Source organism: Ochrobactrum sp. A-1, assembly GCF_022488005.1.
GTDB lineage: Bacteria > Pseudomonadota > Alphaproteobacteria > Rhizobiales > Rhizobiaceae > Brucella.
In genome coordinates this window covers 461,019-517,215 of sequence record NZ_JAKVQC010000007.1, presented here as the reverse complement: position 1 = coordinate 517,215, position 56,197 = coordinate 461,019, and the positions used below count along the sequence as shown (strand labels likewise).

Genomic DNA, 56,197 nt, shown 5'->3' with positions numbered 1-56,197 from the left:
CAGTCCTTCATAGAGATAGTGCACATCGCTGGCAGCAAGGTTTAATCCTTTTGCTCCAGTGGGAGGAACAATATGGGCGGCATCACCGACAAGGAATAGCCGTCCGAAGCGCATCGGTTCAGCCACGAAAGAGCGCAGAGGCGCGATGGATTTCTCGAAAGAGGGGCCGGTTGCCAGAGCCTCGGCATGATGCTCCGGAAGACGTCGGCGCAATTCATCATAAAAGCGCTGGTCACTCCAGTCGTCGATTTTTTCGTCAAGCGAACATTGAATATAGTAGCGGCTGCGTGTCAACGAGCGCATGGAACATAGTGCAAAGCCGCGTTCGTGGTTCGCATAAATCAGTTCATGAGCGACTGGTGGAATATCTGCCAGTATCCCCAGCCAGCCAAATGGGTAAATCTTTTCGAAGGTTTCGATTGCCTTGTCCGGTACGGATTTGCGACTTATGCCGTGATATCCGTCGCACCCGGCGATGAAATCGCAATCTATTCGATGGGGTCTGCCCTCTTTCTCATAAGTGACATATGGCGATATCGTATCGAAATCATGAGGCGTTACGTTGGCGGCTTCGTAAATGCTAGTCGTATTCGACTTTCGCCGTTCATCCATGAGATCATGCGTCATTTCGGTCTGGCCATAAACCGTAACGCGCTTACCGGTCAATTTATGCAAGTCGACGCGGTGGTCCCGTCCGCCAAAGGCGAGCGAGAATCCGTCGTGAGGTAGTCCTTCGACGTGAAGGCGCGCTGATGCTCCGGCTTCATCCATTAGATGCACAGTGCCATCTTCTAGTACGCCCGCACGAACACGACCCAGAATGTAATCCTCGCTGACGCGATCCAGTACGACATTGTCTATTCCGGCTTTTGTCAGAAGTTGGCCGAGGAGCAGGCCGGACGGGCCAGATCCAATGATTGCGACCTGAGTGCGCATATGTTCCTCCCAATGCAAGTCCGCCTTTATTCTTTAGCGAACCTTCAATCTGGCAATGGATAATTCCGGCAATTTATTGTACAAATCGAACATTATTGGAGGGCGCGTGTCGGATAATTCTGTTCCAACATACGAGCTTTATGGAGAAGAAACCGAGCAGAAGCCAGATTTCTGGCTGCATTGCGAAACGCTTTTCTCTCGATCAAGCTTGCACAACTTCGAGATCACCCTGCATCGTCACGAAAGTTTTTTTCAACTCTTGTACATTGAAGGCGGTGAGGGACACGCAAATTTCGATGGCATCGTCCGCTCCTTCCAGACGCCATGCGCTATTCTGGTGCCGCCCGGTTTCAATCATGGGTTTGCATTTTCCAGAGATATAGTTGGGCATATCGTGACGATTTTGATCCCTCATATACCGTTTGCCGGAAGCGGCGCCGGGGGTATGATGGCGGAGTGGCTGATGCAGCCGCAACTGATATCGATGGCAGGCTTGAGCGATGGAGAGTTGATCTTACTTTCCTCTCTTCTGCGGCAAGTTCAAGATGAGTTTCACGCGAGAAAACCATATAAAAACAGTTTGCTGGAATCTCTTGTTCAAGCCGTATTCGTTTACATTATGCGACATGCATATTCTTCAAATCTCTCAAAGCAGGAAGATCGCCAGATATATGGGCATGCTCGCATCGAGCGTTTGCAGGAATTGATCGACCGCTATTATCGAGAACACAAACCTGTTTCGTTCTATGCGAAATCACTGGGTGTTTCATCGACGCATCTTAACCGGACTGTCAAAAAGCTGACAGGAACAACGACGCAAGACATGGTTGCAAAGAGGCTCATTGAGACGGCTAGGCGTGATTTGATTGCCATGCCGTCGTCGGTGCAGCATATTGCCTATAGCCTTGGTTTTTCAGATCCCGCATATTTTTCACGCTTCTTCCTGAAGATGACAGGCGAAACACCGCGTACATTCCGCTTGAGGGAACGTGAGCGTTTGGCCGCTCTGGATTCCTCATCATAGAATAAATTGGATTTTTCATCCTCCACGGTTATCTTAGCAAGCTACGCAAATCCGACTGGATCTGAAGCATCGCGGGCAGGAAGCGTTCCACCAGTTCACTTGTTTCGATATGGGCCACGGGTGCCCCGATGTTGAGTGCTGCGACCACTGAACCTCGATGATTGAAGACAGGGACTGCGATGGAGCGCAGTCCAAGTTCCAGTTCTTGATCGTTGATTGCATAACCTTGACCACGAATAATTGAGAGTTCTGCCATGAGTGGGCCAATCTCCACTTTCGTAAATGGCGTCAATGCTTTCAGTTCAGTGCGTTCGAGAAGCGCCTGCGCCTGCGGTTCAGGAAGCCACGCCAGAAGTACCCGCCCCATTGAAGCGCAGTAGGCTGGTAGCCTGCTTCCGGCCATGAGGTTGATGGACATTACGCGCATTTGTGAGGCGCGCGCGATATAAACGATTTCCGTTCCATCCAGAACGGATGCCGATGCACTCTCGCCGACTGTATCGGAGAGCCGATCCAGATGCGGCTGTATGATTGTCGGCAATGGTGTCGAAGAAAGATATGCATGTCCAAGCCGTAGAATCCTGGGCAGAAGCATGAAAAACTTGCCATCATATTCAGCATAGCCGAGTTCGGCGAGGGTCAACAGACATCGTCGCGCGGTTGCGCGATCAAGGCCGGTAATTTTCGAAACGTCCGCTATTGAAAGACGTGGCTGGTCCTCACCAAACGCTTCGATGACTTTCAGTCCTTTGGCAAAGCCTCCAATGAAATCCGTTTCGCGCATGAGATCCCCTTAGTCTGCGTTGTTAATTTGTGCGATATATGAACAAATGTCAAATAACGCACAAACTGTTTGACCCTTTGCCGACGCGGTGGCTAACTCCAGCCTAATTGAAGCTGGAAGCGCTTAGTCAGGAATGTCGAGCTTTCCGGTATGGAGGTGAAATGGACAAGACAATCGGAAGTCTGGCTGAGGCTGTTGCCGGAATAGATGATGGGGCAACCGTCATGATCGGGGGATTTGGTGGCTCAGGTGCGCCAATAGAATTGATCCATGCCCTGATTGACAAAGGGCCGAAGAATTTGACTGTGATCAATAACAATGCAGGCAATGGGCGCATCGGTATCGCGGCCATGATCGATGCCGGGATGGTTCGGAAGATGATCTGTTCGTTTCCACGGTCTTCTGATCCGCGCGCTTTCACGGACAAGTATATTGCCGGTGAAATCGATCTTGAACTAGTGCCACAGGGAACGCTTGCTGAACGCATCCGCGCGGGTGGTGCCGGTATTCCTGCCTTCTATACACCAACGGCCTATGGCACGGAGCTTGCCGAAGGTAAGATCACAGTCGAATTTGATGGAAAACCTTATGTGCAGGAACGTTGGCTGAAGGCCGATTTTGCGCTCATCAAAGCACATCTTGGCGATATTCATGGCAATCTGACCTACCGCATGGCCGCTCGCAATTTCAATCCGCTCATGTGTATGGCCGCAGCCAAAACGATTGTGCAAGTATCTGAAATCGTTCCGCTTGGTAGCATTGAGCCAGAAAATGTCATCACACCGGGCATTTTTGTCGACGGTGTCGTCGAAGTTGCAAATCCGCATCAGGAAGAAGAACTCATTCGCGCGGGAGTGACCTACGCATGACGATCGATACTCACGAGGACATTAAATTGTCCAATGCCCAGATTGCATGGCGCGCCGCGCAGGATATTCAGGATGGTGCCTATGTAAATCTCGGAATCGGTTTCCCGGAAATGGTCGCCCGTTATCAGCCGGAAGGAAGGGAAGCTATTTTTCATACGGAAAACGGTATTTTGGATTTCGGTGAAGCGCCGCCCGAAGGTGAAGAAGACTGGGACCTGATCAATGCTGGCAAGAAGGCCGTCACGCTGAAGCCTGGCGCGGCATTTTTCCATCATGCCGATAGCTTCGCAATGGTGCGTGGCGGCCATCTAGATGTTGCAATCCTGGGTGCCTATCAGGTTGCCCAGAATGGCGATCTCGCGAATTGGCGGGTAGGGGCCAAAGGTGTGCCAGCGGTTGGTGGTGCGATGGACCTCGTGCATGGCGCGAAACAGGTCGTTGTCATTACAGAGCATGTGACCAAGAAAGGCGAGCCAAAGCTGGTCGAAAAGTGCACTTTTCCGCTAACCGGCGTCGCATGTATCACCCGCATCTATACCAGTCATGCGGTGATCGACATCGACAAGGGGCGTTTTGTGCTGCGTGAAAAGCTGGCCGCTATGACCCTGGAAGACCTTCAGGGCATGACGGGCGCGAAGCTTCACATCGATGGCCCTGTTGCCGATCTTGTTGTCCCTGAGTTGTGAGGCCATGCCATGAGTGAAGCCTACATTTGCGATTATATCCGCACACCCATCGGTCGTTATGGCGGCACGCTTTCTTCAGTTCGAGCTGACGATCTTGGCGCTATTCCATTGAAAACACTTATGGAGCGTAACGGTTCCGTCGATTGGGAAGCTGTCGATGACGTTATCTTTGGCTCAGCCAATCAGGCGGGCGAAGACAACCGCAACGTTGCGCGCATGTCGCTGCTTCTGGCCGGATTGCCGGTGGGCGTGTCCGGAACGACGATCAACCGTCTCTGCGGCTCGGGGATGGATGCAGTCATAACGGCTGCACGAGCTGTCAAGTCTGGTGAGGCAGAGCTGCTCATCGCTGGTGGTGTGGAAAGCATGAGCCGTGCTCCCTTCGTGATGCCGAAGGCTGACAGCGCATTTTCACGCAAGGCGGAAATCTTCGATACGACGATCGGCTGGCGGTTCATCAATCCCCTGATGAAAAAGCAGTATGGCGTCGATTCGATGCCTGAAACGGGTGAGAACGTTGCCGAGGATTTCAATATCTCGCGACAGGATCAGGATGTCTTTGCGCTTCGCAGCCAGGAAAAGGCGGCTGCCGCGCAGGGCAATGGACGCCTTGCGAAGGAAATCGTTCCGGTTACGATCCCACAACGCAAGGGTGATCCGGTTGTTGTCGACCAGGATGAACATCCACGTGCGACCAGCCTGGAAGCACTCGCAAAGCTGGGTACGCCCTTCCGTGAGGGGGGCACCGTGACGGCGGGTAATGCCTCCGGCGTCAATGATGGAGCTGCTGCGCTTATCATCGCATCTGAAGCAGCTATCAAGAAATACAACCTTACACCGATTGCCCGCATTATAGGCGGTGCCGCGGCAGGTGTTCCTCCGCGCATTATGGGTATAGGCCCAGCTCCGGCGACAAGGAAGCTTTCTGCACGTACGGGCATTGCGCCCGATGCATTCGATGTGATCGAGCTGAACGAAGCATTTGCATCGCAAGGTCTTGCAGTGTTGCGCGATCTTGGAATTGCCGATGACGACAAACGCGTCAATCCGAATGGTGGCGCTATCGCGCTCGGGCATCCGCTCGGCATGTCCGGGGGGCGTATTGCAGGCACGGCGGCGCTCGAACTATCACTCAGCGGCGGCAAATATGCTCTCGCAACGATGTGCATCGGCGTCGGGCAGGGCATCGCTATTGCATTGGAACGTGCTTGAATGTGATTAAATGATAAATCCGGGCATTTAGCGCCCGGATTTGTTGTTCCTGACAGAGCAGATACGACTTTTGTATTCTTGGGCGACTACAATATTGCCCGCGACTACCGATCAAGTTAGCATGACCTCATTACAACAACGGTCGGAACAACCTGCCGTACCAAAATGGGGAACATGTCGATGAAAATTGCTCGCCTTGCCCTGATGGGTGGACTCCTCGCAACTGCACTTTATACCGGCTCCGCTGCCGCCCGCGACCTGACCGTCGTTTCATGGGGCGGAAACTATCAGGACGCGCAGCGTGAAATTTATTTCAAACCTTTTTCCGAGAAGACCGGCAAGCCCTTGCTAGATGAATCCTGGGATGGTGGTTATGGCGTCGTTCAGGCAAAGGTGAAAGCGGGAAAACCCAACTGGGACGTGGTACAGGTAGAGGCTGAAGAACTGGCGCTCGGCTGTGCGGACGGTCTTTACGAGAAGATCGATTGGGACAAGGTTGGCGGCAAGGATAAATTCCTCGACAGTGCGGTCAATGATTGCGGCGTGGGTGCAATCGTGTGGTCGACGGCAATCGCCTATAATGCGGACAAGCTGAAAGATGGCCCGCAATCCTGGGCTGATTTCTGGGATGTGAAGAAATTTCCAGGCAAGCGTTCCTTGCGTAAGGGCGCAAAGTATACGTTAGAATTCGCGCTTCTCGCCGATGGGGTCAGCAAGGATGAAGTTTATGACGTGCTCTCGACACCGGAAGGTGTGGACCGTGCGTTCAAAAAACTCGATGAATTGAAGCCGAACATCGTCTGGTGGGAAGCAGGGGCACAACCATTGCAATTGCTGGCCTCGGATGAAGTGGTGATGGCATCCGCCTACAACGGGCGTATTACGGGTATAAACCGGAGCGAAGGCAAGAACTTCAAGGTGGTCTGGCCGGGAAGTATTTATGCCGTTGATAGCTGGGTGATCCTGAAAGATGCCGAGAACAAGGATGCAGGGCTGGATTTCATTGCTTTTGCCAGCCAGCCTGAAAATCAGGTGAAACTGCCGAAATACGTCGCATACGGTCTGCCGAACAAGGAGGCTGCAAGCAAGGTGCCTGCGGAATTCGCGTCGGATCTTCCAACAGCGGAAGCCAATCTGAAAGACGCCCTTCCGCTTGATGTCGATTTCTGGATCGATAATTCCGAAGAGTTGACAAAGCGCTTCAACGCCTGGCTGGCGCAATAATCCGTAGTTATGGCCCCGTCGTGCAATATCGGCGGGGTTTCCCCGTTTCCGGAAGATGGAGTAATTCATTGACGGACTGCCGCATCCGCTTCGAGAATATCAGTAAATCCTACGGTGATTTCAAAGTCATAGATGGTTTGAACCTCGATATTGATCGAGGTGAATTCGTGAGTCTGCTCGGTCCTTCCGGGTCAGGTAAGACGACACTTTTGATGATGCTCGCGGGATTTGAAAATCCAAGCGGTGGAGCGATTCACGTTGATGGCAAGGCAATCAACACGGTTCCTTCATACAAGCGCAATATGGGCGTGGTCTTTCAGAACTATGCGCTTTTCCCCCATATGACAGTTGGCGAAAATGTCGCTTTTCCGCTTCAGATGCGAGGTATTGGGAAAGCGGATATCGGCAAGCTGGTGGATAAGGTGCTCGATATGGTGCAGCTTTCCACGATGCGCGAACGCAAGCCGTCCCAACTCTCCGGTGGACAGCAACAACGCGTGGCGCTTGCCCGCGCACTGGTTTTCGAACCAGGTGTGGTTTTGATGGATGAACCGCTCGGTGCGCTCGACAAGCAGCTGCGTGAGCAGATGCAACTCGACATTCGTGCGTTGCACGGCCGGTTAGGACTGACGATTGTTTTCGTCACTCATGACCAAAGCGAAGCACTGACCATGTCGGATCGGATCGCTGTCTTCAACAAAGGAAAAATCGAACAGATTGGTACGCCCCGCGCAATCTATGATGAGCCGCAGACACGGTTTGTGGCCGAGTTCATAGGCGAAACCAATCTCGCCGAAGGGACAATCGAGCGGGTGGAAGGTACCAGCACTTTTATTCGCCTGAAGGATGGCGGAATCCTAACCGCATCATCAAAAGGAACGCTGGCGACGGGACAGAAAGTTCTCCTGTCCATTCGGCCTGAGCGCATTGAACTGGGCCGCGAGGGCGGTTCGGACAATCTTCTTAAAACACGTGTCATCGACAGTGTTTATCAGGGGGATCACTTGCGTATCCAGCTTGATGGTAGCGCCCATGATTTTATCGTGCGCCTCGACAGAAAGGCGCGCGAATGGGCGCCCGGAACGGATGTCGTGGCAGGGTTCAATGCCGTTGACTGCTGGACTATCGCAGCATGACAGTTCTGTCCGGCAAAACTGCCCGAGCGATGTTTCTGATCGCGCCCTTGCTTGTTTTCATTGCTTTGTTTTTCCTGTGGCCACTCGGAGTGATGATGAAGCAGGCCGTATCCGATACGGCAGTTTTGCGTGTTCTTCCCCAGACGGCTGACGCTGTAAGTCTGTGGGACGGACAATCGCGTCCATCACCAGAAATGAAACAGGCTTTGGTGACGGATCTGAAGGCTTCGACCGACCAGCAGGCCGTAGGCGATATGGTTCGCCGTTTGAACAGCGCCCAATCGGGTTTTCGGACCCTGATGAGCAAGACACTTTCGGCAATCGAGAAAGGCGATCCAGCCCCGGATCTTGAAATGATCGACAAGCGATGGAGCCGACCGGAGTTTTGGCAGGCAATTGCAAACGCGCTTTCTCCGACAACTGATCGCAACCTGCTCGCGGCCGTAGACATGGAACGCGATGCCTCAGGAGAGATTGTTTCAATGGCGCCCGGTACATCAGCCAACCGGGCGATCATGCTGCGCACATTCTGGATCGCTGCGCTGGTGACACTATCCTGTGCAGTGATTGGTTACCCTTATGCTGTATTGCTTGCATCGTCTAAAGGCTGGGTCAGAAACGTGCTTTTTGCGGCTGTTCTGCTGCCGTTATGGACCTCATTGCTGGTGCGAACTGCGGCTTGGTTCATCCTCCTGCAAGACAAGGGCCTCATCAACGATACACTGATTTGGCTTGGTATCACCGATACGCCCTTTCCCCTGATCTTCAACAGGGCAGGGGTGGTTATAGCCATGACCCATGTACTTTTGCCGTTCATGGTTCTTCCAATTTATAGTGTGCTCGCATCGATCCCGAGCAATCTGATGCCAGCTGCTGCATCGCTCGGCGCCCCGCCGTGGAGAGCCTTCCTGCGAGTGCTGCTTCCGTTAAGTATGCGAGGGATTCTGTCCGGAATGCTGCTCGTGTTCATGAGTGCCATTGGCTACTACATCACACCAGCATTGATTGGTGGGCCGAGCGACCAGATGATAAGCTCGATCATTGCCTATTACGCAACCGGTTCGGCCAACTGGGGTATGGCTGGCGCATTGGGGCTCGTGCTGCTCGTCGCCTGTCTCGTACTCTATGCCGTTTACGGACGACTCACCGCCGATGAGCAGGGGAGAGCGTGACTATGGGGCGCTTCGCTAAAATCCTGTTCGGTGTAGCGGCTGTGGTCTTTTTGATTGCACCTCTGTTTGCGATTCTTCCACTTGCTTTCACATCCAGCGTATTCCTGACCTATCCGGTGCCTGGCTGGTCGGTGCGCTGGTTTGAGGAACTTACAACAGCGGACGTCTGGCGGCGCGCAATCGTTAACAGTCTGATTATCGGATCAGGAACGACGATCTTGGCAACTGTGCTGGGAACCATGGCCGCGCTTGGCTTGCGCAGCAGGATTTTGTTTCTTTCCGGTCCGATTAAAACTCTGTTCCTCCTACCCATGGTTGTTCCCGCCGTGGTCATGGGCGTCGGTATGCAGTTGTTGTTCGTCCGGCTCGGGATAGCGAATTCCTATCTCGGTGTGATTGTTGCTCATACCGTGATTTCGATACCCTTTGTTCTGGTGAGTGTTACCGGCGCTCTGGCAGGTATCGACCGGCGTGTCGAACTGGCAGCCGAAAGCCTTGGCGCATCGCCCGTGACGGTATTTCGGAAAATTACTCTTCCGCTCGCCATGCCGGGCGTCGCATCTGGTGCAGTACTGGCGTTTGCTACCTCGCTGGACGAAGTTGTGCTGACTCTGTTTGTGGCCGGTCCAAATCAGCGCACTCTGGCGCGCCAGATGTTTTCGACAATTCGAGAAAATATCAGTCCGGCTATCGCTGCCGCTGCTTTTCTGTTCATCGCAGGCACAGTGCTTTTAGGCCTTGCGACGCTGATCTTTCGCCGAAAGCGTGTGAGTGGGGCAGTCACCTCCTGATGGGTGCGAGAGTCCTCGTTTGCTGCATTGCTAATCCTTGCGCCTTAGCGATCGATCCGTGTCGAAAGGATGATCGATGACATCGTGCGCTCGACGCCTTCCAGCGCGCCTATGCGATCCAGAACAGCATCAAGTTCCTGTATGGATGGCGCTTCCACAACGACGATCATATCGAAATGTCCGCTGACAGAATGGAGCGAACGGACGGCCATCATGCCGCGCAGAGCTGTTTCGACTTTGGGCGCAAGCTTGGGTAGTGCGGTCACCAGCACATGGGCGCGGACCAGATCGCGCTCGAATTCAGGTGCGATTCGTACTGTGTAGCCCTCGATAACCCCACGTTTTTCAAGCTTCTCAATGCGACTTTGGACAGTGGTTCGGGACACGCCGAGGCGCCGTGCGAGGTCGGCTGTCGAGGCGCGGGCGTTTTCACGGAGGAGGGCGATGAGGGTAAGATCAGCTTCTGTCGTCATAATGCATATTAAATACGTCAATGTGCTCAAACAAACAACGTCATATCGTCGGTTTGTATGCTTCTTTTTGCATGGAACTATGCGATTCTTGCATATCCGAATTGCATTCCAAGGGGAAAGTTACATGAAAGAGATCGTTGTTGTCGGCGCAGGCAAAATCGGCGCCACCATTGCCGATCTTCTCGCTTCCACGGGCGAGTATGCCGTTACCGTTGTCGATCGCTCTCAGGCGCAACTCGATGCGCTGGAATCGGGTGCGGAAGTCAAGACTCAGGCCCTCGACATCGAAGATGCCAAGGCTCTTGAAGCTGCTCTGAGCGGTAAATTTGCTGTACTCAGCGCCGCTCCATTCCATCTGACGACCCGCATCGCAGAAGCTGCAGCCAAGGCAGGCGTCCACTATCTCGACCTGACCGAAGATGTTGCCAGCACACGCCGCGTCAAGGAACTGGCGAAGGAAGCCAAGACCGCTTTCATTCCGCAGTGTGGCCTGGCTCCTGGCTTCATTTCCATCGTTGCCTATGATCTGGCGAAGCGTTTCGACAAGCTCGACAGCGTTCGTATGCGCGTTGGCGCTCTGCCGCAGTATCCTTCGAATGCTCTGAACTACAACCTGACCTGGAGCACCGATGGCGTCATCAACGAATATATCGAGCCGTGCGAAGCCATTGTGAATGGCGAGCTGACCGAAGTTCCTGCCCTAGAAGAACGCGAAGAGTTCTCGCTTGACGGCGTTACCTACGAAGCTTTCAACACCTCCGGTGGCCTTGGCACGCTTTGCGAAACGCTGGAAGGTAAGGTTCGCACGCTCAACTACCGCACCATCCGCTATCCGGGTCACGTTGCGCTGATGAAGGCGCTCCTCAACGATCTCGGCTTGCGTCACCGTCGTGAAGTGCTCAAGGACATCTTCGAAAATGCTCTGCCGACGACCCTTCAGGACGTTGTAGTAATTTTCGTGACTGTTTCGGGCACGAAGAATGGTCGTCTGGTTCAGGAAACCTACGCGAACAAGGTTTACGCCGCTCCGGTTGGCAAGATCATTCGCTCGGGCATCCAGATCACCACGGCTTCGGCAATCTGCGCCGTGCTCGACATGCTGGCGAAGGGCGATCTTCCACAACAAGGCTTCATCCGTCAGGAAGACATCACTCTTGAAAAGTTCCTCGCGAACCGCTTTGGCAAGGCCTATTCACAGGAAGATCATTGCGCACGCATGGTTGCCTGATAATTCCTGCCACATGAATGCGGGGCCTGTTGCGTTTGGGCGCAGCAGGCCTCGTTTGCATTTTTGGTATTCGACAACGCAGTCCTACCAAAGTTGCAATTGAACGGGATCGGATTTAAGCGCATTTCCCGATCCAAACCAGCGGATGGACGTTCATCCGCTTGATGTGTCTCTATCCGCGCATCTTGTCCGAAAACTGCTTCACATTTTTCGGGATGTGCTTTGAAGAAGTAGGAAAGTCATGTTGAAATCAGTTTTGCTGGCCGGTCTGGCCTCTGTATTTCTCGCTTTGCCAGTTCAGGCAAAGGAATGGAAAGAAATCCGCATCGCCAGCGAAGGCGCATATCCTCCGTTCAATTATATGTCTCCGGACGGCAAGCTTGAAGGTTTTGATCTCGACATCGCAAATGCGCTTTGCGAGGCGATGGAAGCCAAGTGCACAATCGTCGCTAATGATTGGGACGGTATGATCCCCGGCTTGCAGGCCAACAAGTTTGACGCAGTCATCGCTTCGATGGCCATCACCGACGAGCGCGAAAAGCAGGTTGCCTTCACCGAGCGTTATTACACGACCCCGCTTGCGGTTGTCGTGCCGAAGGATACGGATATGACCTCGCTCGATCCGTCGGCATTCGATGGAAAGACGGTTGGCGCACAGGCTGGTACGACGCAGGGTAATTACGCTGATGACGTCTACGGCAAGGCAGGTGCGGATGTGAAGCTTTACCCGACTGCCGACGAAGCCAATGCCGATCTCGAAAGCGGTCGTCTGGATGCAATCGCCGCCGATAAGTTCCTTGCCGCCGATTGGCTCAAGAAGCAGGGTGCGAACTGCTGCAAGTTCCTCGGCGACATTCCGGGGTCTGAAACGAAGATCGCTGTGGCTCTGCGCAAGGGGGATGACGACCTGCGTGAACAGTTCAACGCCGCGATCAAGGAAATCCGTGACGACGGCACATACGAAACTATCCGCAAGAAATATTTCGATTTCGACATCTATTGATGTGACAAATTATGCTCCGGGCGCCTTCAAAACCTGCTTGCAGTGAAGGACGTCCGGTGCTTCAGTCATGGCAAGCGCATACAAATGAAGCGCGGCCATTCGCAGGGGGGATTCCCTGCCAATTACAACGATAACAAAGCAGTAAGGGGAATAGTTATGTTGAAAGCCATCCTATTTGCAGGCGTTGCATCTGTAATCGCTGCCTTGCCGGCGCAGGCTAAGGAATGGAAGGAAATCCGCATCGCCACGGAAGGTGCGTATCCACCTTTCAATTTCGTGGCGGCAGACGGTTCGCTTCAGGGGCTTGATGTCGAAATCGCCAACGCTTTGTGCAAGGCCATGGATGCCAAGTGCACAATTGTTGCTAACGACTGGGACGGAATGATTCCCGGCTTGAAATCGAACAAGTTCGATGCAGTTATTGCGTCGATGAGCATCACGGAGGAACGCAAAAAGGAAGTAGCGTTCACCGACAAATATTACTCCACGCCGCTTTCTGTTGCCGTGCCAAAGGATAGCCCGATCACATCCGTGGATGCCGAATCCTTTAAGGGCAAATCGATTGGTGCTCAGGGATCGACGACGCAGAGCATTTATGCGGAAGACGTCTACGGGAAGGCTGGCGCTGATGTTAAGCTTTATCCGACAGCCGATGAAGCCAATGCGGACCTGAAAAACGGACGCCTTGACGCTGTTGTTTCCGACAAGTTCCCGATATCCGACTGGATCAAGGGGGATGGTGCTGATTGCTGCAAGCTTATCGGCGATATTCCTAACACACAGACCGATACAGGAATTGCGCTCCGTCAAGGCGATGATGATTTGCGAGAACAGTTCAATGCGGCAATCAAGAAAATTCGCGATGACGGAACCTATGCCACAATCGTGAAGAAATATTTCGACTTCGACATCTACTGATTGCTTGTAAACGACACAGCTCTTTGCTGTAAGCAATAACGCGCCGGCTGCAATCGGCGCGTTTATTTGTTTGATTTTGTGGATGCCGGAAATGCCGATTCAGCAACAAGATGTCATCATTCTGGGCGCGGGTATTGTTGGCGTGTCCACGGCACTACATCTGCAGGCGCGAGGCCGCTCAGTCTGTCTGATCGACAAGAGCGCTCCAGGCGAGGGTACCAGTTTCGGCAATGCCGGTCTGATCGAGCGATCGAGCGTTATCCCCTATTCCTTTCCGCAAGGCTTCTGGACGCTTATCCGCTACGGTATGAATCGTCGCTCAGACGTTCGTTACAACCCGTTTTACATACCGAAGATGGCTCGCTGGCTGTTTCAATACTGGCGGGAATCGTCGCCGGAGCGGCTGAAGATTGCAACGAATGCCATGTTGCCCTTGATTGAAGCGAGCGTCCGCGAGCATGATATTTTAGTGGCTCAGTCAGGCAGTGAACGGTTGATCCGGTCCCAAGGATGGATCGAAGTGTTCCGGACAGCTTCGGCATTCGACGTAGCGGTGCGCCGTTTGCCCGATCTGCAGCGTTTCAAACTGTCCTATGACATTCTGGATGCGGCAGCATTGCGCCAGCGTGAAACGTCGCTTGGCGATGTGGCCGGCGGCATTCACTGGCTCGACCCCAAGACTGTTGTGAACCCCGGTGGGCTGGTTAAAGCCTATGCTGATTTGTTCCGTAGGAATGGTGGCGTCCTCGTTCACGGAGATGCCGCGACATTGGCACAAAATGAGAATGGCTGGCAGGTGATGACGGACGGGGGGACTATCCATGCGCGTGACGTCGTCGTGGCGCTCGGTCCGCAATCCGGCCTCATTTTCAGGAAATTCGGTTATCCAATACCGCTCGGCATCAAGCGCGGTCATCATCTTCATTTCTCCATGAAGGACGGCTCGCGGCTCGGTCATACGGTGGTGGATGAAGAAGCAGGTTATGTTCTTGCCCCAATGGTGCAGGGTGTGCGGCTGTCGACAGGCATAGAGTTCGCTTCGCCTGACGCGCCTGCCAACCATATACAACTCAAGAAGGACGAGAAAATAGCACGCCAGCTTGTGCCCCAGTTGGGAGAGGCCATCGAAACGACGCCGTGGCTTGGATTGCGCCCCTGCCTGCCTGATATGCGCCCGGTGATTGGGGCTGCGCCAAAACATAAGGGCCTTTGGTTCAATTTCGGCCATGCCCATCACGGATTGACGCTTGGACCTGCGACAGGACGCTTACTCGCTGAAATACTCGTCGGAGAAGAGCCATTCGTTGATCCGAAACCCTATTCGGCAGAACGGTTTCTATAATTTGATCTAAATGTTTGGTGACAGGCTTGTCAGTTACGGCAAAGCGGGGCTATCAATTGGTCCCGTTCTCATTTCGCGCAGTCGCGAACAATCGATCCGGAAAATTCTCGTGAAAATGAAGCCTTTGGGCCGTACCGGCCTTACTGTCACTGAAATTTGCCTCGGCACCATGACCTGGGGCGTACAGAATACCGAGTCCGACGCTCATGAGCAGCTCGACATTGCTCTCGATTCCGGGATCAACTTCATTGATACCGCTGAGGGATATGCCATTCCTATGAGTCCGGAAAGCTACGGCAAGACTGAGACATATATCGGCAATTGGCTCAAGAAATCCGGAAAACGCGACAAGATCGTATTGGCAAGCAAGATTGCTGGCGGCGGCAGACAGAAGTGGATTCGAGACGGCGCCAGGCCAAGCCGTGACAGCGTTCGTGAAGCGGTGGAAAATAGCCTAAAGCGGCTTCAGACGGACTATATCGATCTTTATCAGGTCCATTGGCCGATGCGCGCTCATTACCACTTTGGCCAGAGCTGGAGCTTTGATCCGTCTAAGACAGACGGAACCGCAGAAACCCAACAGATGCATGACGTTCTGCTCGGACTCGGAGATATGGTTCGGGATGGAAAAATCCGGCATATTGGTCTTTCGAATGAGACAGCCTGGGGAACGATGCAGTGGCTTCGTTTGGCCGAACAGCACAGCCTGCCGCGCATCGCCTCAATCCAGAATGAATATAGTCTTCTGCAGCGACAGTTCGATTTTGACATGGCAGAACTGGCGCTCTGCGAAGACGTTGGATTGCTTGCCTATTCGACGCTTGCAGCTGGTGTGCTGACCGGGAAATATCTGGGCGGCAAGCTGCCGGCCGGTTCTCGCGCAGCCATTTCCGAAGGCGGCATCTGGCGGAACAATGTTCACTCAGAACCCGCAATTCGCGCCTATATCGATGTTGCGAAGAAGCACGGTCTCGACATTGCCCAGATGGCGATTGCCTTCACACTGACACGTCCGTTCATGACCTCGACCATCATCGGCGCCACAACCGTCGATCAGTTGAAGACCGATATCGCGGCCCATCAGGTCAAGTTGTCTGATGATGTTCTGAGCGACATTGAGAAGGTCTATCGACAGTATCCACGTCCGCTTTAAGCCAATTAAAAATGCATGATAGAAAAGCCCGCCAACTGGCGGGCTTTTCTATCCGGCGAGATAAATTTCGTGTTTTTCGATCCATTGATCGATTGGCGTCTCGCTTGAGGAACTGACGATCACCATCCGGTCGAAGCGCAGATTGCGACCAGCGAGTGATCTTGCCAGGCGAGCCATCTCTGTTGCACGCAAAGCCTTATCGATAACGCCATAGGCAAGCGAAACATGTGGGAGGAAAGTCGAGATGTCTTTCTCTCCGGATACGCCTAGTGAATCCTGTTTCAGTGCCATCAGTGCAGGTGTTTTCTGCAGTTTGGCGTAGAAAGAACGGAAATAAGCTTCTGTTCCTGTCACGTCCTCAATAAGGACATCCAGAGGTTTGCGGCCGACCGCAAGGCTAAGCGCCAGCGGCAATAATTCGTCTGCCGAGCGTTTCATATCGGGTATGAGTGTCGCGTGTGGTTCAAATACGGGCGAAGCAAAGCGACCTGCCAGTTCTGCGACAATGGATTCAAGAAATTTGAGGTCATCGCGTGCAGGACGCAACCAGATGGAGTGGAAAGTCATTGATTTGGCATCCCTCGAACGCTGCGTTCGCTTTTAAGTGGTCTGACGCTGTTCCGCAGAATGAGTGGTAGTTCGAGTACAACTGTCTGAGGCGGCGCATTTGGCGCAGCCTGCCTCTCATCCAGCAGGCGGATGATTTCGGCAGAGAGGCGTTCCGCATTCTGGTCGAATGTTGTTAGCCGATAGGCCCCCCAGCGTGCTTCTGTGACATTGTCGAAACCAACGACTGAAATATCGTCGGGAACGGAAAGATTGAAAACGTCACGCGCGCAGTCCATCAGGCCGAATGCCATAAGATCGTTGACGCAAAAAACACCTTCGACACGCTCTCGCTCACCGAGTAGCAGAGACGCTGCGCCGTAGCCGCCGTCGTAATCGGTCAGGTTGCCGCGCTGAACACTGACGCTCAATCCAAGGCTCTTGCCTTTGGCGATGAAAGCTTCCTCACGTTCAACCAGATTGAGGCTGCCGACATTCGACGTTATGAGGCCGAGATTTTTCATGCCTCGTGCAGCGAAAATTTCGACAGCCGTTTCGGCGGCAAGTCGATTGTTGATATGAATATGATCGGCTCCCTCTTCGGTTCGCCCGACGAGGATCAGGGTCTGGCCGTTTCGCTGCGCCAGCTCGACAAATGAAGAGGAGGGCATGCCGGAAAGAACCACCGTCGCTTCGGCGCGATAACGCAGCAGCGTTTCGTGGGCGGCAGAGAGATTTTCTCCATGCTGGCCGGTCGGGATCAACACCGGCACACTGCCGCGTGCTGCAAGCCGACGGGAAAGTGCTGCAATCTGGCGTGAACGAAAAGGGCTATCCGGGTCTGCCGCAATCATTCCGACGATACGACTGCGATTGGCTAGGAGGCCGCGCGCAAGGTCGTTGACCTGATAGCCAAGCTTCTCGGCGGCTTTCAGCACTTTCTCGCGTGTTGCAGGCGAGACACTGGCACCCGGTGTAAAGGTTCGGGACACCGCAGAGCGAGAGACGCCTGCCTCAAGTGCGACTTCATGCGCACTGATGAACCGTGGTTGATTATCCGCGCTGTCCTGTTCTCGCTGCGTTTCTTTATCTGGCATTTTATCGCCCTACTTTTGAAAGGACATCGGCCCTGAGGAAGCGCTCGACCACGAACATGAAGGCAATTGATGGCACCAGCAATATCAATGCGCTGATGGAAGCGATTTGATAATTGCCGCCGGAACTCGCTGTATAGAGCAGCAAGGGCAGAGTGGAAATATCAGGGGCGCCGACGAAATAAGTACCGGTGAACTCATCAAGCGATTCAAGAAAGACGAAGATCGCGCTTGCAAGCAAACCGGGTGCGGCTATTGGCAGGGTGATGTCGAAGAATGTCTTGAGGGCTGAAGCGCCCATTGAGCGCGCGGCTTCTTCAAGCTCACGATCAATTGCTGAAAACGCCGCCGTTGCGATCCATACAGCATAGACCAGCCCATGGGTCACATGGACCAGAACGACACCTGTGATCGTGCCATTCAGTCCAAACGAGTAGAACATCTGCGCGATGTTTACGTAAACGGGCAGGTTTGGAAAAGCCTGCGGGATCAGCAGCGTCAGCAGGATCAGCCCGCGAAACGGCAGTTTCAATCGCGCGAGAGCATAACCGGCTGGAATGGCGAGGCCGAGTGAAACGATCACTGTCAGGCCTGCAATAAGCACGCTCGTGCCAAGTGACGAGAGCGCGTTGCCACGAGGCGAAAACACATTCGCCCAGAATGAAAATCCATATTGAATCGGCAGTGTATGTGGAAAATACCAACGCTCAGCCACGGCCCACAGAAGCAGATTGGCAAGCGGTCCGAAAATCGCAAAAGCGAGCAGGCCAAGCAATATGGCGCGTGGTATCCAGCGCCAGTCAATGGTTTTGCTCATTGGCCGTGTTCCTTCATGGTCTGGCGGAGGTAAATCCAGGCGACGAGGCTGGTCATGAGAAGGGAGATCGTACCCAGCGCATTTGCGACGCCGTAATCTCCGTAAGCATTGATACGAAATGCCATATTCGCTGTGATCATCGTCGGCGACTGGGCGTTGATCATCAAAGGCACGGACAAAACGGACATCATGGTGACAAAGCTCAGTATCAACCCAACGAGCAATGTCTGGCGGACTTGAGGGAGGACGATCTCGATGAGAATGCGCAGCCGTCCAGCGCCAAGATTGCGAGCGGACTCGATTGTGCTGCGATCAATGGATGCCATGGCACCGGCCAACAGCAGCGTGACAAATGGTGTCTGTTTCCAGACGAATGCTATGACGATCCCACGCCAGTCAAGGAAGCTCATGGCCTGTAGGGGCGTTAAAAGCCCTGTTTCGATGAGCAGGCTATTCATTAACCCGTTCTTGGCAAGGAAGGTGCGAAGTATCTGGCCAACGACGATGAAGGGGATGAAAAGCGGCCACCGATACAACCAGCGCAAAACAGTAACAGCGCGCGGGTTGGAGCCAAGTGTCAGATAACCACCGATAGCGATAGAGAATAACGAGATCAGCAGCGACGACAGCGTGACAATGACAAAAGTGAAGATGATGTCGCTGGAATAAAGTTCGAATGCTTTGGTGAAATTGCCGGTTCCCCATCCACCGGAAACGTAGAAAGCTCCCGTGATTGCTCCGAAAAGCGGTACGATGAACAACAACAGGACGATCGCCAGTGCGGGCGCGACAAGAAGAATCCCCGTCAGTCGATGCGACATTCGAAACCTCATAAAAATAAAATACATGCCGGACACGCTGGCGACGCTGTGATTGCGTGTCCGGCATTGCTTTCGGAGCGCTTAGAACAAAACCGCGTTTGTCCAAGCACTCCGATAGACGGCAGGATTGTCGGGCTTAATTGCCGACCTGACGCTCATAAGCTTCCAGAATCGCTGTGTTATAAGGTGCGATCGGGAAGGGCTTGCCATATTTCGCAAGGTCATCCGGCGAAATATCGGTGAAGAGCTTGTTCCAGGTTTCACCGTCAAGCTCTGCCTTGACGTGGTCGGCATCGATGCCCGGATACCAGTTGAAGCGCTTCACAATACCTTCGGCCTGTACTTTCGGGCTCGTCGCCAATGCGACGAATTTTTCTGCCAATTCCTTGTGCGCGCTCTTTTCCGGGATCACATAATGCATTGGCTGACCGGGCATGCCGGGAGCAGGCAGGACAAGCTTCATTTCTGGCGGAAGCTGACCATTCGCTTTCCACGAATAGAACATGTCCACCCAGACTGGTCCCATCGCGATTTCGCCGCGGCTCAACATGTCGAGTGTGCCAGCATTGCCGGGGGTGAGGGTGGCATTCTTCGTGAAGTCCTTGAGCGAGGCGAATGCCTTGTCCCAGTTCTTCGCTTCGCCCTCTTCGAATGGCCCCTTCATCAGCTTGTCTGCGTCGCCGCCATAAGCATAAATCCAGCCCATGACAAAGCTTACGCCCGAGGCACCGCCCTTGATGCCGTTATAGCCGAATTGCTTTGGGTTTTCCTTGGCCCATGCGACGAGTTCGTCATAGCTCTTCGGAGGATTGGCAACGAGAGCAGGGTTGTAAGCGAGTGCGGTCTGGCTGTTGAACATCGGCATGACGTAACCGTCGACGTCGGTGCCGAGTGCCATTTTCGCGTTCTCGCGTGTCACCAACTTGCCACTGTCGATTTTGCCGCGATAATTTTCGAGAAACTTTGCCGTTACCATCGGTCCGACGAATTTCTCGTGGACGACAGCAACGTCGGTGTCCCATTTTTCCACGCCGGCCTTGGATTGGGCTTCAAAACGCTCGAGCACCTTTTGCGAGCCTGCATCGCCGGGACCTGTGCCAACAACACGAACGGTCGTTCCGGGGTTCTCTTTCTCGAACAACGGTCCAAGATATTGATTGATATAATCGACCATGTTCTGGTCGCCTGCGGTGATGACGGTAAGCTCATCAGCAGCGGCGGGTGCAACGGTAAGGCCGATTACCATTGCCGCGTTCAGGATAGTTCTCATGAAAAGGACTCCTGTCTGAACCGGGTATCCCGGTCTTATGATTGAAAGAAGATGCAGCGCATCAGTGGTGTTTATCGGGAACAATGGCATCCACGGGCAAAATTGCCCATGAAAACGAATTCGAACGGGGTTCCCCGTATTGGCGTCGGCAGAAATCAAGTTTACTATGCACAGCTGTGCATCTGAAATTTGACGGCTGCCGTATTCCGCTCTCTGGCCTTCTTTAACTAAACGACGCATTATCACGCTTACGAAAACGCCACAGGCGCTTGGCTATTTGTCGAATAGAAACAGAGCATGCTCGGGTATGCGGATTTCTACATTGGATCCGGGTTGGTGGCTTTCCTGAGCGTCGACCATGATGTGTCGATCTCCAACGCGGATCATATGCCTCCAAAGGCCGCCGGGATAACTGGTCTGCTCGACCGTACCGTCGAGCGCTAGTTCGGGCGTCGGGGTGTTTCGATCAGTCCCTGGCGCACAGAGGTGGGCAGCTTCGCTGCGGAAACGTGCCGATGCCATACCGTCGGACAGATTTCGACGTCCTGCCGAAATGGTACTGGCTTTGTTGTTCGCCCCTGCTGCGATCTCGATACGGTCAGCCTTGATCTGGATTGGTACTTCGATCAGATTTTCAGCGCCCATAAATGCTGCGACGAAATCCGAAGCCGGGTGATTGTAGACCTCTTCAGGAGCGCCCGCCTGGGCGATTTCGCCCTCGTTGAGGATGACGATGCGGTCGGCCATGACCATGGCTTCTTCCCGATCATGCGTTACATGAACTGCAGTGATGCCGAGGCGACGCTGCAAGGCGCTGATCTCATGGCGCACCGATAGCCTGATGCGTGCGTCGAGATTGGAGAGCGGCTCATCAAGAAGCAGGATGTCAGGCTGAATGGCGAGGGCGCGCCCGAGGGCGACACGCTGGCGCTGTCCACCGGAAAGGGCGGCGGGTTTGCGCTCCAGTAAAGAGTCCAGCCCCAGCAGGCGAGCGACTTCTTCGACCTTCTGCTTGATCGTCTCCTTCGAAGCGCCGCGAATACGCAGGCCATAGCCCATATTCTGTGTGACAGTCATATGCGGCCAGAGCGCGTAAGACTGGAAGACAAGTGCCATGCCGCGCTTGTCCGGCGGCAGTCGGGTGACATCTCTGCCGTCTACCCGGATTGCGCCGCCTGATGGCATGTTGAAGCCCGCTATCGCGCGCAGCAGTGTTGTTTTACCGCAACCGGAAGAGCCGAGAAGCGCGACGAACTCCCCCTTCTTGACGGATAGGTTCACGCCTTTGAGAACTTCATTATTGCCATAGCGAACGCGCGCGTCCGCCACCTCCAAAAACGCTGGCATAGGCGTCTCCTCCCCAGGATCGCCGGCTGATTTTATTTTTTCTGCACAGCCGTGCAAATCGGATTGAAGCATCTTTAAACAACCTCGACAAGCCGCAAATTGAAATTGCGCGGGAAAAACTGTCTTGAGTTCCATTATGGAACGTCATTTGAAGGCTGTTTAACGAGATTTCATAACAGCTGTATGACGTAAAGGCGAAGACGTGGACAGCTTTGCAAAGCTATCCACGTCGCACGCAAGCGGGCCTGACGGAGAGTGTACAGGAACCGGCTTGTTATCAGCCGTCAGCAAAACTCTTCTGCACGCTCTTCGAATTTGGCATTTCGCCGGGAAGAGTAGATGAACGCGGCGAAGAACATAACAGTCATCAGCAGAACGATTGTTGGAGCGGGTGCGCTGTCGATAAAAAAAGACAGATAGACACCGAAGAAGGATGCGCTGACTGCAATTGTCACGGCGAGCAGCATCATGGTGCTGAACTTGCGTGTGAGCAGAAACGCAATTGCACCTGGCGCAATCAACATGGCAATGGCCAGAATGATACCTACGGCTTTCAGAACGCCGACAATCGTCAGCGAAATCAGGCAAAGCAAACCGTAATGCAGAAGGCGGACCGGTAAACCGACCGCTCTGGCTTGTGCCGGATCGAAAGCGTGCAGCAGGAAGTCTCGCCATTTGACGACAAGAATGCCGGCGGTCAGTGCGGCGATAATGGCCGTTTCGATCAGGTCGCCGGATGTTATTCCGAGCATGTCGCCGAACAGGATATGATCGAGATGCACTGTCGAGCGGATCGCAACATAAAGAACCAGACCGAGGCCGAACATACCGGAGAATACGATGCCCATCACCGTATCCTGCTTAATACGGCTGTTTTCAGTGAGGTAGCCGGTTGCAAGGGCGCAGGCCATGCCCGCTACGAAGGCTCCGATCCCGAAAGGTATTCCAATGATATAGGCGACAACCACACCTGGAAGAACCGCGTGGCTGATCGCGTCACCCATCAATGACCAGCCCTTGAGGACCAGAAAGCACGACAGCAATGCTGTTGGTATCGCGATGAGCACGGAAATAGCCAGTGCATAGCGCATGAACTCGAACTGAAACGGCGAGGCCAGCATATCTAGAATGGTCATTGCTGGAACTCCCTGAGAGCAATTACAGCTTTGCGGCGTGCAGCCAGCAGTCCGTGTTTTGGAGCAAGCAAAAATACACTGAGGAAAACCAGCGTCTGGAGAACCACGATGATGCCTCCCGTCGCGCCATCCAGAAAATAGCTCACATAGGCACCTGTGAAGCTTGTGATGGCGCCGATAGCGACAGCAATCCATAGCAGTCGCGAAAATCGGTCGGTCAGCAGATACGCGGTTGCGCCGGGCGTCACTACCATGCAGATGACGAGAAAGGCGCCTACCGTCTGCATGGCGACGACAGTCGATGCCGACAGCAATGTGAAGAACATGATCTTCAACAGATTGGGCTTGAGACCAATCGAACGTGCATGGTTTTCATCGAAGAACACCACCATCAGGTCTTTCCACTTCAAAAGAAGAAGCGACAGAGAAACGAAGCCGATGATTGCCAACTGCAGCGTGTCTTCTGGCGTGATGGCGAGGATATTACCAAGAACGATGGTTTGAATGCTGACAGCCGTTGGCTTCAGCGAGATCATGAAGAGACCAAGCCCGAAGAACGACGAAAAGATCAGGCCGATGATCGCATCTTGGCGTCACGACACGAAAGTGGCGAATCTGTCCGACTTTTAAGAACGTATCCGGAACTCAGGTTGGTTTGACCGTGGTTGTCGTTGCTTTTTCGGCCTTGAGAGCTTCGTAGAGGGCGGTTTTCCCTATTTTCACGCGGGCCGCGGCTTCCCGGACGTTCAAACCGGCCGCCAGATGCTGGCGGGCTTTGGCAAGTTTGTCCGGGGTTACGACGACTTGTCGGCCACCGCGTCGGCCGCGTTCCTCTGCGGCTTGCAGACCGGCACGTGTTCGTTCCCGGATCAGATCGCGCTCGAACTGTGCCAGCGCGCCGAACAGGTGGAAGACCAGGCGACCGCCGGATGTCGTGGTGTCGATGTTTTCGGTGATGGATCGGAAGCCGACGCCTTTGGCCTCCAGTTCGGTGATGATCTCGATGAGGTGCTTCATCGACCGGCCGAGGCGGTCGAGCTTCCAGACTGTGAGCGTGTCGCCGTCGCGAACGTAGCGGATCGCCTCAGCCAATCCGGGGCGGTCAGTCTTCACGCCGGATGCCTTATCCTCGAACAGCCTTTCACAACCTGCTTTGCGCAAAGCGTCGAGTTGCAGGGCGGTGTCCTGCTCGCCGGTGGAGACCCTTGCATAGCCGATAGAGGTCATGAGACGTGGTTTGTCCGTTTTTCCGTTGAATTCGGACATTGTCCGATTTGCCGTTTCATGACAAGGTTTGCGGACAAGAACTGTGGATGCCGCGAAACGTTCGTTTGTCGGACACGCATTTTCCGTTTCGCTGCACTCTCCGCGGCGAAACGGGAAGATCAGAGAATGGCGCGAAGAGCATTACTGAGCGAGGCATGGTGGCAACAGGCGACGATCATCCCGGATAACGAAAGGGAGATCGCCAAACATTACACGCTGGATCGATCGGATCTCGACCTGATCATGCGACAGAACAAGGCCTCGAACAGACTGGGCCTCGCCTGTGTTCTGGCCACGCTACGATACCCTGGCCGACCGCTTGCGGATGGCGAGGTCCTGCCGGCTGGCGTCTTACGATTTCTGGCGCGGCAGATCGGCGTCGATCACCATGAGATCGATCGTTATTTCGAGCGCCCACAGACGCGGCGCGAGCATCTGGCCCTGCTTTTCTACAGAATGCAGATGCGTCCGTTTGTGCCTTCGGACGTGCGGGCACTCACAGGCTGGCTGACACCTGCCGCGCAAACCCTGCGCCAGGCCGATGTATTGGCGGATATGGTCGTGGAAGAACTGCGACGCAGGAGAATTCTTTTGCCAGCGCGGCCAGCGCTCGAAGCCATCATTCATGTGGCAATCAGGCGCGGCATTCGTATTGCTCATCGGGCCTTGGCCGGCGGGATCTCAGAAGGCCAAAAGCTCGATCTGGACAAGCTTCTCGATCCGCGTGAGGGGACAAGCGTGACCATTCTTGCCTGGGCGAGAACGCCGGCATTGTCGCCAGCCGCCGTCAACCTCGACAGAATTGCCGAGCGCATTCGTTTTCTCCGGTCTCTGAACCTGCCGACGACGTTGATGGATCGAATTCCGGCCAAGGTCTTTGACGAATTTGCTGCAGAGGGGACGCGAATGAGCGCGCAGCATCTGCGCGACCTTAACACCGAACGCCGACATGCTGTCCTGGCTGCAACAGTGCTCCACCTTTCCCGCCATCTCACCGATTGCGCGATCGACATGTTCAAGAAACTCATGGGCATCCTGACGCGGCGAGCCAATAACCAGGCGGCTGCTCGCGTCACCCGATCCGTTCGGGAAGTGCAGACGCCGTTGAAGGACGTTTCAAAAGTCTGCCATGCGATCATCAAGGCCAGAGAGAAGGGTGAGGACATGGCCAAAGCGCTTGATCTGGTCATCCAATGGCCAGCTTTTGCAACCAGTGTCCAGGCGGTTGATACGCTGATCGCGCCGGATGTTATCGACGGTAAAATCGAAATGCTCCAGCGCTATCCGACGATCAGGAAACTGGCGCCACAGTTTCTCTCCACTCTCGTGTTCCGCGGTCACGCAGTGGCGGCGAACCTCTTGCGGGCGCTATCCGTGGTCGCGGGTCTATATCGTACGGGCAAAAGGACCATACCCGACAAGGCACCGATCTCCTTTGCGCCGAAGGGCTGGATGCCTCTCATACTCAAAGATGGAAAGATTGATCGCAGGGCTTATGAGCTTTGCCTTTTCAGCGAATTGAAGCGCCGGCTCGATGCGGGCGATATCTGGGTGGAAGGAGCCAAACGCTTCCAGTCTTTCGAAAGCTTTCTCATTCCCACGCCGACATTCGAGCTGATGCGTGAGGAAGGAGCGCTTCCAATCGCCGTTGATACCGATGTCGAGACTTATCTTCGCCAACAGCGCCAGCTGCTGAACGATGGACTGGCTGACCTCTCGCGTCTGGCCGCAGCCGGCGAGCTCGACGATGTAGAACTGACCGGGGCGGGGTTTAGCGTCACGCCGCACAAGGCTATGTTTCCGGATATCGCCAAGTCGCTGAAGCTAAAGGTGGAAAGCCGTCTGCCTGCGATCCGCATCACTGACCTTTTGCTCGAGGTTGACGCCCGAACGGAATTTTCGAACGCCTTTACCCATTTGCGCAGCGGTCGGACGGCCGACAACAAGCTTGCGCTCCTCACCGCCATCCTGGCGGACGGCATCAATCTCGGTCTCACGAGAATGGCGGACGTTTCCCCCGGCATTACGATGCGCCAACTCGCCTGGGCGCACGACTGGCATATTCGCGAGGAAGGTTACACGGCCGCGCACGCCATTCTCGTCAACGCCCAGAGGCAATTGCCTCTGGCAAGCTTGTGGGGCGATGGAACAACGTCATCCTCCGATGGCCAGTATTTTCCGGCGGGCGGACACGCCGAGGCGATCGGCGACCTCAACGGCCGCTATGGTCCCAACCCCGGCGCCAAATTCTACCGGTTCACCTCTGACCAGTACGGCGCTTTCTACATCATCGCCATGAATGCCAATGCGAGCGAAGCCATCTATGTCCTCGATGGACTGCTCTATCATGGCAGCGATCTCGCCATCGAAACCCACTATGTCGATACCGGCGGGGTAAGCGATATGAGCTTCGCCCTTTGCCATCTCGTTGGTTTCCAGATTGTGCCTCGGCTGCGCGGTCTCAAGGATCGCAAGCTCTATCTCTTCCCGGGCGACGCGCCTCCCGAAAACCTGGCGCCGCTCGTTGGCGAGCACATCAACGTCGAGCGGATCAAGGCAAACTGGAACGACATCCTGCGGCTGGTCACGACGATCCGTTCCGGGCAGGTTCGGCCTTCGACCCTGTTGGCAAAGCTGTCCGCATTCCCACGCCAGAACGGACTGGCGTTGGCGCTACGCGATCTCGGTCGCATCAATCGGTCCATCTTTCTGCCCCAGTGGTGGCAGAACCCCGAAATGCGCAGGAACGCGACGGCCGGCCTCAACAAGAGCGAATCCCAGAACACCTTGGCCCGCGCACTGTTCTTCAATCGCCTCGGAGAATTGCGCGACCGGACTTTCGAGAGCCAGTTCTACCGAGCATCTGGACTGAACCTGCTAATCAACGCCATCGTCTACTGGAACACACTCTATCTCGAACCGGCGTTCGCCGAGCTCAACCGCGAGGGCATTCCCACGCCGCTTGACATCATCAAACACATTACCCCACTCGGCTGGCAGCACATCAGTCTCACCGGCGATTACATCTGGACCCCAACAGACGGCGTTGATCTCAGGCCATTGCGGCGCGAAACATCTATCCTCGCAGCGTGATCACCATACGTTCTCAAAAGTCGGACAGATCCAACACTTTCGTGTCGTGACGCCATCTTCCTTCAGCTTTGTCCGCTGGTTGAGAAAAAGCATTGCCGCTGCAGCGAGGCCACCTGAAAAGAAGGCTCCAATGGAGAAGGGCAGTCCGAGCATATAGGCGCCAGCGACGCCGGGAACGATGGAATGTGAAAGGGCGTCGCCGATGAGCGACCAACCTTTCAGCATGAGATAAGCTGAAAGAAAGGCGCAGACACCGCCAACCAATGCCGAAACCCACATCGCATTCAGCATGTAGCTATAACTGAATGGCTCAAGCAATAGGGTCATTGTTCCTGGCTCCGTTTGCTGGTGGCGGAGTCCTCACCTTCATAAACAACGAACGGGCGTTCATCGTCTGTGATAACACTGACTGCAGCCCGACCTGAACGATCGGTCGCGCCGAGTACGAGATGGCGCAACACCCCGCCGAAAGCCTTTTCGAGATTTGCCTGTGTGAACACTTCAGCGGTCAGTCCGTAGTCAAGAACCGTTCGTTTCAACAATACCGTTCGGTCGCAGAATTCAGGAACACTGCCGAGATTGTGCGTCGAAACCAGCATCACGCGCCCCTCATTTCGCAAACTGCGAAGAAGCGTGATGATCGCTTCTTCGGTCTTTACATCTACACCAGTGAAGGGTTCGTCCAGAAGAATGACGCGCCCGTCTTGTGCGAGTGCTCGCGCGAGAAACACCCGTTTCTTTTGTCCACCCGAAAGTTCCCCGATCTGCCGATGGCGAAACTCAAGCATATTCACGCGAGCAAGCGCTTTCTCTACTGCTTCCTTGTCAGAGCGGCGCGGGATGCGCATCATGCCCATGTGGCCATAGCGGCCCATCATGACGACATCTTCGACGAGAACCGGAAAGTTCCAGTCAACGTCCTCACTTTGTGGGACATAAGCCACAAAGTTCTTCTTGAGCGCAGTTCCAACCGGCATTCCGAGAATGGATATCTCGCCCTTGGCGAGCCTCACAAACCCCATGATCGCCTTGAAGAGGGTCGACTTGCCGGACCCATTGATGCCGACGAGCGCTGTAATCGTTCCGGTTGGGATTGCGAAACTTGCATTGTGCAGAGCCGTATGACCGTTGCGGTATGTGACGGTCGCCTCCCTCACATGGATACCATCGGTCGCGCTCTTATTCGGCGCGACGGAGGTCTTTGCGTGAAGGTCCACGTGAGCATTCATTGTTTGAGGCCTTCAGCAATCGTACCCGAAGTGACCTTCAAGAGGTCGATATAAGTTGGTACGGGGCCATCAGGTTCTGAAAGGGAATCGACATAAAGAACGCCGGCATATTTTGCGCCGGTTTCGCGGGCCACCTGCTCGGCTGGAGCAGGGGAGACGGTGCTCTCCGAGAAGACAGCCGTAATGCCGTTTTCACGTACCGCATCGATCACCTTTCGCACCTGTTGAGGAGTACCTTGCTGGTCGGCATTGATTGGCCAGAGATAAAGCTCCTTCAGACCGAAATCCCGCGCGAGATAGGAAAATGCACCTTCACTGGAAACAAGCCAGCGCTTGTCTTCTGGAATAGCCATCAGTTCAGCTCGGATGGGATCGATTGTGGCCCTAATCTTCGCCTTGTAAGTCTCGGCATTGGCCTTGTAGATATCAGCGTTTTGGGGATCGTTTTTAACGAATGCATCTCGTATATTATCGACATAGATTAGAGCCGCATTGGGCGACATCCATGCGTGCGGGTTTGGCTTGCCGCTATAAGGCCCTTCGCTAATATCGATCGGCTCAACACCGTCAGAGACAACTACACTCGGAATGTCTTTGAGACGTGAGAAGAATTTTTCGAACCATAGTTCCAGCCCAAGACCATTCCAGAGAACCAGTTTGGCATCCTGCGCTTTGATCAGGTCGCCGGGGGTTGGCTGATAGTTATGAATCTCTGCACCCGGCTTCGTGATCGACTCAACCGTTGCGGCGTCGCCAGCAACGTTCTGGGCAATATCAGCGATAACGGTAAATGTCGTCACAGCTTTGAATTTCTCCGCAAAAGCAGCATTGGCGCTCGTCCAGAGAAACGCTCCACTTATGAGGCTGAGAGCCGTTGTTCGCAATATACGTTGCAGCATAGTTTAATCCTTATTGCTAATCAGTTGCAGCTGCATAACTGATCACTGTTCTGCAAGCAAGTGCTATTGCAAATCATTTGCATTAAATGATCGACATTCAATACGCAGAATTCCGATTGCAAATCAAAAATACACGTATAGATTGTATAAAAGTGCAGCCTTTGAACTTGGGTGCAGTGTATTTCTAGATAAGCAAAAAGCGATGGAACAATTGCAAAAATTTTATGGGAGTTGCGGGTTTTTAGTTTTCGTTTTCAGGTGGTTCGACTGAAGTGATGAAGGGCTTAGCGATTGATTGTCGTTGATTGTTTCAGCAAAACAGGAATTTTAGGGGAGGGCTCTATGGATGCACAGAGGAGTGTGACGAGGTGCGGTTTGACATGCACTACCACCCCGATCGGACTAGCGACATATCGCGGAAATGAGACGACGATCATTATCCTTCGAGAATATGCGCGCAACCTAAGATGGTTCTCTTCTGTGCCGACGGATGAAACGTCTAGCTGTTCAGCCGGAACCGTTTTCATCATTCCGGCTTCGACGGATTTATCAATCAACTGGTCCGAGCCGGTGGAAATAATAATCGGGCAACTTGATGGGTGGGTTCTGCAGGACTTCCTTCTGGAAAATTCATTCTTCGGAAGAGTTGATGACAATGGGAGCGTTTTAAGATCGTTATGCAAAGAGTGCCTACCAATATCCCATATGATCTGGGATGAAATTTGCCAGCGCGACGGACACGACAAATCCTATCTGAATGCTCTCAGCTTGGTTCTGATGCACACGATAGCGCGCGGCGTGCGGAACGATCGCATTTTAATCGATAGTAAAGCCGGGTTAAGCAAGCTGGCGCGCCAACAGATCGAAATTTATCTCAACCAGAATCTTCGTAGATCTCTTTCGGTTCCTGATATGGCCGCATTCTTAGGAATTTCAGCAGGGCATTTTTCAACGTGTTTTCGAGTCAGTTTTGGGCAGACGCCTCATCAGTATCTGCTGGGGCTGAGGCTCGATGAGGCTGAGCGGTGCCTTAAAGAGACATCAATGCCAATAAGCGAGATTGCGCGTCATTTGAATTTTTCCAGCCAAAGTCATTTAACGACAGCCTTACGGAAGCATCGTCAGCTGACGCCCGGTGAACTGAGGAGGTAAAATTTAAAAGGATAAATCATTATATACTCAATGATTTTTGGCATAGTTATGATTTTTATCAAATAATATTTACTCAATATAATTATTACTTGATTTTCGTTTGATCCATTTGCGCCAAATGTGAACTTCACTTCTGCGACGCCAACGGCGAACGCGGTGAGAGTCGTGTGAAAGGACGATGAGTCCGAGTGGGAGCATCCAGAAACCGAGAATCGGAAGAAAACCAAGCGAACCGCCGATAACCAGTGAACCGCCAAGCATGCGACGCATCGCGACCGTTTGCGGGATAGGGATTCGCCTACCGAGAATCAGGATAGCTTTTTTTCGAGGTGTTTCGGCGTATTGATCACTCACAGGCGCATCTCTTAGACTGGTATGTTACAATTCACAGGAGAAAAACATCCCAGAGAATATAGGGTTTCGAGGACATAATGCAAAAAGATGAAAAAAAATGGATTTAGCCCTTTGCAAACACGAAATCCTTTTGCTATACGCCACCTCGCTGACGCAGCGAGCACCTGTTCCCCGGTAGCTCAGCGGTAGAGCAACCGGCTGTTAACCGGTTGGTCGCTGGTTCGAATCCGGCCCGGGGAGCCATCTACTTCTTGTAAGTAGCTGTCTTGTTTAGCGAAAATGATTTCGCGATAGTAGCTCCATTTTTCCTTACCCGTTTTTCTTAGCGCTCTTAAAGAGCCAAGCGATTAGATCTGAATTGCGACCGAATCAGCATCAGTCGTGGTGCCTTGATAATCATTAGATACCCGTGGTCACCACGCGAGTTATCTTCGAGTTTTGGTTTCCTTGCCTTGGTGAAAGGCGAGGGTTAGCGAGATCGTAGTAACTTGGCGATCTCGGCAGGATTCGAACCACCGACCATCGGCTTAGAAGACCGTTGTTCTGTCCAACTGAGCTACGGGACCAATAAGGGTACGGATCAACGCTTGCGCGGGGCGATGTATTTGTGCGCAGTGCCGCATAATCGTTCTCAAGCCGTGGCTTGGCAACAAAGGCGGGAACGAGGGAGCTTGGCGACCTCGAGTGCGTTCAGTCTCCGCTGTTATATAGTCCATGTAAAGACAGACTTCGTCTTCAGAAAGTTCAACGTTTCGATTCTGCGTCAATCAGCCAAGCGGGGAGAGCGGGCGCATCCTTTGGCGTAGGCAAGAGCGGGGTGCTTGATTGTGGCGGGTGAGGCGGCTGGGTGGCGCGAGCGGCTAAGCAAAGGCTTGTTCTGAATTTAGTACAGAATTCCATCTGCCGCAGCGTTCCTGTGGGTTTGATAATCTGAGGACCCTGTTGACTAAACGAAGCGTTCCAGTGTCAGGATATAGCCCCAGCCCGTGGATCGTTGCCTTGGGAAGTCATTGACCACACTATACCAATTCGCCTGCTATAGATCAGTTGCAAACCGCAGAATATCTTTCATCCGTGATGATCTCTACGTGAATGCAGGTTCACTCTTGCTAGTGCGTATTGAACCAAATCGTTCTCCACGCGTTGGTTATTTGTTTGTTAACCATAATTGGAGAGTGAACGATGCCTTGGTATTTTCGTCTCGAATCCGGATTCGCTGCGGCGTTTGTGCTAGCAGTCTGCGCTCATATGCTTATTCAACTAATTTGATAGTTGTATGAAGCGCCTCGAATAAGGTAGCTGCGGCTCTTGGTCGTGCCTATAAGTGTGACCTAATTGGACAGAACCTCGTGATCTTCCAATAGCGTTTTAATGGTCATGTGCGTACCATAGTACGAGAGCAATCGGATTTGTCTACTGCGTCAAATGCAATAACAACCATTGTTCTGCTCCAGCGTAGCAGGCGTACTTTACAATTTATGGGAATCGGCTTGCAACGAGATGCGACACGGCTAGCCACATCAATATAAGCTCGAATCTCTATAACCAGTTGATTTTATTATGGAAAATTTGGAGGCCTCGCCCGGAATCGAACCGGGGTGCAAGGATTTGCAGTCCTCTGCGTAACCACTCCGCCACGAGGCCTTCCGTAAAGCTATCGCCAAATCAGTTGGCAACGCCTTGGCCCGTTCCATTATTGATACAGATCGGCCTCGTCAAGCGGTTAGAGCCAAATGTAGAAAATTTCTACAGGGGTTTATTCGCATCCTTGTGGTTCACGGCTGCTCGTCTCGATCTGGCGGCATCTGAGGGCGCGCCAGATTGCCTCTAGAGAAAGTGTAGCCTGTTTCGACAGCATTTACGCCAAACTTGTTACGCAGCTGGTCGACGGCATTTTCGGCGACGGCGCGTTTGGTTGCCTGCGTATCCACAAGATCAGGCGGGTCGGCGCGCTCACTTGAGGAAAGTTCGCTAACTCCAATCCCAAGCAGTCGAAACCGTGTTCCATCCAGCTCCCTTTCAAGGAGTTGTACTCCTTGACGGAATATTCTGTCTGCAAGCTGGGTCGGATCGGAAAGCTGCCGATTGCGCGTACGCGATTTGAAATCATGTGTCTTCAGCTTCAGAACTACAATGCGCCCGGCTATTCCACCTGCTTTCAGCCGCCGCGAGACTTTTTCTGAAAGCGCGCGAAGAATCGGAACAAGATCGTTTGCTTCCGACAGGTCGTTATTAAATGTCGTCTCTGCTGAAACGCTTTTCATGTCGTGATCTGGCTCGACCCTGCGGCCGTCCAAGCCCCTGGATAAACGATAGAGACGCTGGCCCATAGTGCCATAGGCCTTCATAAGGGCTCCTTCTTCCATCGTCTGTAGTTGGCCAATAAATCGAATACCGTCGCTTTCCAGCTTGGCTGCAAAGGCTTTGCCGACGCCCCAGATGGCGTTGACCGGTCGATCCCGCAGAAAAGTTAGCGCTTCTGCTTCGCCGACGACAGAAAATCCCCGCGGCTTTTCGATATCGGATGCGACCTTCGCCAAAAATTTGCAATAAGAGAGCCCTATGGATGCCGAGATTCCAACTTCGTCTTCTACTCGCTTGGCAAATCGGGCGAGAACGGTGGCAGGTGGCGCCTTATGCAGGCGTTCTGTACCACTCAGGTCAAGAAAAGCTTCGTCAATTGACAGAGGTTCGACGAGTGGCGTCAGATCGCGCATCATCTGCCGTATTTCGCGGCCAACGCGAACGTATTTTTCCATATTGGGCTTGATGACGACGGCGTCAGGACATGCTTCAAGCGCCTTGAACATAGGCATGGCAGATCGGACGCCGTGAATACGAGCGAGGTAGCAGGCGGTTGATACAACACCGCGTTTTCCGCCGCCAATTATGAGTGGTTTGTCCCGCAGCTCCGGATTGTCCCGCTTTTCAACGGACGCGTAAAAAGCGTCGCAATCAATATGTGCGAGAGAGAGCTTATAAAGCTCTTTATGGCGCAGAAGGCGAGGGCTACCACATGCATGGCATCGCTTGCCTGTGTCCGATTTCTGCGGTGCAAGGCAATCGCGGCATACACCTTTTTCCGGATTGTTAGTTGCAATGGTGTCAACCATGAGGACGAACCGTCTGATGAACATAAAAGGAACATCCTTTTATAACATCGAAAGGTTGGAGTGCCACCGGGATATATGATGCGATTGGTCTTACACTTGACATTGCCGGGAATATCACCAAGTTTAGCATCATGAACAACCGTTTTGCATCCATACTCCATCGGGTCCATCCGATCACGGGATAGCTACCCTCGAGTTCTGCCTAGCGCAGGGGGACTCCGGGGGACGGTACGCCGCTTGTCCAACAGCGGATTTCAAATAAGCGCTTTCGCCAAAATCAATCTGAACAGCTTCGTGCCCAAACAGCGCGGAGACTTATTACCTTTCAACAGCAGTGAGCACTCGCCATGAGCGGAAAGAATCGCAAGAAGCCCAATATCGTTGTCAGCGAAATCGACTATGAACGCCTGATGGGGCTGGCCACCAATGTTTCGGAACGTCTCGAGGAGATCGCCGAGGAATTGATGGTTGAACTTGACCGCGCGAAAGTCGTACCCGCGAAGCGCTTGCCGCAAAATGTTATTCACATGGGTTCTACGGTTGAGTTTCGTTCCAATGACGGGCAAGAACGCCGGGTGACATTGGTGTATCCGGGCGAGGCAGATATTGCACAAGGCAAAATCTCAATTCTGACGCCGATTGGCACAGCCCTGATCGGCCTTGCACCTGGCCAGTCAATCTCCTGGACGGCACGCGACGGCAAGCAACATGAGCTGAACGTGTTGTCTGTTTCGAACGAAGCTAAGGAGGCTGTGGCACATCCTGCCGCTGAATAATCAATAAAAAGCCCGGGAACCCGGGCTTTTAGTACAATTGATCGGGGCGCGGAGCTAGAGATGCTGGTTTAGCCCCCCAGGCAAATACGCCAGAGCTTTTTCGATTGTTGTTGGGTCACGTCCTGCGTCTTCGCAGTAGCGCAGTAGTGTCGGCTCATGTGTCAGAAAAAACTGTAATACACCGGCTAGAAAGCCGGGTTCACGTGCTGCCTGCCTGATTGACGCGGCCTCAATGCCCGTTAGAGCGAGGAAGCGAGGCAGCAGATCCTTGTCTTGCGCCAGCCATGCCAACGCTTCGATAGCGATCGCTTCCGCATCCGCTTGGCTCATCAGCGTTTTCATGTGGTTTCTCCGTTTTTTCTGTTGCTTTGCCGAATGTGTAACTGCCGCTTAGTCGAGGAACAATGGAATTATTTGCCTTTCATCAATGAAATGAGGTTAAACTATCCGCAGTCTAAGAAGTGGGGACTTTCTGGCGGATAAGAAAATCGAGCAAATGCCGGGTTGCTGCAGGGAATAGGACCAAGGAATTTTCGATGCCGAAAAGCGTGATGATTGTCGAAGACAACGAACTCAATATGAAGTTGTTTCGCGATCTTATCGAAGCCAGCGGATATGAGACCATTCGAACGCGAAACGGGCTCGAGGCGCTCGACCTTGCGCGCGAACATCGACCTGATTTGATTCTCATGGACATACAACTTCCCGAGGTGTCGGGGCTGGAAGTCACAAAATGGCTGAAGGATGATGACGAGTTACGACACATTCCGGTTATTGCGGTAACGGCATTTGCCATGAAGGGGGACGAGGAACGCATTCGGCAAGGTGGCTGCGAAGCCTATATATCCAAGCCGATATCGGTGCCTCGTTTTATCGAAACTATCAAATCCTATCTGGGCGACGCTTAGCGGAAATTAGGGCGAGGGGCATCATGACTGCACGAATTCTCGTCGTTGACGATGTGGATTCCAATGTAAAGCTCCTCGAGGCAAGGCTGCTCTCCGAATATTATGAGGTTGTGACGGCTTATAGCGGTCCTGAAGCCATCGAGCTTTGCCTGGGTGGGCAGATTGACGTTGTCCTCCTCGACATACTGATGCCGGAGATGGACGGCTTCGAAGTATGTCGTCGCCTGAAGGACGATCCCCGGACATCCAATATTCCTGTTGTCATGGTGACGTCGCTCAATAGCGCCGAGGACAAGATTCGGGGCCTAGAAGCGGGTGCTGACGACTTTTTGTCGAAGCCGGTCAGCGATCTTCAGCTATTGTCACGTGTGAAGAGCCTGGCGCGGCTAAAACTGGTCTCTGACGAACTTTTTCAGCGGACGGGTACAGTTGCGGATGCGGAGGTGGAAACGCTGCTGGCAAGCAAGATAGGCGGGAATTATGCGGATAAAGATGAGGTGGCCCGCATTCTCGTTGTTGATGAAGATGAGCTCGCGGCGGCGCGCCTTCGTCTCATTCTAGGGGAGACCTATCGTGTCGATGTAGCCAGCGATGCCAACACCGCTTTGATCCGGGCGATAGATACGGATTACGACAGTATCGTCGTTTCAGCTAGTTTTACTTATTACGATCCGCTTCGTCTGTGTTCACAATTGCGGACCATAGAGCGCACAAGACTGGTGCCGATCATTCTCGTTGTACGGGAAGATGAGGGTGCGCTCGTGGTGCGTGCGCTGGAGCTTGGCGTAAATGACTATCTGATGCGCCCGCTTGAGAAGCTGGAGCTGTTTGCGCGCTTGCGAACCCAGATCAAACGGAAGTGCTACAACGACCTTTTGCGACAAAGCCTCAACCGCACCATCACCATGGCGGTTACGGATAGCCTCACAGGGCTGCATAACCGCCGTTATCTCGATACGCATATGTCTGTTCTGCTAACCCGCGCTATGGGGCGCGAGCGGCCATTGTCCGTCATCATGCTCGACTTCGATCATTTCAAACGGATCAATGACCAATACGGGCATGATGCCGGTGACGATGTTCTTCGTGAGTTTGCGACGCGTCTGCGCAAGAATATCCGTGGGATGGATCTCATGTGTCGCTACGGCGGAGAGGAATTTGTCGTGGTGCTGCCAGACAGCGATGTAGAGGCCGCTAGGGCTGTTGCCGAGCGGATTCGGATTGCAGTGTCGGACACGCCTTTCGCGGTCGCCAACGGCAAGCACAAGGTCAATCTGACCATCAGCATGGGGATCGCAGGGCTGAGACTGGTGGGGGATAGCGCTGACGCGCTTTTCTCCAGGACGGATGCGGCGCTTTATCAGGCGAAGAAAGCTGGCCGTAACCGTATCGTCTCGTCAGCCGCCTGAAGATTGAATCAAGGTTGGAAACAAAAAAGCCGTCTCATGAGAGACGGCTTTTTATTTCAATCGTCTTGTCGATGACGACCGGAAACGAATTACTTGATCTTCGTTTCCTTGAACTCGACGTGCTTGCGCGCAATCGGGTCGTACTTGGTCTTTGTCATCTTTTCCGTCATCGTGCGGCTGTTCTTCTTCGTTACGTAGAAGAAGCCGGTGTCAGCGGTCGACAAAAGCTTGATCTTGATCGTCGTAGCCTTGGCCATATCGAATTACCTGCTCTGTATCTTTGCCGGAGCATGATCTTGCCGAAAACCGGTTCCCAATCTTCGGGATCATGCTCAATGGATGGAAACCTCCAGCGATTCCGGTAATCTCATCCGGCAGCGGAAATTTGGCGCGACACTACGTATTGGCGGCGAAAAGTCAAGCCCGCTTCTTCCGTAAAAGCAGCCTTCCCGCCGCAAAGAGTGCATATGCGGCAAAAAACACGCCGAGAGTCATCGGGAATCCCTTCGGCCCCAGCATGTCCATGCCGACGCCAACGGCCTGCGGTCCTGCAAGCATGCCGATGGCATAGCAGAACACAAAGGCAGCATTGGCGGATGCCAGTTCGCGCCCTGTCAGTTCAGAACCGAGATGAGCAAGGCCGATTGTGTAGAGCCCAGCCACGACGCCACCCCAAAGGAACAGGATTGCCGCCATGAGATACCAGTGCTGCATGAGATAGGGCAGGGCGATCATACCTATCAGGCCCGTTGTCGCGCAGAAGAGCAGAAGTTTGCGGCGATCCGAAATGCGATCGCTGACAAGGCCTAATGGAATCTGCATCAGCACGTTGCCAAGGCCTATCATTGTAAGCAGAAGAGCCGCATCGGCTTCCGGATAACCAATACGCGCACCGAAGACTGGAAAGAGGGCAAAGCCACCGGTTTCCACAGCACCAAAGACAAAGACGGCCATGGTCGCGGTTGGAACGGCAAAAATGAAGGGCAGGAAGGGGACGTGTTCTCCCTCCTCAAAATCGGGGCTATCCCGCCACGCAAATGCAACCGGTATGAGGGCGATCATGATAATGACGAAGCCGACATAGAATGGCAGTCCACCCGTGCTGCCGATCTTCGAGAACAGCCAAGGTCCGAGTGCGAAGCCCAGCGAAAGCGAAGTGGAATAGATTCCGAGCACCAGCCCACGCTTTTCAGGTGGCGCGGACGCGTTGATCCAGTATTCGGACAGAACGAAAAGCACGGTCAATGCGAAATGCAAAACGATGCGTAGCGCGAACCAAGCCCACAGCGGTTGAAAGAAGTGGAAACCGAGAAAGGCTCCGCTTCCGATAATCAACATAAGGAATATCGCCTTGACCACGCCCAACCGCGCGGCGATAGGAGCGGCCAGCGGAGCGGCAACGATGGATGCCAGGCCTGCGACGGCCGTATTGGCGCCGATCAGGCTTGCGGAGTGACCACGACTTTCCAGGAGAACGCTTAGAAGCGGGATACCCAAGCCGATTGCGGCGCCAACCGCGCTGATCGTGGCTATGGCTGCAGCAAGCGAGCGCCAGTGCATCTGGCCCTCTGCCGGCCCACCGCCTGGTTCTTGCGGGACAAGATCGGCGGGTTGGATTTCTTTATTCATAGGTTTCAGATCACTTCGCGAACAAAGCGGCCGTGCCGCTTGCAATATTGCACCACTGGCAAGGTGGAAGGCAGTTCATGTTTGGTATCCGACAGAAGCACGCGGGCTTCTTTCAGGATAGCCTGAGTTATATGAGCGACATCGAGTTTATCGATTTGATCGATGGAAACCCAGTCCAGATCTTCCAATTCGCCACTGGGAACGAGTGATTGCCCGTCCAGCTCCGGTATATGATCGCGAAATGCGATAAAAAAGCGGGTATCGAAACGGCGAACATTGTCCGGCGGCGTGACCGCACGGGCAAAATAGCGCAGGCTGTTCAAGGCTGGCATCACGCCGTTATCAAGGAAGGCTGACCAGTCGCGATGTGTGGGTAATGCAATCGGAGCCGAAGTAGCTTGCCCGATGCGAAGGCCAGTCTCTTCAAAGGTTTCGCGGATGGCGCATAGGCCGAGTGCACGGGCGCGGCGCAGCGATGCACGGGCCCCCATGCCTGCGAGCAGCTTGGCAATATCATTATTATTCAGTTCAGCCGTAGCCGCGATAGCGCCGTCTACGGGATCGGCGCGTCCGCCAGGAAAAACAAACTTGCCGGGCATGAACGCAAGGCTGGCGTGGCGTCTGCCCATGAGAACACGCGGCTTGCCGCCCGACCTGTCTACAAGCAATAGGGATGCTGCGTCACGCGGACGCAATGCTTTTGCGGCTTTGACTGAAGAGTGGGGGAGCTGAACCATGGCGTTTATGGTGACCTTCAGGTCACATCGCCATATTCACCTTCGCCTTTACCCCCGAAGCCATGCATGTAGAGCGCCCATTGCAGGCCGATGGTCGCGCCCTTCATAGGTTGAAGAAGCAGCAGCGACATAATCACGGTCAACGGTCCCCATATCGCCATATGAGCCCAGAGTGGCAGATTGGTGGTTGCTTCCACGCCCATGAACGCGCCTACAATCACGTGTCCCACGATCAAAATAGTGAGGTACGCAGGAAGATCATCGGCACGTTGTTCTGTGTAGTCTTCGCCACACACGGAACATTGCGCAACTGGTTTCACAAACGAACGAAAAAGCTTTCCTTCACCGCAATGCGGGCAACGTCCGCGAAAACCGCGCCACATCGCTTCACCCAAAGGGCGTTTCGGGTGAGTGGCCTTGGGGTTTTCGCCACCGAAAACCTGTACATTTTGCGCGGAATTGGCCTCTAGCGTGCTCATCAGCGACCTCTTCTATTCTGACGCGGAATACCCGCGGGTTTACCCCTTCGCCCACGCATCGTCCGGCTTGCCTTATGATGCGAGCGGGTCGCCATTGGCAGAGGATGCGGTTCCGAAACCATCTCAAAACGAAGCGCGCCCGCAACGGGGAGCGCTTCTACAAGCCGAACCGTCACTGTATCACCAAGCCGGAAGCCTTTACCGCTCCGTTCACCGGCAATCGCATGGTTCGCTTCGTCATATAAATAGTATTCATGACCTAAAGTTGAAATGGGTACCAGCCCATCCGCGCCATATGTCGCAAGGTTCACGAAAAGACCGGCCCGCGTTACGCCCGTAACGCGCCCCTCATATTCATCTCCAAGATGTGCGGCGAGAAAATGTGCAATGAGACGGTCGACGGTTTCACGCTCGGCCAGCATGGCGCGACGTTCGGTCGAGGAGATGAGCGCGGAGATTTCTTCGAGATGCGCTTCCTCCTCTGTCGTTAGTCCATCACTTCCAAGGTTCAGCGCTTTGATCAGAGCGCGGTGTACGATGAGGTCGGCATAACGGCGGATCGGCGAGGTGAAATGCGCATAGCGGCTCAGATGCAGACCAAAATGTCCGATGTTATCGGGGCTATATTCCGCCTGGCTTTGTGTGCGCAGCACGACCTGATTGACCAGTTCTTGATGATCCGAGCCTTCAACGGCTTCAAGAATCCGGTTGAACTGAGCGGGCTGCAGTTCCGCACCCTTGGCAAGGTTCAGATCAAGCGTGCGCAGGAACTCGCGTAGGGTTTCCTGCTTGGCAAGCGCCGGTGCATCATGAATGCGGAAAATCAACGGCTGGCGGCGCGCTTCCAATGTTTCTGCGGCAGCGACATTCGCCTGAATCATGAATTCTTCGATGAGCTTATGCGCATCGAGCCGTTCCGGAACGATGACCTTGTCCACCTTCCCATCAGGCGTGAGCAAAATTTTCTTTTCCGGCAGGTCGAGTTCCAGCGGTTCGCGGGAATCGCGCCCGCGCTTCAGCGCGGCATAGGCGTTCCATAACGGTTTCAATATCCCGTCGAGAATAGGCTGGGCCTTGTCATCCGGCGCGCCGTCAATGGCAGCCTGCGCTTGCGAATAGCTGAGTTTCGCCGCCGATTTCATCATGATGCGATGGAATTTGTGCGATTTCTTGCGACCATCAGAAGCAAAAATCATACGAACGGCAAGAGCGGGGCGATCTTCAAGTTCACGAAGCGAACAGAGATTGTTCGAAATCCGTTCGGGCAGCATCGGCACGACCCTGTCCGGGAAATAGACCGAGTTACCGCGCTTCTGTGCTTCGCGATCAAGCGCGGAATCTGGGTGAACATAGGCGGCGACGTCCGCTATAGCCACGATGACAATCTGACCGCCTGGATTCTCTGGGTCCTTGTCCGGCTCGGCGTAAACCGCATCATCATGATCCTTGGCATCAGCCGGATCGATGGTCAGGAGCGGAATATCGCGCCAGTCTTCCCTGCCGTCCATCGTCGCAGGCTGGGCGGCTTCCGCCTCGTTCAGCGCTTCCGCCGGAAAAACATGCGGAATTTCATGCTCGTGAATGGCAATCATCGACAGGGCTTTTTCGCTGTCGATAGACCCGACCACTTGTCGAACCTTGCCGCGCGGCAATCCCTGACGACGCGAGGAGATCAGGTCGACTTCAACAAGATCGCCTGCTTCGGCATTTTCGAGCTGTGCCGGATCAAGCTGCACTTCCGGCTGCTTTCGGTTTACCGGATCAAGGCGCCATTCACCATTGCCAAGCTTGCGCACAATGCCCAGCACCGCATTTGTGCGGTGTTCGAGGCGCTTCATCACGCGAGCGGTATAATCCGGTCCGTCACGATCTTCATTGCGGAATATTTTTGCCAGAACGCGGTCACCCACGCCAACAGCCGGACCGCCTTCGGAGGCCTTGTTCAGCCGGGTGCGGCGGATCAGGACGACGGGAGGCTTGCCATAACCGGCTTCATCCCACTCCGATGGACGTGCCAGTAAACCGCCATCCTCGTCGCGCCCAGTGATATCAAGCACGGTAACTGCAGGCAGCGCACCAGGACGAGACAATTTGCGGGCGCGTTTTTCGACCAGGCCCTCGTCGGAGAGCTCGCGCAGGAGGTCTTTCAGATAGACCCGAGCATCCCCCTTGATGTTGAATGCTTTCGCCAATTCGCGCTTGCCTGCGTGGTCGGGGTTCTCCTCAATATATTTGAGAACTTCCTCGCGGCTTGGCAGGAACGCATTGGGATCGCTCCTTCCATCGGCAGATTTTGCTCTGGCTGCACGCCGTTCGGTCCGTGCGGATCGACCGGTATCGGATTTGGAAAAACGGCGTGCCAATTGCTACTCCTCTACCGCCTCGGCCTTGGACTTGGCTTTCGGCTTGGCTGTCGACTTGGCCTTTGCTGGTGCCTTTTTGGCCGCGGGTTTCTTTGCAGAGGCTTTCTTTTCAGCGCTGGCCGAAGCTTTGCGGGCAGGGGCTTTCTTGCTCTTGGAAGAACCAGCCTTTTCCGTAATCAGCTGCAGTGCTTCTTCCAGCGTGACACTCGCCGGGTCCTTGCCTTTCGGCAAAGTGGCGTTGACCTTGCCCCAGTTGACATAAGGCCCGTAGCGACCGTCGCGAACGGTGATCGTACCGCCTTCCGGATGGTCGCCAAGCGTCGCCAATGCAGCCGGTGTGGAGCGGCCACGACCGCCGCCCTTCGACTGTTTGTCGGCCAGAACGGACACAGCGCGATTGAGGCCGACGGAAAAGACTTCTTCGGCATTCTCCAGATTGGCAAATGTCCCGTCATGGCTGACATAGGGCCCATAGCGACCGATGCCGGCGGAGATCATCTTGCCGGTTTCTGGATGCTGACCGATGTCACGCGGCAGAGACAGTAGCGCAACGGCTTTCTCGTGGTCGAGTGAATCGACGGTCCAGCCTTTAGGGAGGCTGGCACGCTTTGCTTCCTTGCCCTCGCCGCGCTGGACATAGGGACCGAAACGACCAGTCCGTGCGGTGATTTCCTCCCCGGTGAATGGGTCCTTACCGAGTGATTTTGGTTCGTCAGCAGCTGCAGATTCGCCATTGGCGTCACCGCCGAGCTGGCGCGTATATTTGCATTCCGGATAGTTGGAGCAGCCGACGAATGCGCCGTATTTGCCAAGCTTCAACGACAGCATTCCTGTGCCGCAGGTCGGACACGAACGCGGATCACTGCCGTCTTCACGTGCAGGGAAGACCAGCGGCGCCAGTTCTTCGTTCAGCGCATCGAGAACATTGGTGACACGCAACTCCTTGATGTCATCGACATTACCGGAGAAATCGCGCCAGAAATCGCGCAGAACATCTTTCCAGGAAAGCTTGCCATCTGAAATAAGATCGAGCTTTTCCTCAAGGTCTGCCGTGAAATCATACTCCACATAACGCTCGAAGAAGCTTTCGAGGAAGGCGGTGACCAGACGCCCCTTTGGTTCTGGAATAAGCTTGCGCTTGTCTATCGTGATGTATTCGCGATCACGCAGCGTGGCCAGCGTCGCAGCATAGGTCGAAGGACGACCGATGCCGAGTTCTTCCATCTTCTTGATGAGCGAAGCTTCCGAATAGCGCGGTGGCGGTTCGGTCGAATGCTGGGTCGCATCGATCTTCTCGCGTGTCAGAGCTTCACCAGAGCGAATTTCCGGCAGCTTTGCACTATCCTCGTCGTCGTCCTCTTCCTCGCGATGATCCATATAGGCAGCGAGGAAGCCATCGAACTTCGTGACCGAGCCGTTGGCGCGCAGCATGGCTGAACGCGAGCCGTTGACAGCCTCGATATCGACGGTAGTGCGTTCGATATCGGCAGCCTGCATCTGGCTGGCAATGGCGCGTTTCCAGATCAACTCATAGAGCCGCGCCTGATCCTCATCGAGGTATCGACGCACATCCTTCGGGTGACGAGAAAAATCCGTCGGGCGGATGGCTTCGTGCGCTTCCTGTGCGTTCTTGGCCTTGCTGGAATAATAGCGCGGCTTTTCCGGCACATATTTTGCACCGAAGCTTTTGCCGATGGCGTCACGGGCTGCATTGATTGCTTCTGGAGCAATCTGCACACCGTCGGTACGCATATAGGTGATCAAACCGGCAGTTTCGCCGCCAATATCGACACCTTCATAAAGCCGCTGCGCCACCTGCATGGTGCGCGAGGCAGAAAAACCGAGTTGGCCAGACGCTGCCTGCTGTAGAGTCGAGGTGGTGAACGGCGGTCCCGGATTGCGTTTGGTCGGCTTTGCCTCGACGGAAAGAGCCTTGAAGCTTGCGCCTTCCAGCATGGTGCGAATGGCCGTTGCCTGTTCGCCATTCTTGATATCGAGTTTGCCGAGCTTCTTGCCGTCAACGGCAGTGAGGCGGGCAGTGAAACTGTCATCGCGTGGTGTCTTCAACAGCGCCGCGATGTTCCAGTATTCCTCACGGATGAAGCATTCGATCTCGGATTCGCGATCAGCGACGAGACGCAGGGCCACTGATTGCACACGACCAGCCGAGCGCGCGCCCGGCAGTTTCCGCCACAGAACAGGTGAGAGTGTAAAACCGACAAGGTAGTCGAGCGCACGGCGCGCAAGATAAGCGTCGACCAGAGGTTCGTCGATGTCGCGCGGATTGGCGATAGCATCGAGAACAGCCTTTTTGGTGATGGCATTGAAAGCCACACGCTTGACCGTCTTGCCCTTGAGCGCCTTTTTCTGATTGAGCACTTCAAGCACATGCCACGAGATGGCTTCACCTTCGCGATCCGGGTCGGTTGCGAGAATGATGCCGTCGCTGTCTTTCAGCGCTTTGACAATATCGGCAAGACGTTTGGAGGAATTGCTATCCACCTCCCACGACATTGCAAAGTCTTCATCAGGGCGAACCGAGCCATCTTTAGCTGGCAGGTCTCGCACATGACCGAACGAGGCCAGAACCTTATAGTTCGAGCCCAGATACTTATTGATGGTTCTGGCCTTGGCAGGCGATTCGACAACGACGACGTTCATTTAAAGCAGCCCAGATTCGCGCCCCATGGAGACAAAATATCTCCTCTCCGCGAGAAATTCGTTGCCTTCACATGAACAGCAGGCAGCGTTTGGTCAAGAGCAGGACGACAAAAATAACGAAATACAACTTAAAATTGCTGTTAAGTTGAGCGAAACCAGTAGTAGCATAGAGTGCGGGGAAATCAGTTATCTCGCGAGGAGATAGGTATGAACGATACGGCCAGTTTTCCAGATACGGAAGACGGTGAGGGTGTGGAAACCGCGACTCGCTTCGAGACGGTAACATATATCGAGCAGATGCTCGAACAGCTTAGTATGATGGCGAAAAATACGAATTATGTGTTGCTGGCCTATATGATTGAGATGGCTCATGTAGAGGCTCGAGAAGCTCTTCAGAATGAGTCCGAGACCTAACCTCGTAATTCCAGAGGAACCAAAGCGACCTGATTGCCAGCATATCGATGTAGCCGTCCGGCCAGATCCAGTTCCAGCAAAATCAGATGAACGGCCCCGGTATCCATACCTGTATGACGAACGAGCGTGTCGACGTCTGTCGGCACAGGACCGAGCGCATCGATGACGATGTCTCGTTGCTCTTCCGTTGCAATCGGTTGAAATGATTCCGGTTCTTCCATTGCTGGAGACAAAAGATCGGGCTGTGCCAGTGTATCTGTCTGACAGGTGATTGAGCCAGCCAGCGGCCTGAGTGCCTCGATGATGTCGTTCGCTTCTGTAACCGGTGTCGCACCTTGTTTCAGAAGCAGGTTTGTACCGCGTGCACGGGGATCAAGCGGAGAGCCTGGAACGGCAAACACGGTGCGTCCCATGTCTCCTGCCATACGCGCGCTGATAAGCGAGCCAGAACGCTCGGCTGCTTCAACGACGATCAGTCCGAGCGACAAGCCAGCAATAATCCGATTGCGGCGCGGAAAATCACGCGAGCGCGGCTCCGCGCCCATCGGCATTTCACTTATGAGCGCGCCGCCCTGTTCCGGTATGGCCCGATAGAGGGGAAGGTTCTCCGGTGGATAGGGACGGTCAAGTCCGCCTGCAAGTACTGCTACTGTGCCTGTTTTCAGGCTTGCACGGTGCGCAGCGGCATCAATACCGCGGGCAAGCCCGGAAATCACAGCAAATCCTGCCTCGCCAAGATCATGTGCCAGGCGCTCGGTAAAACGCGCGCCAATCACCGAAGCATTGCGCGAACCGACAATTGCAATGGGGGGCTTGCGGAAAACGGCTGCATTTCCCTTGACTGTTACCAAGGGCGGTGGGGCTTCACAGTTTCTGAGCTGTTGCGGATAATCCGGCTCGCCCATGCCGACAAGACGGGCACCGGCGCGTTCAATAGCTTCAAGCTCGCGTTCAGCGTCGTTCATGGACGCAACGCGGATCGGACGGACACTGCCGCCTCTGATATTGAGATCAGGCAGCATTTCTATTGCGCTTGAAGCTGAGCCACAAAACAGAATCAGATCGCGAAACGTGACAGGACCGATATTGGCGGTTCGGATGAGGCGTAGCCAGTTGAGCCGCTGGCGATCAGAGAGGCGAATTCCAGTTTTCGAATTCGCGCTTTCCTTCATCCCTTGGCTCCGATCTTGCTCTCGGTACCGTTCAAGAGGCGCGTAATATTGGCCTTATGCTTGAAGATAACGATGACCGTCATGATCGCAAAGAGCACTGCGATTGCTGGATATCCCCGCGAATAGAGCGCAATGGGAACAACGATGCTGGCGATAAGTGCTGCAAGGGAAGAATAACGCGTCAGGAGTGCCGTCACGATCCAGACGGCAGCGAAGACGAGCGCACCGGGCCATGCAAGACCGATAAGAACGCCCAGATAGGTGGCGACGCCCTTGCCGCCCTTGAAGCCGATCCATACCGGAAAGAGATGGCCAATGAAGGCACCGAAGCCAGCGCCAATGGCGGCATCCGGCCCGTAGCGTGAAGCGACGAGAACGGCGACGGTGCCTTTGAGCATGTCAAAAATCAGCGTCGCAGCGGCAAGCTTCTTGTTACCGGTGCGCAGCACATTCGTTGCGCCGATATTGCCCGAGCCGATGGACCGGACATCACCCAACCCGGCGAACCGGGTCAGGATCAAACCAAACGGAATGGAGCCAAGAAAATAACCGAAGACGAGCGCTCCCATGAGCGTCAAGCTAAGGAATCCCGCTTCGGCCATGAACGTCCCCTTGTTTTTTGATTCCGCCCACCCGGAATTTTCGGATGATTGTTCCGGGTTATGCGGTGTTTTTCAAGCCGAGTAAACGGTTTTGCCAGCCACTAAGGTGTGGACGACGCGACCTTGAAAGCGAGCACTTTCAAAGCAACTGTTCTTGGACAGCGAGTGCAGCTCTTCTTCACGCACGATCCAGGGCTCATCCAGATCGACAATGGCGATATCTGCTCTGGCGCCCGGTTTGAGAGTACCTGCATCAAGGCCGAAAATACGAGCTGGAGATGTTGATAGCACTTCAACCAGACGCAGCAGCGGAATGCTGTCATTGTGATAGAGGCGCAGTGCGGCCCCCAGCAATGTTTCCAGGCCGATGGCGCCAGCTTCAGCATCCGAGAAAGGCAGGCGCTTGGTATCGACATCCTGCGGATCGTGAGCAGAAACAACGATATCAATAGTGCCGTTTTTCACGGCCTCTACCATCGCAAGGCGATCCTGTTCGCTGCGCAAAGGCGGCGAAAGCCGGAAAAACGTGCGGAACTCTCCAATGTCGTTTTCATTGAGCGACAAATGGTTGATCGACACGCCTGCCGTTACCTTGGCACCAAGGTCCTTCGAACGACGCACGGCTTCTGCCGACATTTCGCAGGAAAGCTGTGCGGCATGATAGTTGCTGTTGGTTAGCGCTGCTAGACGCAGATCGCGTTCCAGCGGAATCACTTCCGCTTCACGCGGACTGCCGGAAAGACCAAGCCAGCTCGCAAACAGGCCTTCGTTCATCACGCCGGTGGCACCGAGATAAGGATCACGGGTTTCGCAGGCAATCACGGCATCGAAGTCGCGAGCATAGGTCAGCGCGCGCCGCATGAGCTGCGTGTTGGCGATTGTCTGTCTGCCTTCCGTGAAGGCGACCGCCCCGGCATCGCGCAGCAGACCGATTTCGGTCATTTCCTCGCCATGCAGACCTTTGGTGATCGCCGCAGCCGGGTGCACGTTGACGACAGCCGTGTCACGCGCCGTGCGTTTGACAAATTCCACCAGAGCCACGTCATCGATCACAGGATCGGTGTCGGGCATCATGATGATGGAAGTTACGCCGCCAGCGGCTGCCGCGCGGCTTGCCGAGGCAATGGTTTCGCGATGTTCGGCGCCGGGCTCGCCGACGAAGACGCGCGCATCCACGAGGCCTGGCAATACTGCCTTGCCATTCAGGTCGATGATTTGCGCCCCTTCCGGCGCGCCTTGATTTCTGACGTCCGGACCGGCGGCAACAATCTTGCCATCTTGGATCAGCAAACTACCGGTTTCATCGAGACCGCGCGACGGATCGACGATGCGCGCGTTTTCAAACAGGATCGCGCTCATGCTGCTTCTCCGTTGCTGGGATTGCGGCGCGGATCGAGCAGTGCTTCCATCACGGCCATGCGTACGGCAACGCCCATTTCCACCTGTTGCTGGATCACACTCTGCGGCCCGTCGGCAACGTCGGACGCGATTTCAACGCCGCGGTTCATCGGGCCGGGATGCATGACGAGCGCGTCTGGCTTGGCGACTTTGAGCTTTTCTTTATCGAGGCCGTAGAACCGGAAATATTCGCGTACCGAAGGCACGAATGAACCGGCCATACGCTCGCGCTGAAGGCGCAGCATCATGACCACATCGGCGTCTTTCAAGCCTTCTTCCATCGAATTGAAGACTTCGACGCTCATATCGGCCATGCCAGAAGGCAGAAGCGTGGACGGCGCGACCACGCGCACCCGCGCGCCAAGCGCGTTGAGAAGAAGAATGTTGGAGCGTGCCACACGGGAATGCAGCACATCGCCGCAAATGGCGACTATCAGGTTTTCAATCTGGCCTTTGGCGCGGCGGATGGTTAGTGCATCGAGAAGTGCCTGTGTGGGGTGTTCGTGTGCGCCGTCACCGGCGTTTACGACCGAGCAGCCGACTTTCTGCGCGAGAAGGGCAGCGGCACCTGCCGAAGCGTGACGGATAACCAATATATCCGGCTGCATGGCGTTCAGCGTCATCGCCGTATCGATGAGCGTTTCGCCTTTCTTGACCGACGAATTGCCGACCGACATATTCATGACGTCGGCGCCGAGCCGTTTTCCGGCCAGTTCGAACGACGATTGCGTTCGTGTCGATGCTTCGAAGAAGAGATTGATTTGCGTGCGACCGCGTAGCACGGACTTTTTCTTCTCGGGCTGTCTGGAAACAGCGATTTCCTGATCGGCAAGATCAAGAACGCAGAGAATGTCCAGAGGCGAAAGCCCCTTGATGCCCAGCAGGTGGCGGTGAGGGAAAAGCGGAGGGACCGTTTGATTTGTCATGGCAAGTCACCCGTATAGGACCATGAGACAGGTCCCGCAACCGTCCTTATAATGGCTTCGGCGATTCACCAAGAAAAACCTGTGCTGTCCTGACGACAAATTGCGTTCGGGATGGCAAAATTTTAGCAAATGCAATGCAAGAAACCTAAGTTAAGTTGAATCGCACAATACGGAACGAGCTTTTGAAAACGCACGACGTTACCAACCAGACGCCGCCCATGACGGGCAACAATGCCTATCTGGGCGATCCGCTTCTGATGCAGATTGCGGCGCGTTTCCCGAAGGAACTGCATGCCGATCTGGAACAGACGGGCCGTTTTGTTTTGTCGGCTGAAGCACAGGACCTTGCACGTCTCGCCAATACCGAACTACCGAAATTGCGCACGCACGATCGGCAGGGCAAGCGTATCGACCTTGTCGAATATCATCCGGCCTATCATGCGCTGATGCGCCGTTCCATCGCAGCGGGCCTGCATTGCTCAATCTGGGAAGGCAATCCGCTCGAAACTGGCCGCCGTCATCAGGCACGTGCATCGCGCTTTTTCCTGACCGCACAGCTTGAGGCGGGGCATCTTTGTCCGCTTACCATGACAAGCGCGTCGCTCGCAGCACTTATGGCATCGCCGGAAATCTACAAGGAATGGTCGCCGGTCATCCTATCGCGCAAATACGATTTTTCACAGAAACCCGCTTTCGCCAAGCAGGGCATTACGCTTGGCATGGGCATGACCGAGAAGCAGGGCGGAACCGATGTGCGCGCCAATACGACGCGCGCGACACGCAATGACGATGGTACCTATGCCGTCATCGGCCATAAATGGTTCATGTCAGCGCCGATGTCGGATGCTTTTCTGACACTCGCGCAGGCGGAAGAAGGCCTTTCCTGTTTTCTGCTCCCGCGCCTCACTTCAGAGGGAAGCGGGAACGGGTTCTTTTTCCAGCGCCTGAAAGACAAGCTCGGCAACAAGTCCAATGCCTCATCGGAAGTTGAATTCGATGGTGCGGTCGGTCATCTGATCGGCAATCCAGGCGAGGGCGTCAAGACCATCATGGATATGGTGACGCTGACGCGCCTCGATTGCGCTGTCGCATCGGCCGGACTGATGCGTTCAGGCCTCGCCGAAGCCGTGCACCATAGCCGTCATCGTCAGGTATTCGGCAAGGCTCTTGTCGAGCAGCCATTGATGCAGCGCGTTCTTGCCGACATGGCGCTTGATGTTGCGGGTGCGACTGCGCTTTCCATGCGGCTGGCACGTGCTTTCGACATGGCTGCGAGTGATCGTGCCGAGGCTGCTTTTGCCCGCTGCATGACGCCGGTGGTGAAATATTGGGTGTGCAAGATCGCGCCCGCGTTACTCTATGAAGCTATGGAGTGCCTTGGTGGCAATGGCTACATTGAGGAAGGCAATCTTGCACGTGCCTATCGCGAAGCCCCGGTCAATGCGATATGGGAAGGTTCCGGCAATGTCATGGCGTTGGACGTGGCGCGTGTGCTGTCCCGTGCGCCGGGTCTTTTCGATGAAGTGCTGGAATGGATTGGCGGACAGCTTGGTCCACGCGGGCAAGGGACGCTCGATGTGCTGCGCGCCGCATTGCAGTTAACCGAAACCGATCCGGGTGTTGCGCGCCTTCTGACCGAGCAACTGGCCTATGCTGCAGCAGCAGCGGAATTGCGCCAGCTTGGGGCTGACGATGTGGCCGATGCGTTTATCGAGACCCGTCTTGGCGGCCAGTGGCGTTCGACCTATGGCATGCTGGATGCGCGCCATAATGCCGAACGGATTCTCGATCAGCTTTATCCGGCGTCATAATTATCTGATGCCGACCGCCTGATGCTGTGCAGGCGGTCGAGCGCACCTTGAAGAATGAAGGATGCTGCAGCCGAATCGATGCGTTCGGCCCGCTTGCTGCGTGAGACATCCATGCCGATCAGCGCTCGTTCCGCAGCGACGGTCGACAGGCGTTCATCCCAGAAAACGAAGGGCAGCTCGGTCAGTGGCTGCATGGTGCGCACAAATGCCCGTGTAGCCTGAACGCGGGGACCGGACGTTCCGTCCATATTCACAGGCAAGCCGATGACGATAACGCCGACCTTGTCGGCGTCGAGCGCTTTCAGAAGAATCTGTGCGTCGATGGAAAACTTCACCCGTTTGATAACGGGGCGCGGATGCGCGAAGGAAAGACCGAGATCAGACACTGCAAGGCCGATAGTCTTGGTTCCCAGATCCAGTCCGGCAATCGTCTGCCCGGACTGAAGCAGCGCTGGAATTTCCTCGATTTCAACGACAGCCATTGGACCTCATAGGATTTTGAAGTGGTTTCATATTGCCTTCAACTTTATCGGCGTCATATCTGTTCGCAAACCGGAAATCGAGCCGGAAACAAAGATTGAGGAGAGACTTGATGAAACTTACCTGGCTTGGCCATGCGGCGTTTCGCATCGAAACCGCAAAGGCCGTTATTCTCATCGATCCGTTTCTGAACGGTAATCCCGGTGCGAAGGGCATCGATTTCAAAGAAGCAACCAAAGGCGTAACCCATATTGCGCTGACCCACGGTCACGGCGACCATGTCGGCGACACAGTAGCAATCGCCAAAGAACATGGCGCGACAGTCATCGCCAACGCTGATCTTGCAAGCTGGCTTGGCAGTCAGGGCGTGGAAAAGCTCGATCCTGGCAATACGGGTGGCACGGTGGCGCATGACGGGTTCACCGTTACCTTCGTTAATGCGCTCCACTCCTCGGCAATGCTGACGGAAAACGGCGTCTCGCAGGCGCTGGGCAATCCGAATGGTCTGGTGTTCCATTTCGAGGATGCGCCAACGCTCTATCACATGGGTGACACGGATATCTTCTCGGACATGGGGCTTATCAACGAGCTTCATCAGCCTGAGATAGGAATTGTTCCCATTGGTGATCGTTTCACAATGGGTGGTGCGGTTGCAGCTCTCGCATGCCAGCGTTATTTCAACTTCAGCACCATACTGCCGTGCCATTATGGCTCGTTCCCGATCATTGATCAGACGGCGGACAAGTTCGTGGCCGGAATGACCGATCATCGGGAAGCCAAGGTGCTGACCGATCGTGCAGGAACGGTTCACAGCTTCTAATGGCCTGTTGAAGTGCAAGAATTGTTGCGCTTCAACAATCGCGCCGTTATAGCCGGTAGGAAAACTTTTCAGGGTGGCCGTTCGCCGCCCGATCTAGCATTTGCGGAGAACAGGATGTCCGTCGATATTTCTACCGTCAAGCGCGTCGCGCATCTGGCACGCATTGCCGTCAGTGATGACGATGCGGAACGCATGACTGGCGAACTTAATGCTATTCTGGGCTTCGTCGAGCAACTGAATGAAGTCAATGTCGATGGTATCGAGCCTATGACTTCCGTTACGCCGATGGACATGCGCATGCGCCAGGACAAGGTAACGGATGGTGGCATTGCTGCTGCGGTGGTGGCAAATGCACCGGTTACGGAAGACAATTTCTTCGTCGTACCAAAGGTCGTGGAGTAGGTTATGGCCATTCGGGTTTCGATCGAGACCCCCTTGCAGGACGATGTGCGCGCGTTGGTCGAAGGCCTGAATGCGCATCTTCTACCGCTGTCACCGCTGGAATTCCAGTTCAAAATGACGGTTGAGCAGATGGCGGGGCCAGATACGACGGTCTTCGTGGCGCGCGATGAAGGCGGCAAGGCTGTCGGCTGCGGTGCCTTGAAGATGCACGAAGATGGTGTCGGCGAGGTGAAGCGCATGTTCACCCTTCCGGAAGTGCGCGGAAAGCGCGTTGGTTCGGTTCTGGTGGGTGCGATTGTCGATCAGGCAAGGGCGAATGGCATTTCCCGCCTTGTACTCGAAACGGGCACGGGACCCGGTTTTGCCAGTGCATGGCGGCTTTATGAGAATTCAGGTTTTACGCGCTGCGGTGTGGTTCTGGACTATCCGGATTCCGAATACAGCGCCTTTTTTGAAAAGCGTCTCGTTGAGGCGCACTGACAGGATTTGACGATGAGCGAACTGACCGCATTGACCATTGCCGAGGCGCGCGACAAGCTGAAGGCCAAAGCCATCACCGCGACCGAACTCACCGACGCCTATCTTTCCGCTATCGATTCCGCGAATGACGCGATCAATGCTTACGTGAAAGTGACTCACGATCAGGCGCGCTCGATGGCCAAGGCTTCGGATGAGCGTATTGCCAAGGGTGAAGCGGGTGCACTGGAAGGCATTCCGCTCGGCGTGAAGGACCTGTTTGCCACCAAGGGCGTACATACGCAAGCCTGCTCCCACATTCTCGATGGCTTCAAGCCTGAATATGAGTCAACCGTCACAGCCAATCTGTGGGCTGATGGTGCAGTTATGCTCGGCAAGCTCAACATGGATGAGTTCGCCATGGGCTCGTCCAACGAAACCTCCTATTACGGTTCGGTCAAAAACCCTTGGCGCGCCAATGGTTCCAACGCGGATCTGGTGCCGGGTGGTTCGTCGGGCGGTTCGGCTGCCGCTGTTGCCGCACAGCTTTGCGCCGGCGCCACCGCAACTGATACCGGCGGTTCGATCCGCCAGCCCGCAGCCTTCACCGGCACGGTTGGTATCAAGCCGACCTATGGCCGCGTTTCGCGCTGGGGCACGGTTGCCTTCGCTTCGTCGCTCGATCAGGCAGGACCGATTGCCCGCGACGTGCGTGATGCGGCTATCCTGTTGAAATCCATGGCTTCACTTGATCTGAAGGATACCACATCGGTCGATCTGCCTATTCCGGATTATGAAGCTGCGATCGGTAAGTCGCTCAAGGGCATGAAGATTGGCATTCCGAAGGAATATCGCGTTGATGGCATGCCGGATGAGATTGAGGAGCTTTGGCAGAAGGGTATCCAGTATCTGAAGGATGCCGGTGCTGAGATTGTCGATATTTCGCTGCCACACACGAAATATGCGCTGCCCGCTTATTACATCGTGGCACCGGCGGAAGCCTCTTCAAATCTCGCCCGTTATGATGGCGTGCGTTACGGTCTGCGTGTACCCGGCAAGGACATTGCCGATATGTACGAACAGACCCGAGCAGCTGGCTTCGGCAAGGAAGTAAAGCGTCGTATCATGATCGGCACCTATGTTCTGTCGGCAGGCTACTACGATGCCTATTATCTGCGTGCGCAGAAAGTACGTACGCTGATCAAGAAGGACTTTGAAGACGTATTCGCCAAGGGCGTACATGCGATCCTGACGCCAGCAACGCCTTCAGCTGCCTTTGGTCTTGCCGATGAGGATCTCGCCAACGATCCGGTCAAGATGTATCTCAACGACATCTTCACGGTAACGGTCAACATGGCCGGTCTTCCGGGCATTGCCGTACCTGCCGGTATCAATGACAAAGGCCTGCCGCTCGGCCTTCAGCTTATCGGACGCCCGTTCGAGGAAGAAACTTTGTTCCAGGCAGCTCACGCTATTGAACAGGCTGCCGGACGGTTTTCTCCGGCAAAGTGGTGGTAGAAACCGAACTTTTTATTCGCCGGGGTTTCCCCGGCGAATTTGTTTCTATGTCCGCATTAGCGGTCAGGGCCTGGCGTATTGCGGCTCGCGATATTGAACTGAGCGCGGAAAGCCAAAAAGCGTTGGAAGCCAAGTTCCAGGGCGATCTCCAAGAAAATGCGGACGGTGTTTGGGCTGCCGAAAGGGCCGGAGCACTTGCAGGCTGGAGCGCCAGGGTGCCCCAAAGCAATTACATTTCCGATTTATGGGTCGATCCACGGTATCATGGGCAGGGAATTGGCAGGCAGCTTCTTGATACCCTGATGGCGCAAATTCTGCTTGATGGTTTTGATGTAGCACTGATTGGCACACATGCGGATAATCTGCCTGCGATCAATCTTTATAAAAAGGCCGGTTTCCAGATAAACTGGCAAGGGGGCGAGTGGTCGGAGAGTTTCGGAAGGACTGTCGAGAAAGTCAGAATGCGCGCCGATCTTTGAAGGCCAGCTCCGCGCAACCGTTGCCGAATGGTCTACCGCGCCTATCCTTCCTTGGAGTGGACAACATCAGGAGGAGGGCAAGCGATGTGGATCATGCTGACGGAAGTGAATGGTGAAAAGCTCGCCGTGAATTTCAATCACGTTCTTTCTTATAACGCTTATGGAACCGGTACGCGCATTGTGACGCTGAGTACGGATCAGACCTTCTTTGTCAAAGAGTCGATTGAGGAGATTGAAGCCAAGTTGGGCATCGACGTGAAAGCCTGAAGCTTTCTTTTATCAGTGGCTTAATTAGCTTTATTGAAAAAGAAAATGAACGGCGTCGCGCTTGCGAACTGCCGTTCATCCGGTCTGCATTTTCAGACACATTTCGTGGCTTGCCGAAAATGCTCTATCTTCTTGTTTTTAAGCGCATCTCGTTCCGAAAACCGGTCCGACTTTTCAGGACGCGCTCTAATTATTTGTTTTGTCGCATTATCCTACGCAAAACCGCTTCGCGCTTTTGCTGGAGATGCTTTAGATATCCAATTCTTCGACAAAAGCTGCACGGTCCTGAATGAAACGGAAACGGGCCTCCGGCTTGGTGCCCATCAATTCATCAACAGTATTGCGGGTTTCATCGACATATTCTTCATCCACCTGAACACGCAGAAGCGTGCGCTTCCTTGG

At 54.4% G+C, this 56,197-nt stretch carries 54 protein-coding genes, 2 tRNA genes and 2 pseudogenes (2 of these 58 only partly in view); 27 read left to right on the top strand and 31 right to left on the bottom strand.

Annotation, left to right across the window (positions count from 1 at the left end):
* A protein-coding gene (gene pobA / locus MKS82_RS20375; protein ID WP_109986539.1) for a 4-hydroxybenzoate 3-monooxygenase crosses the window boundary here: on the bottom strand, positions 1-936 show its 5' portion. The gene continues 234 nt to the left of window position 1, outside the view; 936 of the gene's 1,170 nt are visible here — the first part of the coding sequence; it begins with the start codon at positions 934-936; its stop codon lies off the left edge, out of view.
* Between the two features lie 106 nt (positions 937-1,042).
* Here pobA and MKS82_RS20370 point away from each other — a divergent pair, with 106 nt between their 5' ends.
* The gene (locus MKS82_RS20370; RefSeq protein WP_240579203.1) at positions 1,043-1,960 is read left to right on the top strand and encodes a helix-turn-helix domain-containing protein; all 918 of its coding nucleotides are present in this window, start codon (positions 1,043-1,045) and stop codon (positions 1,958-1,960) included.
* Positions 1,961-1,988: 28 nt separating this feature from the next.
* Here the strand turns inward: MKS82_RS20370 and MKS82_RS20365 are convergent, their stop codons facing one another.
* Positions 1,989-2,744: an IclR family transcriptional regulator gene (locus MKS82_RS20365; protein ID WP_109986541.1), complete on the bottom strand. Its 756-nt coding sequence runs from the start codon at positions 2,742-2,744 to the stop codon at positions 1,989-1,991.
* Positions 2,745-2,905: 161 nt separating this feature from the next.
* Between MKS82_RS20365 and MKS82_RS20360 the strand changes: the two genes are divergently transcribed.
* The 7 genes from MKS82_RS20360 to MKS82_RS20330 all read left to right on the top strand — a co-directional run bounded on the left by MKS82_RS20360 (position 2,906) and on the right by MKS82_RS20330 (position 9,834).
* The gene (locus MKS82_RS20360) at positions 2,906-3,613 is read left to right on the top strand and encodes a 3-oxoacid CoA-transferase subunit A (protein WP_109986542.1); all 708 of its coding nucleotides are present in this window, start codon (positions 2,906-2,908) and stop codon (positions 3,611-3,613) included.
* On the top strand, positions 3,610-4,299 hold the full coding sequence (locus tag MKS82_RS20355; RefSeq protein WP_109986543.1) for a CoA transferase subunit B: 690 nt from the start codon (positions 3,610-3,612) through the stop codon (positions 4,297-4,299). Before MKS82_RS20360 ends, MKS82_RS20355 begins: the two co-directional genes overlap by 4 nt.
* Before the next feature lie 9 nt (positions 4,300-4,308).
* Positions 4,309-5,511: a 3-oxoadipyl-CoA thiolase gene (gene pcaF, locus MKS82_RS20350; RefSeq protein ID WP_109986544.1), complete on the top strand. Its 1,203-nt coding sequence runs from the start codon at positions 4,309-4,311 to the stop codon at positions 5,509-5,511.
* Positions 5,512-5,691: 180 nt separating this feature from the next.
* Positions 5,692-6,735: an ABC transporter substrate-binding protein gene (locus tag MKS82_RS20345; RefSeq protein WP_109986545.1), complete on the top strand. Its 1,044-nt coding sequence runs from the start codon at positions 5,692-5,694 to the stop codon at positions 6,733-6,735.
* Positions 6,736-6,803: 68 nt separating this feature from the next.
* Positions 6,804-7,871, top strand: a complete 1,068-nt coding sequence (locus tag MKS82_RS20340; protein WP_109986546.1) for an ABC transporter ATP-binding protein — start codon at positions 6,804-6,806, stop codon at positions 7,869-7,871.
* Positions 7,868-9,043 (top strand): ABC transporter permease, encoded by a 1,176-nt coding sequence (locus MKS82_RS20335; protein WP_109986547.1) that lies wholly within the window; start codon positions 7,868-7,870, stop codon positions 9,041-9,043. The genes MKS82_RS20340 and MKS82_RS20335 overlap by 4 nt, the downstream gene beginning before the upstream one ends.
* A gap of 2 nt (positions 9,044-9,045) precedes the next feature.
* Entirely contained in the window at positions 9,046-9,834 is a 789-nt protein-coding gene (locus MKS82_RS20330; protein ID WP_109986548.1) for an ABC transporter permease, read from the top strand.
* 44 nt (positions 9,835-9,878) lie between these two features.
* Here MKS82_RS20330 and MKS82_RS20325 read toward each other — a convergent pair whose 3' ends face one another.
* Entirely contained in the window at positions 9,879-10,307 is a 429-nt protein-coding gene (locus MKS82_RS20325) for an Lrp/AsnC family transcriptional regulator (protein ID WP_061347140.1), read from the bottom strand.
* A gap of 124 nt (positions 10,308-10,431) precedes the next feature.
* Here MKS82_RS20325 and MKS82_RS20320 point away from each other — a divergent pair, with 124 nt between their 5' ends.
* The 5 genes from MKS82_RS20320 (at position 10,432) to MKS82_RS20300 (ending at position 15,951) form a co-directional block, all read left to right on the top strand.
* Positions 10,432-11,535, top strand: coding sequence for a saccharopine dehydrogenase family protein (locus MKS82_RS20320; protein ID WP_109986550.1), 1,104 nt, complete (start codon positions 10,432-10,434; stop codon positions 11,533-11,535).
* 241 nt (positions 11,536-11,776) lie between these two features.
* Positions 11,777-12,538 carry an ABC transporter substrate-binding protein gene (locus MKS82_RS20315; RefSeq protein WP_109986551.1) on the top strand — a complete coding sequence of 254 codons (762 nt, stop codon included), beginning with the start codon at positions 11,777-11,779 and terminating at the stop codon, positions 12,536-12,538.
* Between the two features lie 156 nt (positions 12,539-12,694).
* The gene (locus tag MKS82_RS20310; protein WP_109986552.1) at positions 12,695-13,456 is read left to right on the top strand and encodes an ABC transporter substrate-binding protein; all 762 of its coding nucleotides are present in this window, start codon (positions 12,695-12,697) and stop codon (positions 13,454-13,456) included.
* A gap of 91 nt (positions 13,457-13,547) precedes the next feature.
* Complete coding sequence (locus tag MKS82_RS20305; RefSeq protein ID WP_109986648.1) at positions 13,548-14,798, top strand: NAD(P)/FAD-dependent oxidoreductase; 1,251 nt, start codon at positions 13,548-13,550, stop codon at positions 14,796-14,798.
* A 115-nt stretch (positions 14,799-14,913) separates the two neighbouring features.
* Complete coding sequence (locus tag MKS82_RS20300; RefSeq protein WP_109986649.1) at positions 14,914-15,951, top strand: aldo/keto reductase; 1,038 nt, start codon at positions 14,914-14,916, stop codon at positions 15,949-15,951.
* A gap of 48 nt (positions 15,952-15,999) precedes the next feature.
* On the opposite strand, the gene MKS82_RS20295 is transcribed toward MKS82_RS20300, so the two are convergent.
* From MKS82_RS20295 to MKS82_RS20255, 9 genes and pseudogenes are all read right to left on the bottom strand, one after another.
* A complete protein-coding gene (locus tag MKS82_RS20295; protein ID WP_109986553.1) occupies positions 16,000-16,518 on the bottom strand; it encodes a haloacid dehalogenase in 519 nt (172 codons plus the stop codon).
* Positions 16,515-17,594: a LacI family DNA-binding transcriptional regulator gene (locus tag MKS82_RS20290; RefSeq protein ID WP_109986554.1), complete on the bottom strand. Its 1,080-nt coding sequence runs from the start codon at positions 17,592-17,594 to the stop codon at positions 16,515-16,517. The genes MKS82_RS20295 and MKS82_RS20290 overlap by 4 nt, the downstream gene beginning before the upstream one ends.
* 1 nt (position 17,595) lies before the next feature.
* Positions 17,596-18,408 carry an ABC transporter permease gene (locus MKS82_RS20285; protein WP_109986555.1) on the bottom strand — a complete coding sequence of 271 codons (813 nt, stop codon included), beginning with the start codon at positions 18,406-18,408 and terminating at the stop codon, positions 17,596-17,598.
* Positions 18,405-19,229, bottom strand: a complete 825-nt coding sequence (locus MKS82_RS20280) for an ABC transporter permease (protein WP_109986556.1) — start codon at positions 19,227-19,229, stop codon at positions 18,405-18,407. The genes MKS82_RS20285 and MKS82_RS20280 overlap by 4 nt, the downstream gene beginning before the upstream one ends.
* A 136-nt stretch (positions 19,230-19,365) precedes the next feature.
* Positions 19,366-20,499, bottom strand: a complete 1,134-nt coding sequence (locus MKS82_RS20275; RefSeq protein WP_176037811.1) for an ABC transporter substrate-binding protein — start codon at positions 20,497-20,499, stop codon at positions 19,366-19,368.
* Between the two features lie 273 nt (positions 20,500-20,772).
* Positions 20,773-21,846, bottom strand: a complete 1,074-nt coding sequence (locus MKS82_RS20270) for an ABC transporter ATP-binding protein (RefSeq protein WP_109986558.1) — start codon at positions 21,844-21,846, stop codon at positions 20,773-20,775.
* A gap of 284 nt (positions 21,847-22,130) precedes the next feature.
* Complete coding sequence (locus MKS82_RS20265) at positions 22,131-22,982, bottom strand: metal ABC transporter permease (RefSeq protein ID WP_109986559.1); 852 nt, start codon at positions 22,980-22,982, stop codon at positions 22,131-22,133.
* Positions 22,979-23,575, bottom strand: a pseudogene (locus MKS82_RS20260) (metal ABC transporter permease); the annotation flags it as partial. The gene MKS82_RS20265 and the pseudogene MKS82_RS20260, both read right to left, overlap by 4 nt.
* 52 nt (positions 23,576-23,627) lie before the next feature.
* A complete protein-coding gene (locus MKS82_RS20255; protein ID WP_109614887.1) occupies positions 23,628-24,209 on the bottom strand; it encodes a recombinase family protein in 582 nt (193 codons plus the stop codon).
* A 165-nt stretch (positions 24,210-24,374) separates the two neighbouring features.
* On the opposite strand from MKS82_RS20255, the gene MKS82_RS20250 reads away from it, so the two are divergent.
* Positions 24,375-27,341: a Tn3 family transposase gene (locus MKS82_RS20250; RefSeq protein ID WP_109614870.1), complete on the top strand. Its 2,967-nt coding sequence runs from the start codon at positions 24,375-24,377 to the stop codon at positions 27,339-27,341.
* Positions 27,342-27,389: 48 nt separating this feature from the next.
* Here the strand turns inward: MKS82_RS20250 and sitC are convergent.
* The 3 genes and pseudogenes from sitC to MKS82_RS20235 all read right to left on the bottom strand — a co-directional run.
* Positions 27,390-27,668: pseudogene (gene sitC / locus MKS82_RS20245) on the bottom strand (iron/manganese ABC transporter permease subunit SitC); the annotation flags it as partial.
* On the bottom strand, positions 27,665-28,570 hold the full coding sequence (locus MKS82_RS20240; protein WP_240579202.1) for a manganese/iron ABC transporter ATP-binding protein: 906 nt from the start codon (positions 28,568-28,570) through the stop codon (positions 27,665-27,667). The gene MKS82_RS20240 and the pseudogene sitC, both read right to left, overlap by 4 nt.
* A complete protein-coding gene (locus MKS82_RS20235; protein WP_109986561.1) occupies positions 28,567-29,469 on the bottom strand; it encodes a metal ABC transporter substrate-binding protein in 903 nt (300 codons plus the stop codon). Before MKS82_RS20235 ends, MKS82_RS20240 begins: the two co-directional genes overlap by 4 nt.
* A 342-nt stretch (positions 29,470-29,811) precedes the next feature.
* Here MKS82_RS20235 and MKS82_RS20230 point away from each other — a divergent pair, with 342 nt between their 5' ends.
* On the top strand, positions 29,812-30,621 hold the full coding sequence (locus tag MKS82_RS20230; RefSeq protein ID WP_109986562.1) for a helix-turn-helix domain-containing protein: 810 nt from the start codon (positions 29,812-29,814) through the stop codon (positions 30,619-30,621).
* Positions 30,622-30,690: 69 nt separating this feature from the next.
* Here the strand turns inward: MKS82_RS20230 and MKS82_RS20225 are convergent, their stop codons facing one another.
* Entirely contained in the window at positions 30,691-30,975 is a 285-nt protein-coding gene (locus MKS82_RS20225) for a hypothetical protein (protein WP_109986563.1), read from the bottom strand.
* 168 nt (positions 30,976-31,143) lie between these two features.
* On the opposite strand from MKS82_RS20225, the gene MKS82_RS20220 reads away from it, so the two are divergent.
* Positions 31,144-31,218 (top strand) — tRNA-Asn (locus MKS82_RS20220).
* Positions 31,219-32,545: 1,327 nt separating this feature from the next.
* On the opposite strand, the gene MKS82_RS20215 is transcribed toward MKS82_RS20220, so the two are convergent.
* Positions 32,546-32,619 (bottom strand) — tRNA-Cys (locus tag MKS82_RS20215).
* 131 nt (positions 32,620-32,750) lie between these two features.
* The gene (locus MKS82_RS20210) at positions 32,751-34,088 is read right to left on the bottom strand and encodes a DNA polymerase IV (protein ID WP_109986651.1); all 1,338 of its coding nucleotides are present in this window, start codon (positions 34,086-34,088) and stop codon (positions 32,751-32,753) included.
* A gap of 347 nt (positions 34,089-34,435) precedes the next feature.
* On the opposite strand from MKS82_RS20210, the gene rnk reads away from it, so the two are divergent.
* Entirely contained in the window at positions 34,436-34,864 is a 429-nt protein-coding gene (rnk, locus tag MKS82_RS20205) for a nucleoside diphosphate kinase regulator (RefSeq protein WP_109986564.1), read from the top strand.
* Positions 34,865-34,918: 54 nt separating this feature from the next.
* On the opposite strand, the gene MKS82_RS20200 is transcribed toward rnk, so the two are convergent.
* Positions 34,919-35,206, bottom strand: coding sequence for a DUF3572 domain-containing protein (locus MKS82_RS20200; RefSeq protein ID WP_109986565.1), 288 nt, complete (start codon positions 35,204-35,206; stop codon positions 34,919-34,921).
* Between the two features lie 194 nt (positions 35,207-35,400).
* On the opposite strand from MKS82_RS20200, the gene MKS82_RS20195 reads away from it, so the two are divergent.
* Positions 35,401-35,772, top strand: a complete 372-nt coding sequence (locus MKS82_RS20195; protein ID WP_010658876.1) for a response regulator — start codon at positions 35,401-35,403, stop codon at positions 35,770-35,772.
* Positions 35,773-35,795: 23 nt separating this feature from the next.
* Positions 35,796-37,181 (top strand): PleD family two-component system response regulator, encoded by a 1,386-nt coding sequence (locus tag MKS82_RS20190; RefSeq protein WP_109986566.1) that lies wholly within the window; start codon positions 35,796-35,798, stop codon positions 37,179-37,181.
* An 89-nt stretch (positions 37,182-37,270) separates the two neighbouring features.
* Here the strand turns inward: MKS82_RS20190 and rpmG are convergent, their stop codons facing one another.
* The 6 genes from rpmG to topA form a co-directional block, all read right to left on the bottom strand.
* On the bottom strand, positions 37,271-37,438 hold the full coding sequence (gene rpmG / locus MKS82_RS20185) for a 50S ribosomal protein L33 (protein WP_002966024.1): 168 nt from the start codon (positions 37,436-37,438) through the stop codon (positions 37,271-37,273).
* 160 nt (positions 37,439-37,598) lie between these two features.
* Positions 37,599-38,741 carry an MFS transporter gene (locus MKS82_RS20180; RefSeq protein WP_109986652.1) on the bottom strand — a complete coding sequence of 381 codons (1,143 nt, stop codon included), beginning with the start codon at positions 38,739-38,741 and terminating at the stop codon, positions 37,599-37,601.
* Positions 38,742-38,815: 74 nt separating this feature from the next.
* The gene (locus MKS82_RS20175) at positions 38,816-39,547 is read right to left on the bottom strand and encodes an NUDIX hydrolase (protein WP_181394238.1); all 732 of its coding nucleotides are present in this window, start codon (positions 39,545-39,547) and stop codon (positions 38,816-38,818) included.
* 17 nt (positions 39,548-39,564) lie between these two features.
* On the bottom strand, positions 39,565-40,026 hold the full coding sequence (locus MKS82_RS20170) for a DUF983 domain-containing protein (RefSeq protein ID WP_240579201.1): 462 nt from the start codon (positions 40,024-40,026) through the stop codon (positions 39,565-39,567).
* Entirely contained in the window at positions 40,026-42,389 is a 2,364-nt protein-coding gene (rnr, locus tag MKS82_RS20165) for a ribonuclease R (RefSeq protein ID WP_109986569.1), read from the bottom strand. Before rnr ends, MKS82_RS20170 begins: the two co-directional genes overlap by 1 nt.
* A gap of 3 nt (positions 42,390-42,392) precedes the next feature.
* Positions 42,393-45,050 (bottom strand): type I DNA topoisomerase, encoded by a 2,658-nt coding sequence (topA, locus tag MKS82_RS20160; RefSeq protein ID WP_109986570.1) that lies wholly within the window; start codon positions 45,048-45,050, stop codon positions 42,393-42,395.
* 207 nt (positions 45,051-45,257) lie between these two features.
* On the opposite strand from topA, the gene MKS82_RS20155 reads away from it, so the two are divergent.
* Complete coding sequence (locus tag MKS82_RS20155) at positions 45,258-45,464, top strand: hypothetical protein (RefSeq protein ID WP_109986571.1); 207 nt, start codon at positions 45,258-45,260, stop codon at positions 45,462-45,464.
* On the opposite strand, the gene dprA is transcribed toward MKS82_RS20155, so the two are convergent.
* The 4 genes from dprA to MKS82_RS20135 form a co-directional block, all read right to left on the bottom strand.
* The gene (gene dprA, locus MKS82_RS20150; RefSeq protein WP_240579200.1) at positions 45,461-46,636 is read right to left on the bottom strand and encodes a DNA-processing protein DprA; all 1,176 of its coding nucleotides are present in this window, start codon (positions 46,634-46,636) and stop codon (positions 45,461-45,463) included. The genes MKS82_RS20155 and dprA overlap by 4 nt on opposite strands.
* The gene (plsY, locus tag MKS82_RS20145; protein ID WP_109986573.1) at positions 46,633-47,238 is read right to left on the bottom strand and encodes a glycerol-3-phosphate 1-O-acyltransferase PlsY; all 606 of its coding nucleotides are present in this window, start codon (positions 47,236-47,238) and stop codon (positions 46,633-46,635) included. The genes dprA and plsY overlap by 4 nt, the downstream gene beginning before the upstream one ends.
* A 72-nt stretch (positions 47,239-47,310) precedes the next feature.
* Positions 47,311-48,597 (bottom strand): dihydroorotase, encoded by a 1,287-nt coding sequence (locus tag MKS82_RS20140; protein ID WP_109986574.1) that lies wholly within the window; start codon positions 48,595-48,597, stop codon positions 47,311-47,313.
* Positions 48,594-49,562, bottom strand: coding sequence for an aspartate carbamoyltransferase catalytic subunit (locus tag MKS82_RS20135; protein WP_109986575.1), 969 nt, complete (start codon positions 49,560-49,562; stop codon positions 48,594-48,596). The genes MKS82_RS20140 and MKS82_RS20135 overlap by 4 nt, the downstream gene beginning before the upstream one ends.
* 182 nt (positions 49,563-49,744) lie before the next feature.
* Between MKS82_RS20135 and MKS82_RS20130 the strand changes: the two genes are divergently transcribed.
* Entirely contained in the window at positions 49,745-51,373 is a 1,629-nt protein-coding gene (locus MKS82_RS20130; protein WP_109986576.1) for an acyl-CoA dehydrogenase family protein, read from the top strand.
* Here MKS82_RS20130 and ruvX read toward each other — a convergent pair.
* Positions 51,358-51,855, bottom strand: coding sequence for a Holliday junction resolvase RuvX (ruvX, locus tag MKS82_RS20125; protein ID WP_109986577.1), 498 nt, complete (start codon positions 51,853-51,855; stop codon positions 51,358-51,360). The two genes, MKS82_RS20130 and ruvX, sit on opposite strands and share 16 nt — an antisense overlap.
* Before the next feature lie 110 nt (positions 51,856-51,965).
* On the opposite strand from ruvX, the gene MKS82_RS20120 reads away from it, so the two are divergent.
* From MKS82_RS20120 to MKS82_RS20095, 6 genes are all read left to right on the top strand, one after another.
* Entirely contained in the window at positions 51,966-52,673 is a 708-nt protein-coding gene (locus tag MKS82_RS20120; RefSeq protein ID WP_240579199.1) for a metal-dependent hydrolase, read from the top strand.
* Between the two features lie 114 nt (positions 52,674-52,787).
* Positions 52,788-53,075, top strand: a complete 288-nt coding sequence (gatC, locus tag MKS82_RS20115; RefSeq protein ID WP_061345755.1) for an Asp-tRNA(Asn)/Glu-tRNA(Gln) amidotransferase subunit GatC — start codon at positions 52,788-52,790, stop codon at positions 53,073-53,075.
* Positions 53,076-53,078: 3 nt separating this feature from the next.
* A complete protein-coding gene (locus MKS82_RS20110) occupies positions 53,079-53,555 on the top strand; it encodes a GNAT family N-acetyltransferase (protein WP_109986579.1) in 477 nt (158 codons plus the stop codon).
* Positions 53,556-53,567: 12 nt separating this feature from the next.
* Positions 53,568-55,049 carry an Asp-tRNA(Asn)/Glu-tRNA(Gln) amidotransferase subunit GatA gene (gene gatA / locus MKS82_RS20105; protein WP_109986580.1) on the top strand — a complete coding sequence of 494 codons (1,482 nt, stop codon included), beginning with the start codon at positions 53,568-53,570 and terminating at the stop codon, positions 55,047-55,049.
* On the top strand, positions 55,043-55,528 hold the full coding sequence (locus tag MKS82_RS20100) for a GNAT family N-acetyltransferase (protein WP_240579198.1): 486 nt from the start codon (positions 55,043-55,045) through the stop codon (positions 55,526-55,528). The genes gatA and MKS82_RS20100 overlap by 7 nt, the downstream gene beginning before the upstream one ends.
* Positions 55,529-55,612: 84 nt before the next feature.
* Positions 55,613-55,795, top strand: a complete 183-nt coding sequence (locus tag MKS82_RS20095) for a flagellar FlbD family protein (protein WP_010658857.1) — start codon at positions 55,613-55,615, stop codon at positions 55,793-55,795.
* A 249-nt stretch (positions 55,796-56,044) separates the two neighbouring features.
* Here MKS82_RS20095 and parE read toward each other — a convergent pair whose 3' ends face one another.
* On the bottom strand, positions 56,045-56,197 hold the final stretch of the coding sequence (gene parE / locus MKS82_RS20090) for a DNA topoisomerase IV subunit B (protein WP_109986582.1). The gene runs 1,965 nt beyond the window's last position; 153 of the gene's 2,118 nt are visible here — the last part of the coding sequence; the start codon falls outside the window, past its right edge — the gene reads right to left on this strand; it ends in the stop codon at positions 56,045-56,047.

Excerpts from the sequence above, each read along its gene's own strand:
- MKS82_RS20365 (WP_109986541.1), bottom strand. The coding sequence starts at position 2,744 with ATGCGCGAAACGGATTTCATTGGAGGCTTTGCCAAAGGACTGAAAGTC.
- MKS82_RS20360 (WP_109986542.1), top strand. The coding sequence starts at position 2,906 with ATGGACAAGACAATCGGAAGTCTGGCTGAGGCTGTTGCCGGAATAGAT.
- MKS82_RS20355 (WP_109986543.1), top strand. The coding sequence starts at position 3,610 with ATGACGATCGATACTCACGAGGACATTAAATTGTCCAATGCCCAGATT.
- pcaF (WP_109986544.1), top strand. The coding sequence starts at position 4,309 with ATGAGTGAAGCCTACATTTGCGATTATATCCGCACACCCATCGGTCGT.
- MKS82_RS20345 (WP_109986545.1), top strand. The coding sequence starts at position 5,692 with ATGAAAATTGCTCGCCTTGCCCTGATGGGTGGACTCCTCGCAACTGCA.
- MKS82_RS20335 (WP_109986547.1), top strand. The coding sequence starts at position 7,868 with ATGACAGTTCTGTCCGGCAAAACTGCCCGAGCGATGTTTCTGATCGCG.
- MKS82_RS20330 (WP_109986548.1), top strand. The coding sequence starts at position 9,046 with ATGGGGCGCTTCGCTAAAATCCTGTTCGGTGTAGCGGCTGTGGTCTTT.
- MKS82_RS20325 (WP_061347140.1), bottom strand. The coding sequence starts at position 10,307 with ATGACGACAGAAGCTGATCTTACCCTCATCGCCCTCCTCCGTGAAAAC.
- MKS82_RS20320 (WP_109986550.1), top strand. The coding sequence starts at position 10,432 with ATGAAAGAGATCGTTGTTGTCGGCGCAGGCAAAATCGGCGCCACCATT.
- MKS82_RS20315 (WP_109986551.1), top strand. The coding sequence starts at position 11,777 with ATGTTGAAATCAGTTTTGCTGGCCGGTCTGGCCTCTGTATTTCTCGCT.
- MKS82_RS20310 (WP_109986552.1), top strand. The coding sequence starts at position 12,695 with ATGTTGAAAGCCATCCTATTTGCAGGCGTTGCATCTGTAATCGCTGCC.
- MKS82_RS20305 (WP_109986648.1), top strand. The coding sequence starts at position 13,548 with ATGCCGATTCAGCAACAAGATGTCATCATTCTGGGCGCGGGTATTGTT.
- MKS82_RS20300 (WP_109986649.1), top strand. The coding sequence starts at position 14,914 with ATGAAGCCTTTGGGCCGTACCGGCCTTACTGTCACTGAAATTTGCCTC.
- MKS82_RS20295 (WP_109986553.1), bottom strand. The coding sequence starts at position 16,518 with ATGACTTTCCACTCCATCTGGTTGCGTCCTGCACGCGATGACCTCAAA.
- MKS82_RS20290 (WP_109986554.1), bottom strand. The coding sequence starts at position 17,594 with ATGCCAGATAAAGAAACGCAGCGAGAACAGGACAGCGCGGATAATCAA.
- MKS82_RS20285 (WP_109986555.1), bottom strand. The coding sequence starts at position 18,408 with ATGAGCAAAACCATTGACTGGCGCTGGATACCACGCGCCATATTGCTT.
- MKS82_RS20280 (WP_109986556.1), bottom strand. The coding sequence starts at position 19,229 with ATGTCGCATCGACTGACGGGGATTCTTCTTGTCGCGCCCGCACTGGCG.
- MKS82_RS20275 (WP_176037811.1), bottom strand. The coding sequence starts at position 20,499 with ATGAGAACTATCCTGAACGCGGCAATGGTAATCGGCCTTACCGTTGCA.
- MKS82_RS20270 (WP_109986558.1), bottom strand. The coding sequence starts at position 21,846 with ATGCCAGCGTTTTTGGAGGTGGCGGACGCGCGCGTTCGCTATGGCAAT.
- MKS82_RS20265 (WP_109986559.1), bottom strand. The coding sequence starts at position 22,982 with ATGACCATTCTAGATATGCTGGCCTCGCCGTTTCAGTTCGAGTTCATG.
- MKS82_RS20255 (WP_109614887.1), bottom strand. The coding sequence starts at position 24,209 with ATGACCTCTATCGGCTATGCAAGGGTCTCCACCGGCGAGCAGGACACC.
- MKS82_RS20250 (WP_109614870.1), top strand. The coding sequence starts at position 24,375 with ATGGCGCGAAGAGCATTACTGAGCGAGGCATGGTGGCAACAGGCGACG.
- MKS82_RS20240 (WP_240579202.1), bottom strand. The coding sequence starts at position 28,570 with ATGAATGCTCACGTGGACCTTCACGCAAAGACCTCCGTCGCGCCGAAT.
- MKS82_RS20235 (WP_109986561.1), bottom strand. The coding sequence starts at position 29,469 with ATGCTGCAACGTATATTGCGAACAACGGCTCTCAGCCTCATAAGTGGA.
- MKS82_RS20230 (WP_109986562.1), top strand. The coding sequence starts at position 29,812 with ATGGATGCACAGAGGAGTGTGACGAGGTGCGGTTTGACATGCACTACC.
- MKS82_RS20210 (WP_109986651.1), bottom strand. The coding sequence starts at position 34,088 with ATGGTTGACACCATTGCAACTAACAATCCGGAAAAAGGTGTATGCCGC.
- rnk (WP_109986564.1), top strand. The coding sequence starts at position 34,436 with ATGAGCGGAAAGAATCGCAAGAAGCCCAATATCGTTGTCAGCGAAATC.
- MKS82_RS20200 (WP_109986565.1), bottom strand. The coding sequence starts at position 35,206 with ATGAAAACGCTGATGAGCCAAGCGGATGCGGAAGCGATCGCTATCGAA.
- MKS82_RS20195 (WP_010658876.1), top strand. The coding sequence starts at position 35,401 with ATGCCGAAAAGCGTGATGATTGTCGAAGACAACGAACTCAATATGAAG.
- MKS82_RS20190 (WP_109986566.1), top strand. The coding sequence starts at position 35,796 with ATGACTGCACGAATTCTCGTCGTTGACGATGTGGATTCCAATGTAAAG.
- rpmG (WP_002966024.1), bottom strand. The coding sequence starts at position 37,438 with ATGGCCAAGGCTACGACGATCAAGATCAAGCTTTTGTCGACCGCTGAC.
- MKS82_RS20180 (WP_109986652.1), bottom strand. The coding sequence starts at position 38,741 with ATGCACTGGCGCTCGCTTGCTGCAGCCATAGCCACGATCAGCGCGGTT.
- MKS82_RS20175 (WP_181394238.1), bottom strand. The coding sequence starts at position 39,547 with ATGGTTCAGCTCCCCCACTCTTCAGTCAAAGCCGCAAAAGCATTGCGT.
- MKS82_RS20170 (WP_240579201.1), bottom strand. The coding sequence starts at position 40,026 with ATGAGCACGCTAGAGGCCAATTCCGCGCAAAATGTACAGGTTTTCGGT.
- topA (WP_109986570.1), bottom strand. The coding sequence starts at position 45,050 with ATGAACGTCGTCGTTGTCGAATCGCCTGCCAAGGCCAGAACCATCAAT.
- MKS82_RS20155 (WP_109986571.1), top strand. The coding sequence starts at position 45,258 with ATGAACGATACGGCCAGTTTTCCAGATACGGAAGACGGTGAGGGTGTG.
- dprA (WP_240579200.1), bottom strand. The coding sequence starts at position 46,636 with ATGAAGGAAAGCGCGAATTCGAAAACTGGAATTCGCCTCTCTGATCGC.
- plsY (WP_109986573.1), bottom strand. The coding sequence starts at position 47,238 with ATGGCCGAAGCGGGATTCCTTAGCTTGACGCTCATGGGAGCGCTCGTC.
- MKS82_RS20140 (WP_109986574.1), bottom strand. The coding sequence starts at position 48,597 with ATGAGCGCGATCCTGTTTGAAAACGCGCGCATCGTCGATCCGTCGCGC.
- MKS82_RS20135 (WP_109986575.1), bottom strand. The coding sequence starts at position 49,562 with ATGACAAATCAAACGGTCCCTCCGCTTTTCCCTCACCGCCACCTGCTG.
- ruvX (WP_109986577.1), bottom strand. The coding sequence starts at position 51,855 with ATGGCTGTCGTTGAAATCGAGGAAATTCCAGCGCTGCTTCAGTCCGGG.
- MKS82_RS20120 (WP_240579199.1), top strand. The coding sequence starts at position 51,966 with ATGAAACTTACCTGGCTTGGCCATGCGGCGTTTCGCATCGAAACCGCA.
- gatC (WP_061345755.1), top strand. The coding sequence starts at position 52,788 with ATGTCCGTCGATATTTCTACCGTCAAGCGCGTCGCGCATCTGGCACGC.
- MKS82_RS20110 (WP_109986579.1), top strand. The coding sequence starts at position 53,079 with ATGGCCATTCGGGTTTCGATCGAGACCCCCTTGCAGGACGATGTGCGC.
- gatA (WP_109986580.1), top strand. The coding sequence starts at position 53,568 with ATGAGCGAACTGACCGCATTGACCATTGCCGAGGCGCGCGACAAGCTG.
- MKS82_RS20095 (WP_010658857.1), top strand. The coding sequence starts at position 55,613 with ATGTGGATCATGCTGACGGAAGTGAATGGTGAAAAGCTCGCCGTGAAT.